At 40.2% G+C, this 57,671-nt stretch carries 55 protein-coding genes, 2 tRNA genes and 2 pseudogenes (2 of these 59 cut by a window edge); 36 read left to right on the top strand and 23 right to left on the bottom strand.

Going from position 1 to position 57,671, the window contains the following annotated elements:
- The 11 genes from N6A79_RS05870 to N6A79_RS05820 all read left to right on the top strand — a co-directional run.
- Positions 1 to 1,545 carry the 3' portion of a hypothetical protein gene (locus N6A79_RS05870; protein ID WP_268547342.1) on the top strand. 1,293 nt of this gene lie to the left of the window's left edge, so the window shows 1,545 of its 2,838 coding nt (coding positions 1,294-2,838); its start codon lies off the left edge, out of view; it ends in the stop codon at positions 1,543 to 1,545.
- A 1-nt stretch (position 1,546) separates the two neighbouring features.
- Complete coding sequence (locus N6A79_RS05865) at positions 1,547 to 2,041, top strand: phage tail protein (protein ID WP_268547341.1); 495 nt, start codon at positions 1,547 to 1,549, stop codon at positions 2,039 to 2,041.
- Between the two features lie 11 nt (positions 2,042 to 2,052).
- The gene (locus tag N6A79_RS05860) at positions 2,053 to 2,307 is read left to right on the top strand and encodes a hypothetical protein (protein WP_268547340.1); all 255 of its coding nucleotides are present in this window, start codon (positions 2,053 to 2,055) and stop codon (positions 2,305 to 2,307) included.
- Positions 2,304 to 3,458 carry a phage late control D family protein gene (locus N6A79_RS05855; protein ID WP_268547339.1) on the top strand — a complete coding sequence of 385 codons (1,155 nt, stop codon included), beginning with the start codon at positions 2,304 to 2,306 and terminating at the stop codon, positions 3,456 to 3,458. Before N6A79_RS05860 ends, N6A79_RS05855 begins: the two co-directional genes overlap by 4 nt.
- The gene (locus N6A79_RS05850; RefSeq protein WP_268547338.1) at positions 3,455 to 4,045 is read left to right on the top strand and encodes a phage baseplate assembly protein V; all 591 of its coding nucleotides are present in this window, start codon (positions 3,455 to 3,457) and stop codon (positions 4,043 to 4,045) included. The genes N6A79_RS05855 and N6A79_RS05850 overlap by 4 nt, the downstream gene beginning before the upstream one ends.
- A gap of 134 nt (positions 4,046 to 4,179) precedes the next feature.
- Positions 4,180 to 4,596, top strand: a complete 417-nt coding sequence (locus N6A79_RS05845) for a phage baseplate protein (protein WP_268547337.1) — start codon at positions 4,180 to 4,182, stop codon at positions 4,594 to 4,596.
- Complete coding sequence (locus N6A79_RS05840) at positions 4,586 to 5,725, top strand: baseplate J/gp47 family protein (RefSeq protein ID WP_268547336.1); 1,140 nt, start codon at positions 4,586 to 4,588, stop codon at positions 5,723 to 5,725. The genes N6A79_RS05845 and N6A79_RS05840 overlap by 11 nt, the downstream gene beginning before the upstream one ends.
- Positions 5,715 to 6,392, top strand: coding sequence for a phage tail protein I (locus tag N6A79_RS05835; protein ID WP_268547335.1), 678 nt, complete (start codon positions 5,715 to 5,717; stop codon positions 6,390 to 6,392). Before N6A79_RS05840 ends, N6A79_RS05835 begins: the two co-directional genes overlap by 11 nt.
- Positions 6,385 to 7,716 carry a phage tail protein gene (locus N6A79_RS05830; protein WP_268547334.1) on the top strand — a complete coding sequence of 444 codons (1,332 nt, stop codon included), beginning with the start codon at positions 6,385 to 6,387 and terminating at the stop codon, positions 7,714 to 7,716. Before N6A79_RS05835 ends, N6A79_RS05830 begins: the two co-directional genes overlap by 8 nt.
- Position 7,717: 1 nt before the next feature.
- Positions 7,718 to 8,287, top strand: coding sequence for a hypothetical protein (locus N6A79_RS05825; protein ID WP_268547333.1), 570 nt, complete (start codon positions 7,718 to 7,720; stop codon positions 8,285 to 8,287).
- A 147-nt stretch (positions 8,288 to 8,434) separates the two neighbouring features.
- The gene (locus N6A79_RS05820; protein ID WP_268547332.1) at positions 8,435 to 9,223 is read left to right on the top strand and encodes a DNA adenine methylase; all 789 of its coding nucleotides are present in this window, start codon (positions 8,435 to 8,437) and stop codon (positions 9,221 to 9,223) included.
- A 64-nt stretch (positions 9,224 to 9,287) separates the two neighbouring features.
- Here the strand turns inward: N6A79_RS05820 and N6A79_RS05815 are convergent, their stop codons facing one another.
- Together N6A79_RS05815 and N6A79_RS05810 are read right to left on the bottom strand one after the other, a co-directional pair.
- On the bottom strand, positions 9,288 to 9,584 hold the full coding sequence (locus N6A79_RS05815; protein WP_268547331.1) for a hypothetical protein: 297 nt from the start codon (positions 9,582 to 9,584) through the stop codon (positions 9,288 to 9,290).
- 422 nt (positions 9,585 to 10,006) lie between these two features.
- Positions 10,007 to 10,082, bottom strand: a tRNA-Thr gene (locus N6A79_RS05810).
- 264 nt (positions 10,083 to 10,346) lie between these two features.
- Between N6A79_RS05810 and gltX the strand changes: the two genes are divergently transcribed.
- Complete coding sequence (gltX, locus tag N6A79_RS05805; protein ID WP_268547330.1) at positions 10,347 to 11,768, top strand: glutamate--tRNA ligase; 1,422 nt, start codon at positions 10,347 to 10,349, stop codon at positions 11,766 to 11,768.
- Between the two features lie 563 nt (positions 11,769 to 12,331).
- The gene (gene gltA / locus N6A79_RS05800; protein WP_182419321.1) at positions 12,332 to 13,621 is read left to right on the top strand and encodes a citrate synthase; all 1,290 of its coding nucleotides are present in this window, start codon (positions 12,332 to 12,334) and stop codon (positions 13,619 to 13,621) included.
- Between the two features lie 106 nt (positions 13,622 to 13,727).
- Here gltA and glpD read toward each other — a convergent pair whose 3' ends face one another.
- The gene (gene glpD, locus N6A79_RS05795; RefSeq protein WP_268547329.1) at positions 13,728 to 15,218 is read right to left on the bottom strand and encodes a glycerol-3-phosphate dehydrogenase; all 1,491 of its coding nucleotides are present in this window, start codon (positions 15,216 to 15,218) and stop codon (positions 13,728 to 13,730) included.
- 356 nt (positions 15,219 to 15,574) lie between these two features.
- Here glpD and N6A79_RS05790 point away from each other — a divergent pair, with 356 nt between their 5' ends.
- Positions 15,575 to 15,892 carry a hypothetical protein gene (locus tag N6A79_RS05790; RefSeq protein ID WP_268547328.1) on the top strand — a complete coding sequence of 106 codons (318 nt, stop codon included), beginning with the start codon at positions 15,575 to 15,577 and terminating at the stop codon, positions 15,890 to 15,892.
- 24 nt (positions 15,893 to 15,916) lie between these two features.
- Positions 15,917 to 16,237: pseudogene (locus tag N6A79_RS05785) on the top strand (DUF2268 domain-containing putative Zn-dependent protease); the annotation flags it as partial.
- 130 nt (positions 16,238 to 16,367) lie between these two features.
- Here N6A79_RS05785 and nusB read toward each other — a convergent pair.
- The 6 genes from nusB to glyA all read right to left on the bottom strand — a co-directional run bounded on the left by nusB (position 16,368) and on the right by glyA (position 21,246).
- A complete protein-coding gene (nusB, locus tag N6A79_RS05780; protein ID WP_182419318.1) occupies positions 16,368 to 16,841 on the bottom strand; it encodes a transcription antitermination factor NusB in 474 nt (157 codons plus the stop codon).
- Positions 16,838 to 17,296, bottom strand: a complete 459-nt coding sequence (locus N6A79_RS05775) for a 6,7-dimethyl-8-ribityllumazine synthase (protein ID WP_182419317.1) — start codon at positions 17,294 to 17,296, stop codon at positions 16,838 to 16,840. The genes nusB and N6A79_RS05775 overlap by 4 nt, the downstream gene beginning before the upstream one ends.
- A 160-nt stretch (positions 17,297 to 17,456) precedes the next feature.
- A complete protein-coding gene (locus tag N6A79_RS05770) occupies positions 17,457 to 18,062 on the bottom strand; it encodes a riboflavin synthase (protein WP_268547327.1) in 606 nt (201 codons plus the stop codon).
- 2 nt (positions 18,063 to 18,064) lie between these two features.
- Entirely contained in the window at positions 18,065 to 19,168 is a 1,104-nt protein-coding gene (gene ribD / locus N6A79_RS05765) for a bifunctional diaminohydroxyphosphoribosylaminopyrimidine deaminase/5-amino-6-(5-phosphoribosylamino)uracil reductase RibD (protein ID WP_268547326.1), read from the bottom strand.
- A complete protein-coding gene (gene nrdR, locus N6A79_RS05760) occupies positions 19,165 to 19,638 on the bottom strand; it encodes a transcriptional regulator NrdR (protein ID WP_182419314.1) in 474 nt (157 codons plus the stop codon). Before nrdR ends, ribD begins: the two co-directional genes overlap by 4 nt.
- A gap of 300 nt (positions 19,639 to 19,938) precedes the next feature.
- On the bottom strand, positions 19,939 to 21,246 hold the full coding sequence (gene glyA, locus N6A79_RS05755; protein WP_268547325.1) for a serine hydroxymethyltransferase: 1,308 nt from the start codon (positions 21,244 to 21,246) through the stop codon (positions 19,939 to 19,941).
- A 278-nt stretch (positions 21,247 to 21,524) separates the two neighbouring features.
- Between glyA and argC the strand changes: the two genes are divergently transcribed.
- Positions 21,525 to 22,442, top strand: coding sequence for an N-acetyl-gamma-glutamyl-phosphate reductase (argC, locus tag N6A79_RS05750; RefSeq protein WP_268547324.1), 918 nt, complete (start codon positions 21,525 to 21,527; stop codon positions 22,440 to 22,442).
- Between the two features lie 89 nt (positions 22,443 to 22,531).
- Here argC and N6A79_RS05745 read toward each other — a convergent pair whose 3' ends face one another.
- The 4 genes and pseudogenes from N6A79_RS05745 to metC all read right to left on the bottom strand — a co-directional run bounded on the left by N6A79_RS05745 (position 22,532) and on the right by metC (position 28,857).
- Entirely contained in the window at positions 22,532 to 23,944 is a 1,413-nt protein-coding gene (locus N6A79_RS05745; protein WP_268547323.1) for a DegQ family serine endoprotease, read from the bottom strand.
- Between the two features lie 220 nt (positions 23,945 to 24,164).
- Positions 24,165 to 26,927 carry a [protein-PII] uridylyltransferase gene (locus N6A79_RS05740; RefSeq protein WP_268547322.1) on the bottom strand — a complete coding sequence of 921 codons (2,763 nt, stop codon included), beginning with the start codon at positions 26,925 to 26,927 and terminating at the stop codon, positions 24,165 to 24,167.
- 186 nt (positions 26,928 to 27,113) lie between these two features.
- A pseudogene (locus tag N6A79_RS05735) lies at positions 27,114 to 27,461 on the bottom strand (linear amide C-N hydrolase); the annotation flags it as partial.
- 223 nt (positions 27,462 to 27,684) lie between these two features.
- The gene (metC, locus tag N6A79_RS05730; RefSeq protein WP_268547321.1) at positions 27,685 to 28,857 is read right to left on the bottom strand and encodes a cystathionine beta-lyase; all 1,173 of its coding nucleotides are present in this window, start codon (positions 28,855 to 28,857) and stop codon (positions 27,685 to 27,687) included.
- Between the two features lie 306 nt (positions 28,858 to 29,163).
- On the opposite strand from metC, the gene N6A79_RS05725 reads away from it, so the two are divergent.
- From N6A79_RS05725 to N6A79_RS05695, 7 genes are all read left to right on the top strand, one after another.
- Positions 29,164 to 30,165 carry an amino acid ABC transporter substrate-binding protein gene (locus N6A79_RS05725; protein WP_182419668.1) on the top strand — a complete coding sequence of 334 codons (1,002 nt, stop codon included), beginning with the start codon at positions 29,164 to 29,166 and terminating at the stop codon, positions 30,163 to 30,165.
- A gap of 88 nt (positions 30,166 to 30,253) precedes the next feature.
- The gene (locus N6A79_RS05720) at positions 30,254 to 31,462 is read left to right on the top strand and encodes an amino acid ABC transporter permease (RefSeq protein ID WP_268547320.1); all 1,209 of its coding nucleotides are present in this window, start codon (positions 30,254 to 30,256) and stop codon (positions 31,460 to 31,462) included.
- A 2-nt stretch (positions 31,463 to 31,464) separates the two neighbouring features.
- Complete coding sequence (locus N6A79_RS05715) at positions 31,465 to 32,625, top strand: amino acid ABC transporter permease (RefSeq protein ID WP_268547319.1); 1,161 nt, start codon at positions 31,465 to 31,467, stop codon at positions 32,623 to 32,625.
- Positions 32,573 to 33,394, top strand: a complete 822-nt coding sequence (locus tag N6A79_RS05710; RefSeq protein ID WP_442784257.1) for an amino acid ABC transporter ATP-binding protein — start codon at positions 32,573 to 32,575, stop codon at positions 33,392 to 33,394. Before N6A79_RS05715 ends, N6A79_RS05710 begins: the two co-directional genes overlap by 53 nt.
- 81 nt (positions 33,395 to 33,475) lie before the next feature.
- Complete coding sequence (locus N6A79_RS05705) at positions 33,476 to 34,903, top strand: PucR family transcriptional regulator (RefSeq protein WP_268547317.1); 1,428 nt, start codon at positions 33,476 to 33,478, stop codon at positions 34,901 to 34,903.
- A gap of 210 nt (positions 34,904 to 35,113) precedes the next feature.
- Positions 35,114 to 36,391 carry a 4-aminobutyrate--2-oxoglutarate transaminase gene (locus N6A79_RS05700; protein ID WP_268547316.1) on the top strand — a complete coding sequence of 426 codons (1,278 nt, stop codon included), beginning with the start codon at positions 35,114 to 35,116 and terminating at the stop codon, positions 36,389 to 36,391.
- Positions 36,392 to 36,552: 161 nt separating this feature from the next.
- Entirely contained in the window at positions 36,553 to 38,007 is a 1,455-nt protein-coding gene (locus tag N6A79_RS05695; protein ID WP_326848770.1) for an NAD-dependent succinate-semialdehyde dehydrogenase, read from the top strand.
- Positions 38,008 to 38,163: 156 nt separating this feature from the next.
- Here N6A79_RS05695 and yidD read toward each other — a convergent pair whose 3' ends face one another.
- Entirely contained in the window at positions 38,164 to 38,535 is a 372-nt protein-coding gene (gene yidD, locus N6A79_RS05690) for a membrane protein insertion efficiency factor YidD (protein ID WP_182419304.1), read from the bottom strand.
- 12 nt (positions 38,536 to 38,547) lie between these two features.
- Entirely contained in the window at positions 38,548 to 38,979 is a 432-nt protein-coding gene (locus tag N6A79_RS05685) for an iron-sulfur cluster assembly scaffold protein (RefSeq protein ID WP_268547314.1), read from the bottom strand.
- Between the two features lie 323 nt (positions 38,980 to 39,302).
- On the opposite strand from N6A79_RS05685, the gene folE reads away from it, so the two are divergent.
- The 4 genes from folE to N6A79_RS05665 all read left to right on the top strand — a co-directional run bounded on the left by folE (position 39,303) and on the right by N6A79_RS05665 (position 41,146).
- A complete protein-coding gene (gene folE / locus N6A79_RS05680) occupies positions 39,303 to 39,926 on the top strand; it encodes a GTP cyclohydrolase I FolE (RefSeq protein ID WP_182419302.1) in 624 nt (207 codons plus the stop codon).
- On the top strand, positions 39,923 to 40,336 hold the full coding sequence (hisI, locus tag N6A79_RS05675; RefSeq protein ID WP_182419301.1) for a phosphoribosyl-AMP cyclohydrolase: 414 nt from the start codon (positions 39,923 to 39,925) through the stop codon (positions 40,334 to 40,336). The genes folE and hisI overlap by 4 nt, the downstream gene beginning before the upstream one ends.
- A 209-nt stretch (positions 40,337 to 40,545) precedes the next feature.
- Positions 40,546 to 40,630 (top strand) — tRNA-Leu (locus tag N6A79_RS05670).
- A gap of 156 nt (positions 40,631 to 40,786) precedes the next feature.
- Positions 40,787 to 41,146 (top strand): DUF488 domain-containing protein, encoded by a 360-nt coding sequence (locus N6A79_RS05665; RefSeq protein WP_182419300.1) that lies wholly within the window; start codon positions 40,787 to 40,789, stop codon positions 41,144 to 41,146.
- Between the two features lie 24 nt (positions 41,147 to 41,170).
- Here N6A79_RS05665 and cysE read toward each other — a convergent pair whose 3' ends face one another.
- The 6 genes from cysE to N6A79_RS05635 form a co-directional block, all read right to left on the bottom strand.
- A complete protein-coding gene (gene cysE, locus N6A79_RS05660; RefSeq protein ID WP_182419299.1) occupies positions 41,171 to 42,001 on the bottom strand; it encodes a serine O-acetyltransferase in 831 nt (276 codons plus the stop codon).
- A 60-nt stretch (positions 42,002 to 42,061) separates the two neighbouring features.
- Entirely contained in the window at positions 42,062 to 42,841 is a 780-nt protein-coding gene (locus tag N6A79_RS05655) for an alpha/beta fold hydrolase (protein WP_182419298.1), read from the bottom strand.
- A gap of 6 nt (positions 42,842 to 42,847) precedes the next feature.
- Positions 42,848 to 43,321 carry a DUF192 domain-containing protein gene (locus N6A79_RS05650; RefSeq protein WP_182419297.1) on the bottom strand — a complete coding sequence of 158 codons (474 nt, stop codon included), beginning with the start codon at positions 43,319 to 43,321 and terminating at the stop codon, positions 42,848 to 42,850.
- A 703-nt stretch (positions 43,322 to 44,024) separates the two neighbouring features.
- A complete protein-coding gene (locus N6A79_RS05645; RefSeq protein WP_268547313.1) occupies positions 44,025 to 44,693 on the bottom strand; it encodes a hypothetical protein in 669 nt (222 codons plus the stop codon).
- A gap of 92 nt (positions 44,694 to 44,785) precedes the next feature.
- The gene (locus N6A79_RS05640; RefSeq protein WP_262080285.1) at positions 44,786 to 45,043 is read right to left on the bottom strand and encodes a hypothetical protein; all 258 of its coding nucleotides are present in this window, start codon (positions 45,041 to 45,043) and stop codon (positions 44,786 to 44,788) included.
- 192 nt (positions 45,044 to 45,235) lie between these two features.
- A complete protein-coding gene (locus N6A79_RS05635; RefSeq protein WP_262080283.1) occupies positions 45,236 to 45,607 on the bottom strand; it encodes a TIGR02301 family protein in 372 nt (123 codons plus the stop codon).
- A 173-nt stretch (positions 45,608 to 45,780) separates the two neighbouring features.
- On the opposite strand from N6A79_RS05635, the gene N6A79_RS05630 reads away from it, so the two are divergent.
- The 7 genes from N6A79_RS05630 to N6A79_RS05600 all read left to right on the top strand — a co-directional run bounded on the left by N6A79_RS05630 (position 45,781) and on the right by N6A79_RS05600 (position 51,872).
- Entirely contained in the window at positions 45,781 to 46,530 is a 750-nt protein-coding gene (locus tag N6A79_RS05630; protein ID WP_268547312.1) for an SOS response-associated peptidase, read from the top strand.
- A 193-nt stretch (positions 46,531 to 46,723) separates the two neighbouring features.
- Positions 46,724 to 47,557 (top strand): metal ABC transporter ATP-binding protein, encoded by an 834-nt coding sequence (locus N6A79_RS05625; protein ID WP_326848769.1) that lies wholly within the window; start codon positions 46,724 to 46,726, stop codon positions 47,555 to 47,557.
- Entirely contained in the window at positions 47,550 to 48,350 is an 801-nt protein-coding gene (locus N6A79_RS05620) for a metal ABC transporter permease (protein ID WP_182419292.1), read from the top strand. Before N6A79_RS05625 ends, N6A79_RS05620 begins: the two co-directional genes overlap by 8 nt.
- A gap of 60 nt (positions 48,351 to 48,410) precedes the next feature.
- The gene (locus N6A79_RS05615; RefSeq protein ID WP_268547311.1) at positions 48,411 to 48,824 is read left to right on the top strand and encodes a Fur family transcriptional regulator; all 414 of its coding nucleotides are present in this window, start codon (positions 48,411 to 48,413) and stop codon (positions 48,822 to 48,824) included.
- 289 nt (positions 48,825 to 49,113) lie between these two features.
- Entirely contained in the window at positions 49,114 to 49,776 is a 663-nt protein-coding gene (locus N6A79_RS05610) for a DUF1007 family protein (protein WP_262080277.1), read from the top strand.
- Positions 49,764 to 50,828, top strand: coding sequence for a nickel/cobalt transporter (locus N6A79_RS05605; RefSeq protein ID WP_268547310.1), 1,065 nt, complete (start codon positions 49,764 to 49,766; stop codon positions 50,826 to 50,828). The genes N6A79_RS05610 and N6A79_RS05605 overlap by 13 nt, the downstream gene beginning before the upstream one ends.
- A gap of 168 nt (positions 50,829 to 50,996) precedes the next feature.
- Positions 50,997 to 51,872, top strand: coding sequence for a uracil-DNA glycosylase (locus tag N6A79_RS05600; RefSeq protein ID WP_268547309.1), 876 nt, complete (start codon positions 50,997 to 50,999; stop codon positions 51,870 to 51,872).
- Between the two features lie 48 nt (positions 51,873 to 51,920).
- Here the strand turns inward: N6A79_RS05600 and N6A79_RS05595 are convergent, their stop codons facing one another.
- The gene (locus N6A79_RS05595; protein WP_262080274.1) at positions 51,921 to 52,913 is read right to left on the bottom strand and encodes a DMT family transporter; all 993 of its coding nucleotides are present in this window, start codon (positions 52,911 to 52,913) and stop codon (positions 51,921 to 51,923) included.
- 313 nt (positions 52,914 to 53,226) lie between these two features.
- Here N6A79_RS05595 and pepN point away from each other — a divergent pair, with 313 nt between their 5' ends.
- Positions 53,227 to 55,893 carry an aminopeptidase N gene (gene pepN, locus N6A79_RS05590; RefSeq protein ID WP_268547307.1) on the top strand — a complete coding sequence of 889 codons (2,667 nt, stop codon included), beginning with the start codon at positions 53,227 to 53,229 and terminating at the stop codon, positions 55,891 to 55,893.
- A 348-nt stretch (positions 55,894 to 56,241) separates the two neighbouring features.
- On the top strand, positions 56,242 to 56,670 hold the full coding sequence (locus N6A79_RS05585) for an organic hydroperoxide resistance protein (protein ID WP_182419287.1): 429 nt from the start codon (positions 56,242 to 56,244) through the stop codon (positions 56,668 to 56,670).
- Between the two features lie 461 nt (positions 56,671 to 57,131).
- Here N6A79_RS05585 and N6A79_RS05580 read toward each other — a convergent pair whose 3' ends face one another.
- On the bottom strand, positions 57,132 to 57,671 hold the end of the coding sequence (locus N6A79_RS05580; RefSeq protein ID WP_182419286.1) for a D-mannose isomerase. It continues 723 nt past the right edge of the window; only the last 540 of its 1,263 coding nucleotides appear in the window; its start codon lies off the right edge, out of view; its stop codon occupies positions 57,132 to 57,134.

Here is a 57,671-nt window from a genome sequence, read left to right as displayed (position 1 = left end):
CTTGGTTTTTTCCAAGTTGGGCAAGGCATTGTTGGCATGGTGCGCTTTGGTGGCACCGCTGTTGGCTTGTTTAGCAAATTAAACGGCGTATCCAAATTGGGCGCAGTCTTACGGATGGTACTTATTCCCATTGGGCTTGTTACCAAAGGTTTTATTTCAATGGGTATTGCTTTTATGACAACGCCCTTGGGCTGGGTTGTGGCGGCAATTGCAGCTATTGCTGCCGGTGCTTATCTTATCTATCGCAATTGGGATAAGATTGGCCCATGGTTTAAAAAAATATGGACCAAAACAAAACAGATATTTGCTGAATTTTGGAATTGGGTAAAAAGCCTATTTACTTGGGATAATATTTTTACAGCCATTAACTGGTTTAGCTATTTAAGCCCAATACGCTGGATTGAGTTTATCCCCGGCTTTCCCGGTTGGGATACGGTTATTTCATGGTTTTCATGGGATAGTGTTTTAAAGGCACTTAATTGGCTTTCTTATCTTTCGCCATTGCGTTGGATTAAATTTATTCCTGGCTTCCCCGGTTGGGATACGGTTATTTCATGGTTCTCATGGGATAATGTTTTAAGCGCACTTGACTGGCTTGCATATTTAAATCCTTTAAATTGGGGGGATTGGATACCCACGGTCGATTGGAGTGGGATTTTACAATCCGACACTATCCAAACAGGTATGGATAAAATAGTAGGCATTTTTGAAGGAGCTAAGGGGAAAATCAAAAGTGTCTTTGACACGGTTGGTAAGGCATGGGGCTTTGTAAAAGGCCTGTTTTCAGGTGGTGAGGACGCGGCGGCCGTCAATGTTGTAGCGCAAGATCCTGCTGCTATTGCAGCTGCTACAGCGGAAGTTGATAAATTATCACAAAAACTGCAAGCCTTGTCTGCGATTGAATTTGGCGGCGTTAATGCAGGCCTTAACCAATTGCAAAGCAAAACGGCAGAAACTATTGCCAAAGCTGGTAATATTGCCAATGCTTTTGAATCGGCGTTAAAAAATGCCGGATCAAGCCTATCACGCGCTAATTTTGAAAGCCATGGCGCGGCCTTAATGCGCACATTTGCGCAAGGCATTAAAAATGGTGCTAATAGCGCCATTCAAGCAACGCGCGATGTTGTTGGACAAATTCGCGATTATTTGCCCCATAGTCCTGCAAAGGTTGGCCCACTATCTGATCTTGACCGCGTGCGCTTTTCTGAAACCTTGGCAACCGCCATGCGACCAGAACCTGCAATAAAAGCCGCGGAGCGCATTGCTAAGAGCGTGCGTGGCACACTTGATGGCAATATGATTGGCGGCGTATCAAGCGCATTAAGCGCGCCAACAAGCGGTGCCTTATCAAGCGGTTTACCCAGTGGTAATTCAAGTGGCGGCGGCGCATTATCGGTTAATTTTGCGCCTATTATCAATGTTGCAGGCAGTGCTGACGAAAAGACGCTTAAAGACGTTATGGCACAAGTCATGCGCGAGCTTGAAGGTAAACTGCCTAAATTGCTGGATAAGGCTGCGGCGGCAAAGGAAAGAAAGGCTTATTAATATGTTGCTTTCTTATTTGGGTAGTATTGTTTTAGGCAGCTTTGGGCCAAATGACTATATGACTGGGCCAACCAGCGATAAGCAGACATTTCAAAACTCATGGGCGCGCCATGATGTTATTCGTGGCAAACCGGTTTTGCAAGCGATTGGCCGTGAGCTTGATGAGCGCGTATTTGAATTTTTCTTTGATGAAACCTTTTGCAATCCTAGCGTGCAATGGGCGCGGCTTATGGCAGCTTATCTGATGAAAACGCCAATGCCGTTTATTTCTCAAGCTGGTTTTGCAGGCATGCGCTATGTTGTTGAAACGCTTGATTGCAACAATTTAAAAACCACCAAACGCGGCGGTAAAGTTGTGCGGATGGAATGTTCTATGACCTTGATTGAAGCACCAATGATTAATCCACTTGATGCTTTAATGGGGGCAATGCGCGGCTCTAAAAGCGGTGGGGCAGCCACCGGAACAGCTGATAAAATGCCTAATGCAAAAAAGTGAGGGATAGATAAATGAGCAATCAAACATTTGGCTATATTGAGCATTTTACAAAAGATGGTGAGCGCTTTGATGCTTTGGCTTTTTATTATTATGAAGATGTGCGCCTGCAAAATGTTTTAATTGATGCCAATATTGCGCTTTTTACCCACCATCAAATTCCTGCAATACTGCCTGCTGGTCTAACGCTTAAAATACCACTGCGCGAAAAAAGTGTCGCGGTTAATGACAGACTATTACCGCCTTGGAAACAGGGAGTAAATCTATGAAAAGCGTGCGGGAGCCTTCATTTGTTGTGAAATATCAAGGCATGGATGTGAGCGCTGAATTTGGCGGATATACAACAAGCATTACCTATACAGATAAACGCCACGGCGAAAGCGATGAATGCTCGTTAAAGATGCAAAATGCAGACGGTAAATGGCTTGGTGAATATGCGCCACAAGATGGCGACACGATGGAAGTTTGGTATGGCTATAGTGATGAGCTTGTTTATGCGGGCAAATTTACCATTGATGAATGGTCAGTAAGTGGTGATAGTGGCGGCGACACCATTGAAATAAAGGGCTTGAGCGCCCCTAAAACACAAAGCCTGCGCACTAAAAACACCAAGGCTTTTGAAACACAAAGCCTTTCCGATATTGTGCAAAAAATAGCCAAGGCTCATGGTTTAAAAGTTGAAGGTGAAATTGAAGATATTAAGCTTGAGCGTGTTACACAGCATGGCGAACGTGATCTTGAATTTTTAAAACGCCTTGCTGATGATTATGGTCATTATTTTACCGTGAAGGGCAATATTTTGGTGTTTACTAGCCGAGATGGTTTAAGGGCAAGAGACCCCATCTATGTGGTTGACCGCCTAGCAGAGGCGGCACAAATGCTTAAAAGCTATGATTTGAGCTTTTCAGATCATAAGGCCGCCCAAAAAGCAGAAGTAAAATATAGCCACCCGCAACGAAAGGCACTTGTTGGGCAAGAAGCATCAAGCGTTGACGATTTAGGCGTTGTGACATCATCGGGCGATGTGATGAAAATTGATGTGCGCGTTGAAAATGAAGAACAGGCAAAGCGCGTTGCCAAAAGCCGGCTTGACGCAAAGAACGCGCAAAAAATTACCGGAACTTTAAATATGGTTGGCGTGCCGACAATCGTTGCAGGTGCAGTAATTGAGCTTAAAAACTTTGGCGTGTTTGATGGTCGTTATCTCGTTGTGCAATCGGAGCATAATTCAAGCCGGTCAGGCTATGAGATGTCAGCTGATATTGAGCGGGCAACGGGTAAAAACATTGAAGATGGTAAAAAAGTCAAAAACAGTGCTAAGACTAAAAAATCTGGCAATAGTGCAAGCGCATCTAATAGTAGCACTAGCGGCGTTGACTTTTTGGGCACAGTGCAAGGTGATGGGAGCGTACGCGGATGACCCCACAATATCGCAAAGGCATTGTAACAGAGGTCAATGGTGCAAAAGGCTTAGCGCGGGTTGAATTGCAAGATCAAGATGGTGTTGTGAGTTGGTGGCTTAATGTTAATCAACAAGTGGCAAGTGCGAGCAAATCATACTCGATGCCAGAGGTCGGCGCGCAGGTAAATGTGCTAACGGATGAGCGCGGTGAAGAAGGCGTTATTCTTGGCTCATTTTATTCTGATATTGACACGCCACCAACAGATAACCCAAACCAAATAGTCAATAATATGCGCGGCGGCCGTGAGGAGACTTACGACAAGGATAGCGGCGAATATACAGTGAAACAAACCGCGCCCTATGTGATTGAAATAGGTATCGCGCGTGTTGAAATTACCAGTGATCAAATAAGCCTAACCGTTGGCGGAACTGGCATTGTGATAGGCTCTGGTGGCACAGTGCAATCAACCGGTGATTTTTCTCACAAAGGCAATGCCAAGTTTGAAGGTGGCTCTTTACGCCACAATGATAAAAATGTAGGCTCAGACCATACTCATTCGGGTGTTGAACCAGGTGGCGGTACCAGCAGCACACCACTGCCTTAATCCTTTAATATCATAAATTAAGCATCACGGGCGCAATGCCCGTGCCATTATCCGCGCGCGCGCGTTAGGCTCCGTTCAGTCTTAAATTTAATATTTGATTGAACCGTAAGCCGAGAAAGCGAGACGCAAGTGTAATGATTGAGCGCGACAATATTCCCTTTGTTCATTGGCAAAAAAAGCTTGTGTCGGCAAATGACGACATGCTGTCAGGGAATATTGTTCATGATTATGATGATATTTTTCAAGAAATAAGAATAATTCTTATGACACAAATTGGCTCAGTACCAACCAACCCATTAAAGGGTTGTAATTTGATGTCGATAATTGATTTGCCTGCCTTGGAAGCAACACCCCTTATCAGTCAAATTATTTGGGATGCAGTTAATGCGTGGGTGACACGGATTGAAGTTGGTAGCGTAACGACTGAGGCTATAGAGCCGTATCACTGGAGCGTTATTATACCGGTGCGGGTACGTGATGATGTCAGCGCAGATTTTACCAATTATACCTATAATTTAACTGCAACTAAAGGGCAAATTTATGCGTCGTGATCGTGAAGGCCCTTACAGTTTAGAGGCATTACTAAAAACGCCTTTACCGCAAATTTATGAAACCGATCCTTTGAAAATTCGGGATCGCATGATTACACAGTTTGAACAGGCAACAGGGCGCAAGCTTTATCATGGTCAAGTTGAAATGTATCTTATTGAAACTTGGGCCTATGGTCTGTCTTTAGCTGCTGAAGAGGCGCAGCGCCAAGCGCTTGATTACCTCGTGCCCTTTGCAAGTGTTAGCGGCCTATCGCAGCTTGCCACAAACCGTTGGACACCAAGATTGCCGGCAGCCAAGGCAAGCGTTATTTTAACCTTTACTTTAAACCAAAAGCGCAATCAAAATACGCTTATACCGGCAGACACACGCGTTAGCGCAGGTAGCGGCAATGTTATCTTTCTAACGCAAAATGATGCAATCATTGAGGCTGGTAAAACAAGCATCGAAGTCTTGGCTTTGGCAAGTGAGGCTGGAGTAAATGCGAATAATTTAACCGCAACTAGCATCACAACATTTCTTGACCCAATTGCCGGGTTGAGTGTGTCTAATACGGTTGCGCCTGATGGTGGCGCAGATATTGAACCACTTGACGCCTGGCGTTTGCGTATTGCTAATGCGCCTAAGCGTATAAGCCGCGCAGGCCCAGCAGACGCATATCGCGAAACAGTTATGGGTGTTTCAAGTGCTATTGTTGATTGCGCTATTGTGCGGCCAGAGCCGTGTTATATTAATATTTATGTTTTAACCCTTGAGGGGGATGCTAAGGCTGCCTTAAAGACCCAAGTCTTGGCAGCACTTGACCCTGAAACTGTGCGTCCACTTGGTGATGAGGTCACTATAAAAAACTGTGAGGGTTTAGAATGCGCACTGCATATCATTATTCGTTGCCGCTTTGGTGCAGGAATTATTGAGGCAGAAGCCAAAACCTTAATTACCAAACAGCAAGCTTTATGGCGCGAAAAGTTAGGCGGTGTTATTGCACCAAGTGATTTGGCTGAGCCGATAAAACATATTGCAGGCGTTATCGATGTTGACGTGCAAGGGCTGTTATTCCAGCAGTTAAAGCCTTGGCAATTTATGGATAAAGCTAATGTAACCATTGAAATGGTGGTGGTCAATGCAGCATAAACCGCGCCTTGACCCAAAAACATTGCCGCCTGCTGTGCATGACAGCTTTAATCGCGCATTAATGGAGGCTGCAAGCGCTTTACTTGATGATGTGGATTTTAAGCTGGTTTTGGCTGAGTTTATTGATACAGCGCCAAGTGTGAGCTTGCCAGCTTTAACGCGCGAATTAAGCTTGGAAGATATTATTGAGCCGGGTCTTTCTGAAGCGGTACAAAGACGCTTATTAAAGCGTTGGTATGAGCTACATGAGGCTAAAGGCACGCTTTATGGTGTGCGCCTTGCATTATCGCTTTTAGGTATGCAAACCCAATGGACGCAATGGTATGAAAAGAAACCAAAGGGTAAGCCGGGTACGCATCGCGCCATTGTCTTTCCTAAAGAGGCAATTTTTGACGCGCAGGATGTTTTGCTGGATCCACGCATGCAGCAAATCGCCCGCCGCGCAATTGAAAATTATAAACGCAAAAGCCAAGACGTTGAATTATTTATTGGGTTATCAAACCTTAATACCATTCATCCGGTTTTAACCTCGCAAAGATCAAGCCGCATCCGCGTGAACGGGCCACAGCTTACTAATCAAGATTATTCTATTCCAACCTATGCAGGCGGTGGCGCTTACGTTTTCAAACACGTACGCATAACCGCGAAAGGAGGCATCTATGGCTGATAACCAACGTTATTTTACGCTTTTAACCGATAAGGGTAAATTTAAAATCGCCAAGGCCACAGCTGATAAGGGAGAGGTTAAATTTTCCCATTTCGCCATTGGTGATGGCGGCGGCCAAGAGGTTAATCCATTGCCCAGTCAAACAGGGCTTGTGCATGAGGTGTGGCGCACACAATTGGACTCGGTTGAAATAGATCCTAAAAACCCTGCAGCCGTTATTATTAACGCGATTATTCCCCATAATGTTGGTGGTTGGTGGATGCGCGAATTTGGTCTATTTGATGTTGATGGCGATATGCTGGCCGTTGTTAAGCCTGCACCTTATTATAAAGCCACAAGTGCTGAAGGCCAACTTGAAGACGTATTTTATGAATTTCAATTGGTGCTTGGTGAACAAGCGCAAGTGGTTGTTTTGGTAGATCCTACCATTCTTTGGGCAACGCGCGATTATGTTGAAACGCGTCGAATAAGCACTACGCAATTTATGAATACGCCTTGGCTGCCGGTTAAATCGATAAGTTTAACCACACCACCAAATAGCAACAATCAAGGCGACACTTATGTTGTGCCTTCTAACGCAAATAGTGCATGGCTTGGTCAAACAGGCCAACTTGCGGAGTGGAATGGCAAGGCATGGAGTTTTTGGCAAACCCAAGACGGCCACGGTATTGGCCTACCTGACGGGCGTGTTTTTACCAAGGTTGGCGGGCAATATATTGAAAAAATCGCCATTGATAGCCAAAGCGGCAAATGGAATTATGCAGAGGCGGGCGGAACAGCAAACGCATTAACTGCAACACTCGAGCCAAAGCCATTGGCTTTAACTACTGGTATGGTTATTCAATTAAAAATAGCAATTACAAATATAGGGGCGACAACGCTTAATCTCAATGGCTTTGGTGCTAAGCCTGTATTAAACTTTGAACTTCAACTGTTAAAAGCTGGTGAATTACCTGCAGGGTTAATTGCAATTCTAATATATGATGGCGCCAACTTCATTTGCACAAATTCAAACGCTATAAAAAATTGGGTGGATAACCAAATTATTTCTCGCGTACCCAAGCTTATGCGTTTAGGCGCAATCACGGTACCAGCAACCGGTATAACTTTTGCGGCAAGCAGAGTGACTTTTGATATAGCCTTTCCTACTAGATGCACAGGTATTACGATTACTCCCAATAATGTCGTAAACCCCGAAGGCTGGGCTGGCATTCCTTACGCTAAGGTCGTCAGTCGATCTCAATTTGATGTTGTCATTGATACCAATGGCACCAAAAATGTTACTACGCCAGTTGTTTGTTCTTACATCGCAATAGGAGAATAAAATGGTTTATTATTCAGCAAAAGAACGCGGATTTTTTGCAAGTGCCGAAATAGATGACTGTGTAGAGATTAGTGATAAGCAGCATCAAGAATTATTAGAAGGGCAAAGTAAAGGGCAAGAAATTATTTCTGATAAAAGCGGTCACCCCATTTTAAAACCATTGGTTGCGCCAACCTTGTTGGAAGTGAAAAACGCTTTAAAGTCTTCTATTGATCACGATGCAGAAATAGCAAGGCTAAAATATATAACACCAGGCGTTGGTCAATCTATGACCTATCAAGAAAAGGTCAATCAAGCCGCAAACTATTCCAAAGCTTTAGCCGCCCATTTAAAAGATCCAGATAACAACAAAGCTCCCAATGAAAATGAATATTTGCTGTTAAAATCTAGCCTTGGCATTGATGGTGAAACTTTGGCGGAAGTCGCTGAAAATATTACTTGGGCTTATGCACTTTGGGAACAAGTGGGCGCGGCTATTGAAACTATACGGCTGCAAACAAAGGCCAATATTGATGCTGCAACAACGGTAGAAGAAGCGCAAGGCATCTTTGATACAGTCAATTGGCCTTAACTAAAGGCCGGGCTGGCTAATGCCAGCCAATGGGGCTTGATTGGACACCATCCCCACCCGATGCAACATAAACATAACATCGCAGCCGCTTATCACCACCTAGCTAAAGACGATGATGGCGCGCTTATGAATGAAATGTTTTAACAAATGATGAATGTACAGCCAATCACTCCTGCTGCCGGTTATATCGGCGGGAAACGTAACCTTTCAGCAATTCTTTGCGAAGCAATTTCTGAAATACCTCATAAGCTCTATGCTGAGCCATTTGTGGGTATGGGCGGCGTATTTTTCCGCAGATCCAATGCACCAAAAGCTGAGGTTATTAATGATCGCTCAGGTGAAATTGCTAATTTCTTTAGAATTTTGCAACGCCATTATCCGCAATTTATGGACACTTTAAAATTTCAAATTACAAGCCGACGTGAGTTTGAACGTTTAAAATCTTGCCTACCATCAACATTAACTGACTTAGAACGCGCCGCACGTTTCCTATATCTTCAAAGGCTATCCTTTGGCGGCAAAGTAATGAGTCAAAGTTTTGGCATCGACTATGATCGTGGAGGGCGTTTTAACCTTTTAAAACTGGCTCCAATGCTTGAAGATATTCATGAACGCTTAACCGGTGTAATTATTGAAAATATGGATTGGCTTGAGTTAATAAACCGCTATGACCGTGCTGGTACCTTATTTTATTGTGATCCACCTTATTGGGGAACCGAAGATTATTACGGTAAAAACCTATTCAATCGTGATCAATTTGCTTTGATGGCCGAACGCTTTGGTAAACTTAAGGGCAAATTCATTATGTCGATCAATAATGTGCCAGAAATAAAGGAAATGTTTGCGGGATTTAACATAACCGAAGTTGATGTTAATTATACGTGCGGTTCGGATAACGGCCATAAAGCGAAAGAGCTTATAATCACCAACGTTTAAGAACAATAAAAAAGCCATTTGAAGTAACGTCAAATGGCTTTTGATTTAACTATAATATTGCTAATCAATCTTTTTCGAGCATGCCAATGACTTCTAATTTTTTATTGCCGTTCTCAAAATTCCCCACCCATTGATAAGTATCCAAAACCTTTATGCGCTCTAACATCAAGGTAAAACCATCAATACCGCTTTGCTTTGCAGTGCCATAATCGGCAAGATCATACCAAGCTTTGCGTGCCAGTGTTGTTGCCATTGTTTTCATTGTATATTCAAAACTATCTAACAAAGCCTCGACTTCATAAGGCGCACATGCTGTGTTTTGAACATCATTAATTACGGCTTTCCAAAATAACTTGCTCATGGCCTTTACCCTCAAATCGGTGGTTTTCTTAAGACCAAACATTGCTTGGGTACGAAAGCGTATCAACTAATTTGAGAGGTTATGCACTGGTGTTCAGAACAACACATTTTTGATGATTCTAAAGTTATGTAGCTAGATGATGCTGTCTCAAAAATTTTGTAATTTTGTCTCAAAAATCTTGGCGCGCTACACTCTGCTGCTGTATGGATGGCAAAAGCTGGAATCAGTATAAGTGAAATTACACCTTATTAAAAGTATTCTAATATATCGGTAACAGAAAAAGTCTATGTACAGTTTTAACCAGACCATTTAAGAAAAGCTAATAATGCACTTGAAACTAGGCTTTATGAGTTCTCAACAAATTCAATAAACCTAAAGGCCACATCTCGATAAATATCAATACATTGATTTTATTGACCTTTTGGTGCCGCAGATAGGAATCGAACCTACGACCCCATCATTACGAATGATGTGCTCTACCGACTGAGCTACTGCGGCCTATCTTGCTCTTTAGCAAGAGCTAGCTATTAAGCAAAACTCCAATAGCGAAATCTTGAAATGAATGCAAGCCTTGAAAAGCAAGTTTCCTTGTATTTTATAACGCAAATTTATACTGGTTATGCACTTTATTAGGAATTAAAAAATTTTTTCCCTATTCGTTGGAATAGCACAATTAAAATGATAAGCATTAAATATCAAAGAGTCGCTTTAAGCTTATAAAAATTGACCCATGATAAATGGGTAAGAAATTCGGAGTATTATATGTCTGCACCGGTGGTCACACGCTTTGCCCCTTCACCAACAGGTTTTTTGCATATTGGTGGTGCAAGGACTGCTTTATTTAATTGGTTATATGCCAAGCATTCTGACGGCAAAATGCTACTGCGCATTGAAGATACCGATCGCGAGCGCTCCACTGATGCTGCCGTAAATGCGATTTTAGATGGCCTAACTTGGCTTGGCCTTGACTGGGATGGCGATGCTATATCACAACTTAGCCGTGTTGAGCGGCACCGTGAAGTTGCAGAGGAGCTGGTTGCCAAGGGTAGAGCCTATTACTGCTATGCAAGCCCAGATGAACTAACCCAAATGCGTGAAACTGCACGCGCAGAAGGTAAACCACCGCGCTATGATGGGCGGTGGAGAGATCGTGATGCATCTGAAGCACCTCAAGGCATTAAACCAGTAATTCGCATTAAAGCACCAACGGTTGGCGAAACTATTGTGCATGATCATGTACAGGGTGAAGTGCGCTTTCCTAATAAAGATCTTGATGATTTTATTATTTTACGTTCAGATGGCACACCTACCTACATGCATGCGGTTGTTGTCGATGACCACGATATGGGAGTTAGTCATATCATTCGTGGTGACGACCATTTAACCAATTCAGCCCGCCAAACCATTATTTATCAAGCAATGGAATGGAATATTCCACAAATGGCGCATATTCCACTTATTCATGGTGCTGATGGGGCAAAACTGTCTAAACGTCACGGAGCTCTTGGTGTTGAAGCCTATCGCGCTATGGGTTATTTACCAGTAGCTTTACGTAATTATCTCGTCCGTTTGGGTTGGAGCCATGGCGATGATGAAATTATGAGCATGGATGAAATGATCTCGTGGTTTGATATTGATGACATCAATAAAGGGGCTTCGCGGTTTGATTTCAAAAAGCTTGAAGCGATTAATGGCCAGTATATTCGAGCAAGTGATGATTTGTTCTTACTTGAAAGCGCAATTGACATCTTGCCTGAAATTGAAGGTGGAGCTGATATTCTTGCAAAACTTACCGATGAAAAGCGAGCGCAATTTCTTGCTGCTATGCCAGGATTAAAAGCAAGAGCCAAAACACTGGTTGAATTAATTGACGGTGCTGCATTTATTTTTGCAGAGCGCCCGTTAAAGCTTGACGAAAAAGCGGCGTCCCTTCTTGACAACGACGGCAAAGCCATTCTTGCTAACACTTTACCTGTTTTAGAAAATTGCATTGAATGGAGTGATGACGCACTACATGCTGCAATTAACGCTCATAGCGAAGCAAGTGGCGTAAAACTAGGTAAAATAGCCCAGCCTTTACGCGCAGCATTAACTGGTAGAGCTGTATCGCCAGGTGTATTTGACGTGTTAGCTGTACTTGGAAGAGACGAATCTATTGCCCGCGTAAGGGAGCAATTATCATAAATTAATTGCAACTAAACCACCGCTGTGTAAGATTATATGTTCCGCAAACTAAAATTTTGATATCGCGGAATATATAATCTTGCTTAGCACATTTAGAGTATTTGGAAAGTAAGCAAATATTTTATTCAAAGTGCTTTAAATATGCGTTGAAGCTGTTATTGTAAAACTGGGAGGAGTTTTATAAACATGCAATGTTTTGTTATGTAATTAAATCCCCTTATAATTTAATATGCATTACCTAGGGGATAAATCTTCGTTGTTAAAATAGATATTAACTAACATTAATTCGGTAGGTTGGATGGTCAAAACAACTAAACTCACGTTAAGCAGCAATTTTGATCACAAAATTTTCATTTTAATGTAAGCAGTAATTAGATCTATTAGGATTTAACAAAATTTATCACGGAGCTGTGACACATAACACTAAAATAATACAAATTTGACGTTGCAACTGAAATGATTTTGAGTAGGCTAACAAGAATACTCAATGAATAAAATGATTTTTATTAGCAATGAAATTGCATACTCTATTCCAATGGGATGAGGATTTGAAAGGGAAAATTATGTCGGATAATAGCGCTCATATTATGGTCGAGGGTAAATCGATCGAATTACCAGTGCGAAAAGGCACCTTGGGACCTGATGTTATTGAAATTGCCCCTCTTTATAAGGAAACGGGTACTTTTACCTATGATCCAGGCTTCACATCCACCGCATCATGCGAATCAAAAATCACTTATATTGATGGTGATGCAGGTGTTCTTCTTTACCGCGGTTATCCAATTGAACAATTGGCAGAAAAAGGCGACTTTTTAGAAACTTGCTATCTTCTTCTTTATGGAGAACTACCAACAGCTGCACAAAAGGCAGATTTTGACTATCGTGTTCAACACCACAATATGATGCACGAACAATTTGCTCGCTTCTTCCAAGGCTTTCGCCGCGATTCTCACCCAATGGCAGTCATGGTTGCCTGTCTTGGCGCTATGTCGGCTTTCTATCACGATTCAATTGATATTACTGATCCGCATCAGCGCATGGTTGCTTCAATCCGCCTTGTTGCGAAAGTACCAACCCTTGCTGCAATGGCATATAAATATTCGATCGGCCAGCCTTTCGTATATCCACGCAACTCGCTTGATTATGCGTCAAATTTCTTGCATATGTGTTTTGCCGTGCCTTGTGAGGAATATGTTGTTAACCCAATACTTGGCCGCGCGATGGATCGAATCTTTACGCTCCATGCGGATCATGAACAAAATGCTTCAACATCAACGGTGCGTTTAGCTGGTTCATCTGGTGCCAATCCTTTTGCATGTATCGCTGCCGGCGTTGCCTGTCTTTGGGGCCCTGCACATGGTGGTGCCAATGAAGCTTGCTTAAAAATGCTTGAAGAAATTGGCTCTGTAGATCGTATCCCCGAATTTATTGCGCGCGCTAAAGATAAGGATGATCCGTTCCGCCTTATGGGCTTTGGTCATCGTGTTTATAAAAATTATGATCCTCGTGCGCGTATCATGCAGCAAACATGCCACGAAGTACTTACTGAACTTGGCATTAAAGATGATCCACTTCTTGACATTGCTATGGAACTTGAAAAAATTGCGCTGCATGATCCATATTTTGTTGAAAAGAAGCTTTATCCCAATGTTGACTTCTATTCAGGCATTACCTTGAAGGCTCTTGGCTTCCCAACCAATATGTTTACTGTTCTATTTGCCTTAGCTCGCAGTGTTGGCTGGGTTGCACAATGGATGGAAATGATTGAAGATCCTGCACAAAAAATTGGCCGCCCTCGTCAGCTTTACACAGGCGCTGCCGAACGCGATTACGTTCCAGTTGATAAGCGCTAAATTTAATTAAATTATCTGATCTAAAATTAAGCCTCTTACAAATAATATTGTAGGAGGCTTTTTATAAGAAACATCTTAATATATATGCAAATTTTTCAGCAATTAACTATGGTTGGATCAAACGATCGGATAAGTAGTTTTCTAATACTTCACGCTGATCATCATCAAATTTTAGCCCCAACTTGGTACGACGCCACAAAATATCATTGGCGGTTTGCGCCCATTCTCTTTTAATAAGCCAATCAACCTCCACCTCAAATAGCCCGTGCCCAAAATCAATGCCAAAATCTCTATTATCCCTATTAAAAATATAGAATACATCTGTTCCATAACAGCTTGTTAAACGGTTAACCGTAAAGCGATCTAGCATTGGTAACATCTTAGCAACGCTTTTTTCTAAACCTTCAAAATCTCCATGAGGGAAATCACCACCGGGCAGGCAAACATTTGCAGTCCATTTCCCTTTGCGTTTTCCTAAATATTTTTCAACAAAACCCATTGCATCTTCAGCAAGCTTACGAAAAGTTGTCATTTTTCCGCCATATAGGGTTAAAAGAGGCAATTTTGTATCGGCAAGCTTTAAAAGATAATCGCGGCTGGTTTCCTGAGCGTTTTTCTCACCGTTATCATATAGAGCCCTAATGCCTGAAAAAGACCAAACTACCTTTTCAGGGCTAATTTGTTGGGTAAAATATTCATTTGAAGCGGCACATAAATAATCTATCTCTTCAGTGGTGATTTTCACTTTGCCAAGATCACCCTGATAATCAATATCCGTAGTGCCAATCAGTGTATAGTCTTGTTGAAATGGTATAGCAAAAAGAACCCTTCGATCGGCATTTTGAAACATATAAGCATGCTCATGCTTATAAAGACGCGGCACAATAATATGAGAGCCCTGCACCAATCTTATCGGCGAATGAACCTTTAAACTTGCTACATCGCCCAAGATATTATCCATCCAAGCGCCTGCCATATTTACTAAAAAACTAGCTGTGTAATGAGTTTCCTGCCTATGTCCTTCACGCTGCACGGTGATATGCCATCGATCATTGATAATCTTTACTGAAATAACTTTGCTACGCACACGAATATCAGCCCCCAATTGTTGAGCGTGGCGCGCATTAAGAATGGCAAGACGCGCATCATCAACACGCGTATCATAATATTCAAAACCCTTATTATAATTTTGTTTCAGCGGATTACTAACTGCTTTTGAAAAATCAACCGCTCTCGAGTGGGGAAGTACCGTTCTCGCACCCAAACGGCTATAAATAAACATTCCCATATTTAAAAACCATTTAGGTCTAATGTCCTTATGATGCGGCAGTAAAAACTGCAATGGTTGCACAATATGGGGCGCAATTTTCCAAATAGTTTCCCGTTCTTTTAAGCTCTCGCGCACCAAGCTAAAGGCACCCTGCTCAAGATAACGCAAACCACCATGAATAAGCTTTGTTGATGCCGAAGACGCACCCGATGCAATATCATTCATCTCGGCTAAACAAACTTTAAAACCTCGTCCCGCAGCATCACGAGCCAAGCCACAACCATTGATACCGCCACCGATAATAAAGACATCAAAATTTCTTTCCATAAAAGCCCCGCCTCGAAATAGGTCAAAACAAAGTACTTTTTTTAAAATTTATTTATCGCCAACACTTCAATTCGTTAGGAAAACTAATTTTGGAAAGAAATTAGTTTTTTATAAAAATCAATTAATTAGCCAAATCAATATTTAAATCATGCAAAAAGGAAGCTCGTACTTTATTAATTTATCGCCTATTGTCTCATGCTTAAATGACAGTATGAAGAAAAATACTAAAAAAATGCCCACATCAAAAAAATATAATTTTGCCATAACGTACTGATATACAATAAAAACAATTGACAAAATAGTTGCATTTTTACATAAATTTTACGTAAATTGAATATTAACAATGGAATTTAATAATGGATTTACGATTGCATTTTCTTGAGGCAGCAGGCGATTTATCTTCTTGGAAAGATATTATTCGAACTCAGATCGAAGCACTACGCTTAAAGATTGAAAAAATTGTACCTGCTAAGGATCATAATATTGCCACTGATGTTTTAATCGGCAATGATCCCACTAATATTATTCCCGAAATTGGCGTGGGCGGTAGCTGCTATAAAGCTGAACTTATTTCCATTAGCATTGATTCACAAAACGAAAATTTTTCAGCTAAACTTGCGGAAGGTCATTTTGCCCAAGCCATTGCACATGAATTGCATCATGCGATGCGATAGGCACGACATGGCTATGGAGAAACGCTTGGCGAAGCAATCATTTCCGAAGGTCTCGCCGACTATTTTTCAACGTTTATTACTTCGATGCCTGTACCGCCTTGGTGCAAAGTTGAAATAACAAATCAAATAATCAAGCTTGCAAAAAGTCAGCTAAAGAATGAAAATTACAACCATTATGAATGGTTTTTCGGCACGGGTGATTTGCCACGCTGGGCAGGATATAGCATTGGTTATCAACTTATCGATTTATACAGCCGCAATAATGACAAAAAAAGTAAGACAGGTATGGTCGATATTGATGCAATGGAAATTTTAAATCATATCAATAAACTGTTAAAGCAGTAACGTAGATTTAAACCAATAGCTATAATTTAGTAAATATAGATGAACTTTCATCCAACATATAATACACAAAATAAAAAGCACTGTTCCCGAAACGAAACAGTACCTTTCATTATAATTTAAAATATATAATTTAGCTTTTTCGCAATTGCTTAGCTGAATTATCTAGCAAGGCATTAACAAGCTTTGGCTCTTCCTTGCCAAAAAATGCTTTTGCAATATCAACATATTCAGATACAATCACTGGAAGCGGTACTTCTGGACGATTCTTTAATTCCCAAATACCCGCGCGTAAAATCGCACGTAAGGTTGTATCAATACGCGATAAAGGCCAACCTTCAGGCAAAAAATCATGAATGAGTGGATCTATTTCGCGTTGTTCGGCAACAACGCCTGCAATGATTGAGCGGAACCACTGCGCATCAGCTTCCAGATATTGATCACCATCAATATCTTTACCTAACCGAAAACTCTCATATTCGGTCACTGTTTCCATCACACCACTTCCGGCAATATCCATTTGATAAAGCGCCTGCACGGCCGCAAGACGCGCTGCACCTCGTTTATTTGCCGGCCGCACAGATGGCTTTTTATTCTCTTCGCTCACTCACTTACTCCAAATTGCTTTTTTAATGCAATCATTTTTAATGCGGCATCTGCAGCAAAACCACCCTTGTCCTTATCTAGGACACTGGCGCGCGCGATAGCCTGTTCTTCATTTTCAACTGTTAGAATACCATTGCCGATAGCAAGACGCTTGCGCATTGTCAATTCCATGATGCCACGACATGACTCATTAGCAACAATTTCGAAATGGTAGGTTTCGCCACGAATAACACAGCCAAGCGCAATATAACCATCATAATGTACATCATAGCTTTTATAAGCATTGGCAATAACACCTGGAATTTCCAATGCACCTGGCACGGTTACAACATCATAGGTTGCACCTACCCCATCAAGGTGTTTTTTAGCGCCCTCAAGCAAACTATCAGCCAAATGATCATAAAAACGAGCTTCTACAATCAATAAATGCAAAGGGCGTTCTTTTTTCGAATTCATTGCCATCTCCAAAAAGTGTTTTAACTATCAATACTCCCAATGTGGCAAAATGAAAAGAAAAACTCTCCATTTTTGGCATTATTAAGCGAGTTAAATGATAATTGCATCAACGAATTATAAGCTTAATATCCGCCCTTTTTCGAGCTTGAGATAATTACTATTAAGAAAATACTGCTAAGCGGGCGGCATAACGAGCCAATTGGTCAATTTCTATATTAAGAATATCACCAACTTCGCGCTGTCCCCAAGTTGTAACCTCGAGCGTATGACGAATAATCAGCACGTCAAAAGTAGTTCGCTCCACCTTGTTAACCGTTAACGATGTTCCATCAAGGCAAACAGAACCCTTTTGTGCAATAAAGCGCGCTAATTTTTCATCTACCTTAATGGTAAATCTTATTGCCTCTCCCTCGCCATCTTTTTTTATGATTTCTGCCGTACCATCGACATGGCCTGAAACCAAATGGCCGCCCATTTCATCACCAAGTTTTAACGAACGCTCGAGATTGATTTGTTTATCAATCTGCCACGATCCAATGGTTGTAAGTCGCAAAGCCTCTTCCCAAGCTTCCACTTCAAACCATGATTCCGCGCTTGTTTCTTCAGGCAGGGCAACAACGGTCAAGCAAATGCCACTACATGCGATAGACGCGCCAATATCAATGGTTGAGGGATCATATGTCGTTGCAATGCGAAAGCGTAAACCTTCATCAAGCGGAGTTATTTGTTCAATGCGACCTATATCAGTAACAATACCCGTAAACATAACTAAATCCTTTCCCATATGCACCAAATATCATTGTCATAGCTTTTTTGACTGCTTTGCCGATAGTCTTTTTGCAAATTTAAAAATTGTGGTGCGGCGTAGCCATTAGTTTCAATTTTTTGATTTGATTTTAATAATATAAGTCTATCAATTAAACCGCTATCATAAAAAGATTGTGCGACTTTACGACCACCTTCAACAAGCAAATTATTAATACCCTCGCCCCCAAAAAATTCCATAAGCTCATTTAAATTATTATGAATATTTTCACCAAATGGAATAATACGGCAGCCTAATGCCTCGAGTAATTTTTGCTTATTTTTATCACTCTTTTCATTGCAAATAATCCAAAGTGGAGTTTTCTTTGCCGAAAGCACAATACGACTTTCAACTGAAATACTTAAATCACTATCAAGCACGATACGAATTGGCGAACGCTTTTCGAGGCCCGGCAAGCGACAATCCAACATTGGATCGTCTATTTTTATCGTGCCAATACCTACTAAAATGGCATCGCTTTCAGCCCTTAAAATATGGGTGCGTGCTTTTGATAAAATTCCAGTTATCGGGGTATTTGCCTCGCTAATTCTACCAATATAACCATCTTGAGACAAAGCAAGCTTTTGGGTTATAAAAGGGCGTTTTTTTGTAATTCTAGTTAAAAAGCCTGCTAAACCTTCAAAAGCCTTTCGACTTGCAATATCTTGAACAACATCAATACCAGCAGCTTTAAGCCGCGCTATCCCTCGTCCGCTCACACGCGGATCGGGATCATCTAAAGCTATCACTACCCTTTTTACTCCTGCCGCAATTAATGCATCAACACAAGGTGGTGTTTTTCCATGATGAGAACACGGCTCTAAAGTTACATAAGCAGTTGCACCCTTTGCGCTAGCCCCAGCTTGCTGCAAGGCTTGTGGCTCTGCGTGGGGGCGGCCACCAACGGCTGTAACACCAATACCGATGATAATTGGTTTGCCGTTCATTTCCTTAACAATTACCGCGCCAACACTTGGATTTTCTGCCGTACACCCAAGATTTTGTCGGCCCAAACGAATAGCAACTTCCATAAACCGTTGATGCAACTGCTGTTCGTCTAATGTCATTCCTTAACCTCGTCGATCGGGGAAATTTTTACCTCATCGATAATATTATGGAAATCTTGCGCCGAACTAAAATTGCGATAAACCGATGCAAATCGAATATACGCAATATCATCAATGCGCTTTAATGCTTCCATCACCAAACGACCAATCTCCTCGGAGGTTACTTCAACTTCACCAGAGCTTTCAAGCTGACGCACAATGCCGGAAACTGCTCGATCAATTTTTTCTTTATCTATTTCGCGCTTGCGCAGCGCAACATCGATGGAGCGCATTAATTTTTCACGGTCAAAAGGCATATGGCGACCACTTTTTTTAATCACCATTAATTCACGAAGTTGCACGCGCTCAAAGGTGGTAAAGCGCCCGCCGCATACCGAGCAAATACGGCGCCGGCGAATGACCGACCCATCTTCTGTTGGACGCGAATCCTTAACCTGTGTATCTTCACATTGACAAAAGGGGCAGCGCATATTGTGGTCACTCTCTTTATTCTAGTCTAAAATCCAAAATCTTTTAATAGTGTCAGGAAAAATTAAAAACATAAAATCAGTTACATTCAGTCTTTTTTTAAAGTTAGTGATTAACCGTTGATATTAAAAGACTATAAATAGTCAGCATATGCACTCAAACTAAAGAGCATATTATTATATTTTATTTTTAATGGAACAAAGCAATTATTTAAAAACTCCGGTCTAATATTTAAAAGCATAAAGCATATAAACTTTTTGCAGTAAATATTGAACCGGAGCAAGGATCAAAAATATTTTAGCTTATCCTAAATAAGAATAAAGCGGGAAGCGCTCGGTAAGAGTGATAATTTTCTTGCGAACATGTTCCTCAACTGCTGCATTACCATCATCAGAATTCGCGGCCTTTAGACCATCAAGAACTTCAGCAATTAAATTACCAATTTCGGTAAATTCACCAGCCATAAAACCACGGGCAGTACCGGCAGGCGTACCAAGACGAACACCGGATGTTACAAATGGCTTTTCAGGGTCGAATGGAATACCATTTTTATTACATGTAATATTAGCGCGACCAAGAGCTGCCTCAGCACGCTTGCCTGTTGCATTTTTAGGGCGTAAATCAACTAACATTAAGTGATTATCAGTACCACCTGAAACAATATCAAGACCACTAGACTGCAAGGTTTTTGCAAGAACCTTGGCATTTTCAACTACATTTTGTGCGTAAGTTTTAAACTCTGGTTGCAATGCTTCACCAAAGGCAACGGCTTTTGCAGCAATGACATGCATTAAAGGACCACCCTGAAGCCCAGGGAAAACTGCAGAATTAATTTTCTTGGCGATATCTTCATGATTGGTCAAAATCATGCCGCCACGAGGACCGCGTAAAGATTTGTGGGTTGTTGTGGTGACCACATGGGCATAAGGTAATGGGGAAGGATGCTGACCACCAGCCACAAGGCCTGCAATGTGAGCCATGTCAACCATGAGATAAGCGCCAATTTCATCGGCGATTTCACGGAAACGTTCCCAATCCCAAATACGAGAATAGGCAGTACCACCTGCAAGGATAAGCTTAGGCTTGTGTTGGCGAGCAAGATTGGCAATTTCTTCCATGTCTAATAATTGGTCATCACGGCGAACGCCATATGAAACAACGTTAAACCATTTACCTGACATATTGACTGGTGAACCATGGGTTAAGTGACCACCAGAATTTAGATCAAGCCCCATAAAGGTATCACCTGGTTGTAGCAATGCTAGAAAAACCGCCTGATTCATCTGACTACCAGAATTAGGCTGCACATTAGCAAAACCACAATTAAACAATTTTTTGGCACGTTCAATAGCTAGTTCTTCTACGACATCGGCATATTGGCAACCGCCATAATAACGCTTACCTGGATAGCCTTCAGCATATTTGTTGGTAAAAACCGAGCCTTGCGCTTCTAACACAGCGCGAGATACAATATTTTCTGAAGCAATCAGCTCAACTTCATGACGCTGACGACCGAGCTCACCACGAATTGCATTAAAAACATCAGAATCAACTGATTCCAAATTACCATTGAAAAAACGATCTAAAGACATGCTTGCGGACTGTACCATGAGCGGTTTCCTCTATTATAACAGCAACTCATTTGCCAATAACACAAATGAAGCCAATAGGCTATTACCGATATGTTTTTTAAACGATTTTAAAAGGAAGCATCGACTGTGGTCGATTGGGCATACTTTTTTTATAATGACTACAAAAATCTTATCTATCTTCGTTCTACATTTTTAGCAAAAACACATTACATTTTTTATCAAACCCGTTCAAAATTACTATTTTAAATAGACTAGTCTATGTATATAATCATTAAATAGGTTTTTTGGAGACTAAAATGGCAAAAGTTTTTATTGATGGTGAACACGGCACTACAGGCTTGCAAATTGCAAAGCGGCTTGAAATGCGCAATGATATTGAACTTTTGTCAATCCCTCAAGCAGATCGCCGCAATGTAGAAATTCGTGCTGATTATTTGCGTAATGCCGATATTGTAATTTTATGCTTGCCTGATGATGCTTCAAAAGAAGCAGTAAAGATGCTACAGGGCTGCCCTACCCGCATTATTGATAGTTCAACTGCTTTTAGAATCGACCCAAATTGGACCTACGGTTTTGCTGAAATGAGCAAAGGGCAAAGCGAGCGCATTGCCAATGCGCAATATGTTGCAAATCCGGGTTGTTATCCAACTGGCGCAATATCGATTTTGCGTCCATTGCGCGAAGCTCTCGTTCTTCCAGAGGATTATCCAGTCACTATTAATGCTGTTTCTGGCTATACTGGCGGAGGCAAGCAACTCATCGCACAAATGGAAGATCTAACACGTGAAGACGCAATTCATGCCAATGATTTTCTTTATGGACTAAATTTAAAACATAAGCACGTTCCCGAAATAACCATGCACGGGCTTTTGGGGCATAGTCCTATTTTCACTCCAAGTGTCGGGCGTTTTGCGCAAGGTATGATTGTTAATGTGCCACTTTATCTCAATCGCCTTAATGCTAAGATAGATAAAAAGGCGTTGTATGAGCTTTTTTGCCAACATTATAGCGGCCAAGATATTGTTGAGATTGATCCCTTGGAACAAACTGCAACCATGAGCCGTATAGATGCAGAGGAATTGGTGAATACTGATCGTTTGAAAATTTATATCACAGGTAATGATAGTCTTGTAAATGTCGTTGCAGTTCTTGATAATCTTGGCAAAGGAGCCTCTGGTGCTGCAGTACAAAATCTAAACCTAATGATTGGTTAATTAGTATTTCATCATTGATAAATATAAAAAGCGTATTTAATTGAGTTTAAATACGCTTTTTTTTCAATTAAAATGCTTAGAATTTAAGTCTAGCGATAGAATTGTCGGATTAAAACTCCATTACGTACAAATTCTAGTCGCCAAATTTGCGGCTGACCCGCATTTAAAACTTGTTTCAAATCATTAACTGTATTAATAAGCTGGCCATTTACCGCCCTTATCACATCACCTTTAGCAAAAATATTTGCTGCGCGTGAATTATCATCAACATTACTTATCACCACACCCTTAGCATTTTGTGGTTGATTAAAGCGCCGAGCATTCATTGGCGTCAAATTGGACACTTCAGTGCCTGTAAAGGGTGAATTGCCAGTAAGTACTTCGGCAGAACCTGAAGCATCATTTGGCATAGCTGTAAGCACAACTGTTATTTTGGCCACCTTGCTATTGCGCATAATATCAAAATCAATGCTTTTACCAATTCCAGTGGTTAACAGACGATAACCGAGTGCATCGGGATTTTCAATTTTTTGCCCTTGAGCGGTTAAAATAATGTCGCCAACCGATAAACCAGCCTTAGCTGCAGGACTATTGGCTTGCACATCAGTTACTAATGCGCCATAAGGCTGCTCCATACCCAGACTTTCAGCCAATGCTGTGTCTAATCCTTGAAATGATGCGCCAAGATAAGGCTGCTCAAAATTACTGCCACCACGCTTTACTGTTTCAACGACCGATCGCACAAGATTGGAAGGGATAGCAAACCCAATACCAATAGAACCGCCAGTGCGTGAATAAATTGCAGTATTAATCCCAATCAGATTTCCATCCATACCGATAAGTGCGCCACCAGAATTACCTGGATTAATTGCAGCATCGGTCTGAATGAAAAAGTCAAAATCAGAAATTCCAACCTTAGTTCGCGCTTGTGCCGACACAATACCACTTGTTACAGTCTGCCCAACGCCAAAAGGGTTACCAATAGCTAAAACCAAATCGCCAACTTCAACCTTGTCAGAATCTGCAAGCGCTAAAACCGGAAATTGCAAACCATGCGGATCTATTTTTAAGACGGCAATATCTGTTGCCTCATCTTTCAATAAAACCTTGCTTTCAAACTCGCGCCCATCTGACAATGCAACCTTTACTTCATCAGCACCACGGATCACGTGATAATTTGTAACAATCAAACCGCTTTGATCAACAATAACACCAGATCCTAGTGAAGATTGAACACGGGGAGGCTGGTTTTGAAAGCGGCCGCCAAAAAACTGCTCAAAAAATGGATCTCCATCAAAAGGCGTTGCTTGCCGCCGAACTTGTCTTGCCGCATAAACATTAACCACTGCCGGCATAGCTTTTTTAACCAAGGGTGCAAAGGAAAGCTGCATTTCCATTGGACTTTGCGGAACTTGTCTTTGGGCATCTTGCGCGTTGGCGCTAAAGCTGCCCGAAAAAAACGCTAAAAGTACAATAGAAGAGGCTAAATATTTTTTTATCATATCCTGGCTCCTGATCTTACCAGCTTGTTTATATCTTTAGAATTCGTAGAATTATAAATCATTTATGGCTAAAAAACTGCAAAATTTATTATTCACTTTGATTTGATATATTTTAACACTTAATTTTTATTCATTAAAATAATTTAATATTTTGGTTTAATTGACATTTATATAATACTACTAATAAATTTGTCATTTTTAAATTGCCGCTTTTTAATAACTAACCTTCATCACCAAATAATTGATTTAATCTTCGCTTTATTGTCCTTTGTCTTGCTATATTATCAATTTTATGCCCGACTAAATCAGTCACATAAAATGTATCCATAATTTTTTCGCCAAAAGTAGTAATATGGGCAGATGCAATATCTAGTGACAAATTAGAAATTGTCCCAGTTAACTCTGATAATAAACCCGGTCTATCTAAGCCTTTTACCTCTATAACGCTGAACTTATCAGACAGCGTATTATTAATCTCAATGCGCGGGGCAACAGAAAAAGCTTTTGCCATTTTTTTTGGCTTTGCGCGCGCTGCTATAAACTCAGTTAGTCGCGCCTCTCCTCTTAACAGTGATGAAATGGCATCAGCGATCTTTTGCGCGCGACGCTCTTCATCACTAGCCAGTTCAAATTCACGGCTAAGCAAAATCGTATCAAGAGCACGCCCGTCAGAAGTTGTAAAAATTTGGGCATCGACAATATTGGCTCCGGCTGCTGCACAAGCAACGGTAATAACTGATAAAAGCCTTGGATGATCTGGCGCAAGAATCGTTAGTTCAGTTACCGCTTCAAAATTATGCAATTTTGCCATAAAAGCAAAGGTCTTTTCATTTTCATCAGCATGGGTAATAAAATTAGCGTGGCGTATTTTATCGTCCAATGATACTGTGAGCCAATAATTGGGATATAAAAGCTCAATATAGGCATTAAGTTTTTCTTCTTGCCAATTCTGCAGAGCTACAGCTAATTCAGCCTTAGCCTCCAAAATTCGCTCAAAGCGTGTTTCTTTTGAAAAACCACCGGTTAAAACAATTTCTGTTTCATAATAAAGTGTCCGTAACAACTGCCCTTTCCAGCCATTCCAAACGCCTGGCCCTACCCCTTTAATATCGCAAATTGTCAAGATTAGCAGTAGTTTAAGACGATCCATTGTTTGAACAACATCGGCAAAATCATTGATGGTTTTGCGATCATTTAAATCACGTGATTGCGCTACAATACTCATGGTCAAATGCTCGCGAATAAGCCATGCAACCGTTTCACAATCTGTGGATGATAGACCAAATCTTTTGCATAGTTTTCGGGCAATTTTTTCGCCAGCAATAGAATGATCTTCTGGTCGCCCTTTTGCAATATCATGCAGGAATACAGCAATATATAAAAGCCGCCGTTCATTTTTTAATTGGGGGATTAGACCAGTTGCTAAAGGGTGTTCTACAAGGTTATTCCCTTTATCAATTTCACTTAAATAATAAACACATAGCAACAAATGTTCATCCACAGTATAATGATGATACATACTAAACTGCATCATAGCAACAATTTTACCAAAATCGGGTATAAATTTACCTAAAACACCCGATTCATTCATCCGGCGCAGCATAAGGGAAGGATTGCGTGGCGAGGTTAAAACATCTAAAAATAGACCATTGGCAATTTTATTTTCACGCACTTCGTTGGTAATTAACTTCAAAGATCGCGTCATTTGTTGCATAGCATGGGGATGCAATTCAAAACCATGTTGATCGGCGATTTGGAAAATACGGATCAAATTAACTGGGTCTGTTGAAAAAACATCGGCATTGGCAATATTAATACGCTGATTATCAATGATAAAATCATCACTACCTTTAATTTTCTTCTTTCGCTTGGAAAAAGTTAAAAATATTTGGTTTATGCCTGGCACTGCTTTAGCATGATCTTCCTCAAGCGCTGCTGAAATAATGCGGGTTAGATCGCCAACTTGTTTAGCCACCAGAAAATAATGCTTCATAAAGCGTTCGACGTCTTCTTGGCCTGGATGGGCAGTATAGCCAAGTCGATGTGCGATATCACGCTGAATATCGAAAGACAGACGTTCATTGGCTTTGCCGGCTAAAAAATGCATATGGCAACGCACAGCCCATAAAAAATCATCGGCCTTTTTAAAGATATTGGATTCTTGACGCGATAAAATTCCGATTTTAACCAATTGCTCTGGGGTTTTGACACCATAAAAATATCGCGTTATCCAATAGAGAGTTTGCAAATCGCGCTGGCCACCCTTACTTTCCTTAACATTGGGTTCAACCAAATAGCGTGTTTGTCCTGCTTTTTTATGTCGCTCATCACGCTCAATCAATTTAGCGCGGATAAATTGTGGTGCTGTGTCTTTCACTATTTCTGCGTTAAACCGATCAGATAATTGTTGAAAGAGTGGTTGATTGCCGTTTAAAAAACGCATTTCTAAAAGTGCAGTGCGAACGGTCATATCTTCACGCGCCATACGTATCGTTTCATCAATATTGCGCGTTGCATGTCCAACTTTCAAGCCAATATCCCAAAGCATATAAAGGATAAATTCCATGACTTGTTCGCCCCATGGCGTTTGCTTATAGGGAAGCAAAAACAAAAGATCGATATCGGAACTAGGGGCAAGCGTACCGCGACCATAACCACCAACAGCGATTAAAGCTATACGCTCACCATTTGACGGATTTTGCAATTTGAATATTTTTTTTATCACCACATCATAAAGTGCATCAATAATAATATCAATTAACAAGCTAAGACGCTTGGCACATAAACGGCCGTGACCATCAAGCAAAAGTTGAATTTCACAGCCCTTTTGTCCAGCAACAAGAGCTTGTTTTAATTCGCGTCTTATAGCTTCGCGTTTTTGTACATCGGTGCAATTCGATTTTTCATCGCCAATGACTTCATAAAGCCGCTTTTTTAACTCTGATGAATTAACAACATCTTCAACTTTCGCCAGCTTTGTCATTTCAACCTGCCCCCATTTTAAATAATGATATCAGTTCAATCATTATATTGTCATTATCATCGGCCACAATAAAGTTGGTTATCACACTTAGCTTATTATCAAGATCGAAAGCCATTTTATGTAATTATTCGATATAGCTTTGTAATTTAACAGGGTGCAAATCAATTTAATTTATAGCCTAAAAAATTATAGTCCAAAAAACTTGAATAAAGCAGCTTCCTTAAATTTTTTTATTGGCCATGCCTGAATAGATATGCGTATGGTGGAACCCCAAATCAAGTTTCATAACCTTACCGGTAGCCTTAGTAAAATCTACCTTTGTCAAATCTGCTCAGAATATATTGGGAGTAGTGGTTGCTTTAAAAAATAGAGCTTACGTTTATGATGCGGCACTGGGCGCCAGCGCGTTGACGATATATTAGGCTCATTTGGTGTCGTAAATCCGTAAGGAACAAATATATTGCAAAGAACACTGAAAACACTTGCAATGGCTTCAATTGGACTTTCACTTTTTGGTATTGCATTCACATAGAATATAAAACAAGCAAAAATAACTTTATCATCTGCACCATGATATACAAAACGAATACATGCATTAGCAACTAGGCTTGCCGACATAGATATCACAGCAAGGAAAGCCAGTTGTAAAGGGACAGTTTTTGCACATCTTCATCGACTTCCCATCCATTAAATACCCAATGAATCAGTAGACATTGTCTTATAGCTTCATTGGGTATTAATTAAAAAATGGAGTTATTTATAAGCCAGTTGCATTGATTGCATTTTGTAAGTCTTTTTGCAAATCTTCAAAATTTTCAATACCTATTTGCAAGCGCAAAACAGGCCCTGCATAATCTTTTTTGGCGACTACACGGTCTTTTAAGTTAACATGAACTGCAAGGCTTTCATAACCGCCCCATGAATAGCCTAGCCCAAAAAGCTGCAAGCTATCAAGGAAACGACTTGCTTCTTCAATACCCCCATTTTTCAAAACAATGGAAAAAATAGTGGCTGAACCTTTAAAATCACGACACCAAATTGCGTGTCCCTTATTGCTTGGCAATTCCGGATGCAAGACTTCAGCAACTTGCGGCAAAGTTTCTAGCCATGAAGCAAGAGCAATTGTTGTTTTACTTTGATGAGCAAGGCGTATATTCATGGTGCGCATACTACGCAAAACGAGATAAGCATCGTCACCTGATACACTCATGCCAGTAATTTTGTGGGCATCTTTGATAAGTTCAGCATATTTTTGATTGGCGGATACCATTCCCATCAGCACATCCGCATGACCTGCAGGATATTTGGTCGCGGCATTAATCGAAATATCAACCCCATAATCTAACGCTTTAAATAAAAGCGGCGTTGCCCATGTGTTATCCATCATAACGATAGCGCCAATTTTGTGGGCAGCTGCGGCAATTGCAGGAATATCCTGCATTTCAAAGGTATTGGATGCAGGCGACTCGGTAAAGACAATTCGTGTATTGTCTTTAAAGAGCTTTTCTATACCGGCACCAATTAAAGGATCATAATATTCAACCTCAACTCCCATGCGCGTTAAAATCGTATCAGCGAAACGACGCGTCGGAAAATAGACGGAGTCCGTAATAAGTAGGTGATCACCGCTGCTTAGCGCACCAAGCAGCGGCATAGTAATGGCTGCAAGACCGGATGGCGTTAACACGGTAACCGCTGAGCCTTCAAGAAGATCAACTGCATGGCAAAGCGCATCGGTGGTTGTTGTACCATGGGTACCATAAGTATAGGCTTGGTTCTCCAAAGCCATTGTATTGGCATCAGGAAAAAGAACGGTTGAGGCACGGACCACTGGTGGATTAACAAAACCGTGATAATCATGGGGATTATATCCACCATGAGCGAGTTTTGTATTAACACCCCAATTATCCATATCTTTAGTTTTTGCCATTGCCTTATTATCCTCTTTTTAGGCTCTACGACCTATGGAACCAAATTTGATGTTTAGATTAGATTATTTTTATGCTAACTTGCAAGAAAACAATGGAAAAAATTGCTTGAACTTGCAATCAAACTTCGTTCCAAATGGATATTGTAACTGCAAACTAAATCTAAGAGGGTGATTATGGCAATAAATACCAAATTTCTGACAGCTTTATTGGCGATAACAACGATAAGCGGCTTTCAAAGTCAATTGGCAAATGCACAAACTGAAGCAGCTCAAGCACCAGTTAAAGGCACTGTTGTTACTAGCGAAATGAAGGTAACATTGGGCGACCCTAAGCTTGAAAATGCTGGTGCGACCTTGCGTGCAGTAAAAACCCGTGGTCATTTGGTATGCGGTGTCAATACAGGATTAACTGGCTTTGCGATCAGAGATGGAAAAGGCAATTGGACAGGTTTTGATGCAGATTATTGCCGCGCAGTTGCTTCGGCTATCTTTGGAGATAAATCCAAAGTAGAATTTGTGCCTCTTTCCGCCAAAGAGCGTTTTCTTGCGCTTCAATCGGGGCAGATTGATGTGCTAATCCGCAATACAACTTGGACGATGAGCCGCGATACGTCACTTGGTATCGAGTTTACTGGAATTAATTATTATGACGGCCAAGGCTTTATGATTAATTCTGACCGGTTAAAAGACGTAACTTCTGCTTTGCAACTTTCTGGTGCGTCCATATGTGTTCAATCTGGTACATCAACTGAATTGACTTTAGCAGATTATTTCCGCAACCATAAAATGCAATATGAACCAGTGGTTTTTGAAAAATTCACTGAAGTCAATGCGGCTTATGATGCTGGCCGTTGTGACGCTTATACGACAGATCAATCATCGCTTTATGCAACTCGCTTGCAATTAGCAAATCCTGATAAAAATGTTGTTTTACCGCAAATCATTTCAAAAGAACCTTTTGGTCCTGCTGTACGCCAAGGCGATGCGCAATGGGCAAATATTGTTCGTTGGACTCATTATGCAATGGTTAACGCCGAAGAATTTGGTATCACCAGTTCTAATGTTGATGATATGGCAAAATCTGATAATCCCGACATTAAGCGCATGCTTGGTGCAGAGCAAGGTAACGATATTGGTAAGGACTTAGGACTTGATCAGGATTGGGTTATCAAAATCATTAAAAATGTTGGTAATTATGGAGAAGTTTTTGAGCGCAACATAGGCCAAAATACGCCGCTTAAAATTTCACGTGGTATCAATGCCTTATGGACCAAGGGTGGTTTACAATATGGCGTGCCTATTCGTTAAAACCTTGTAAATAAATCGGGTATTGCGCACCCGTTTTGTTTTAAAATTTGTTTTACTTACCAATATAATTTTATGAGGCATTGTACTCTTGGTACCTATTCAACCACGGCCCTCCCCGATAAAAAAAGGTGCGTTTCGCACCTTTTTGCGTTCCATATTGAGTGTTAGTTTTCTTATTCAATTGCTAGTAATTGTTTTTATTGGACTAACGGCACAGTGGATTATCACCAATACGATTACCAATATGCAAGCCAATAATATGACTGCGGGCTTTGGCTTTCTATTACAGCGCGCGGGTGTTTCTATTCCCAATAGTCTTATTCCCTATAGCGAAGATTCCAACTATCTCACAGCGCTAGCTGCTGGCTTTGTCAATACAATAGTGATGGCCGTTCTATGCATCATAGCATCGAGCCTATTGGGGCTTTTAATTGGCATTGGTCGGCTATCTAATAATTGGTTAGTTTCAAAAATTTGCCTGTTTTACATTGAAACTTTTCGTAATATTCCTCCACTTCTGGTGATATTTTTTTGGTATTTTGCAATAATTCAAGCTTTGCTACCATCGGTGCGTGACAGTATTGCACTACCGTTTAATGTTTTTATCAATCAACGTGGTATCTTTTTGCCGCAGCCGATATTTGGCCAAAGTGGTTGGCTGATTATGCTGAGTTTTGCAGTAGCAGTTATTATTAGCCTTCTTTTATGTATCTCTTTGCGTCATTGGAGCAAAAAACGCTTTGAGCAAAGCGGTAAAGCCCAGATTTTATGGCCATTTTATATTTTAGTTATTATTGCCACTTTTTTACTTCTTATGCCAATTTTACAATTTTCAGGCTTTAATATACCGCAAGCAGGGCGATTTAACATCAGCGGCGGCACAAGTATAACCCCAGAATTTACCGCATTATTTTTAGCTCTTTCCATTTACACATCGGCTTTAATTGCAGAAATTGTGCGCAGTGGCCTCCAAGGTGTCGATTATGGCTACAAGGAAGCTGGAGCTTCACTTGGTTTAAAGCCTCGCCTTATCACAAGGCTTATTGTTTTGCCGCTTGCCTTGCGCATCATTATTCCACCACTCTCTAGCCAATATATGAGCTTGATGAAAAACACTTCACTTGCAACAGCTATTGGTTATACCGAGATTATGCGCATTGGTAACACCATCTACAATCAAACAGGGCAGCCCATTCAAGTAACCGTTATTTGGATAATCGTTTACTTAAGCCTTAGCTTGCTTATTTCACTGATGATGAATTGGTTTAATTATAAAACCAGTTTGAAAGGACGCTAAAAATGGAAAAAATTAGCGCCTTTTCTCGTAAGCAGTTGCTACCTGCCCTACCGCCGCCCAAACGCCAAAGCGGTATTTTCCATTGGTTAAAACGCCGACTATTTGCAAATCCACTTGATGGCATAATAACCATATTTTTGTTAATTGCCTTGATCTACACCGCCATTCCAACTTTGCGTTGGTTGTTTATTGACGCTAGCTGGATAGGCAATGATCGTGCAGCTTGCGCAACTATCATACAAGGCGGCGTTCAACCCAATGGTTGGTCAGGCGCATGTTGGGCATTTGTCCGCGCTAATATGAGTTCATTTTTATATGGTATTTACCCACAAAGCGAATTATGGCGGGTTCATTGCGCATTGCTATTGGTGATTATAGTCAATATTCCACTATTAATACCAAGAGCAAGGTTCAAAGTCATCAACGCCATATTATCGTTTATTTTTGTACCAATCTTTTGCTATATCATGCTTTATGGTGGTGCGTTTGGATTAACGAGCGTGCCAACTGCGCGTTGGGGTGGTTTACTTGCAACTTTAATCATTGCCTATTCCAGCATAATCGTTTCGTTACCGCTTGGCACTTTACTGGCACTTGGGCGGCAATCGAAAAAGCCAATCATTCACTTTTTATGTGTAATTTTTATCGAAACCTTGCGTGGTGTACCCTTGGTGGCAGTGCTTTTTGTTGCCAATGTCATGTTGCCATTATTTTTTCCGCAAGATTTAAATTTTGATAATTTTTTACGAGCACTCATTGCGGTCGCGCTCTTTACCTCAGTCTATATTGCAGAAGTTATTCGTGGCGGTTTGCAAGCAGTGCCTAAGGCACAATATGAAGCCGCATGGTCGCTTGGGCTGCATTATTGGCAAATGATTAGCTTTATCATTGTGCCACAAGCTTTTCGCCTTGTTATCCCCGGCGTCATCAATATTTTAATTGGCATGTTTAAAGATACCAGTTTGATCTATACGATTAATATGCAAGATTTGCTTGGTGCCGCCCAAAATGCCACCCTACAACCCAATTGGATAAGTCCGGTAACACCTGCAACCGCCTATATTTTTGCCGGCTTTATCTTTTGGCTATTTTGCTTTGCCATGTCACGCTATGCCCATTTTATCGAGCGCCATCTCAATGCCTCAAGAAAATTACAAAACTAATGAAATGAATAACATCATGATTGACCAAACAAATGACAGTCCACTTGCCGTTGAAATGAAAACGGTCAATAAATGGTTTGGTGACAACCATGTTTTGCGTGATATTAATCTATCTGTCACGGTGGGTGAAAAAATAGTGGTTATCGGTCCCTCAGGATCAGGTAAATCAACCATGATCCGTTGCATAAATGCATTGGAATCCTATCAGAGCGGACAAATCACGGTTGAGGGTATCCAGCTTGATTCCAATAGCCGCCATATTGATAAGGTTCGCAGTGAAGTTGGTATGGTTTTTCAGCAATTCAATCTTTTCCCCCATTTGACCATTTTAGAAAACTGCACTTTAGCCCCAATTTGGGTTCGCCATATGAACCGCAGCACTGCGAATGATTTAGCACTGGATTATTTGGATAAGGTCCGCATCAAGGATCAAGCCAATAAATATCCCGGACAATTATCGGGTGGACAACAGCAGCGTGCAGCAATTGCTCGTTCTTTGTGTATGAGCCCTAAAATTATGCTTTTTGATGAACCGACCTCGGCGCTTGATCCTGAAATGATAAAAGAAGTTTTAGATACAATCGAGGAACTTGCCAAAACTGGTATGACAATGATTTGTGTTACCCATGAGATGGCTTTTGCTCGCGAAATAGCAGATCGCATTATCTTCATGGATGAGGGACAAATTATGGAAATAAATACTCCAACAAATCTTTTTACCAATCCGCAAAATGCCCGAACAAAAACATTTTTAGAGCAAATACTATAAATGAATATGCTGAAATGATGTAAAAATTTATAGTTCATTTAATTGTAAATAACTAAAAGCAAAACTTAAAGATTATAAATTATGCCCCTAACCGTTGAACGCCTTTGTAGCATGACTAAACCTGCTCTCATTCCCATTGCAGGTCTTGAGGGGCTTAAAAACCGTATTAACTGGGTAATTGCTTCCGATAATCCCGAACCACGCCGTTGGTTAAGAGGTGGTGAGTTTAATCTCATATCAGGTTGGAACCTTAATGATGATGCGGCAATGATCCGCTACATGGATCAACTCTATTCAAGTGGAGTTGCTGGCATTGGGTTTGGTATAGGGCTTAAATTTAGTAAAATTCCAGCCATCATGATTGAAAGAGCAAATGCTCTTAAACTTCCCTTATGCGAAGTGCCTTATGAATTAAGTTTTGCCCATATAACACAAATTGCAGCAGAACAGCTTGTCGATAAGCCAAGCCAACTTGGCAATACATCCTATTACAGCCAAATTCTTGACGATGCCATTGATGAAAAATTACAGCTTTCCGATATTACTATGCGGCTAGCCAATAGCTTATTGGCAGACTGCCAAATCATTGAGCAGGATAAAAATATCTTAGCCGAGGCCGTACGCAGTAAGGGCGCCAAAGCAAAGGAAGCAATAAACCAACATAATGATTTTACCAGCTTTTCCTGCACCAATACAATTGAATTGCGCATTAAACGCAAATCGCAAGATTTTTCATTAACCGATAAGGCATTTATCCATGAAATGATTTTGGCAGCAAGAATTATTATCAATCGCACCAATGCGGTAAACCGGGCTGAAAGCCGTTTAAAAATTGATATATTTTCCATGCTGATGCAATCATTTTTACCTTTACAAGAAATAAGGCACAAGCTTTTTTCACTTGGCTTTGACCCTGATAGCAATTTCGGACTTAGTGTTATACTACCCCTTAATGGTCATTTGAAAAAGACAGCAGATTTAATTGCCACGAACTTACCAAAAGGCTCGATAATTCAGATTTACAACAATGAAGTTATTGTTTTTTTTGCAATTTCATCACGATTATCTCCTAAACAGCTTTTAGCACCATTGCTGACTATTTGTCCCAATTGTAGCATAGGGGTTAGTAAACCAGTTAAAGCAGATCAACTGCATACGGGCTTACGGCAAGCACAAATGTTGGCGCAAAACTCAACAGCAGGCCTTTATGATAGCGATGATATGGCAATTGAAACCATGCTTGGTTCATTGGACCCCATCTCAGCCAAAGCTTTCAAAAACGCCATACTTCACAAAGACCTATCTGCTGAATTACTTACGACCATCGAGATGTTGTTGGATAGTGGATTTAACCTCCATGAAACGGCACAAAAGCTTAATGTCCACCGCCACACTATTCGCAACCGCATGGAACGCTTTAATGACCTTACCGGTCTTGATATCCAAAATGCTGATAACCGCAATAAAATATGGCTCGCTTTAAAAATTGCCAAAATATTTTCCGTGTAATTTCAATAATAAAAGAGCTAACCAATATCCCAAACGTATAAATAATAAAATATAATTATACAGATTGTCTATATTTTTTGAGAAAAAATAGATTATTCTATCCTCAACAGTGTCAAAATGATAAGTGCTAGGATGATCTATAATAATTCCAACCTAATTATCTTTTGATCCAATCATACAGTTTTTAAGCAAATATGGAGGATTTTAATCATGGGAAATGCAGAACTTTCAAAGCGCCGCTCAGATGCCGTTGCGCGCGGCGTTGGTGTAACTACGCCAATTTTTGCAGATAAAGCAGAAAATACTGAACTTTGGGATGCAGAAGGCCGCCGCTTTATTGATTTTGCATCGGGTATTGCAGTGCTTAACACTGGCCACCGCCACCCAAAAGTTATTGAAGCGGTAAAAAAGCAGCTTGATCGCTTTACCCATACTTGCCATCAGGTTGTGCCTTATGAGAATTATGTGGAGCTTGCTGAAAAACTCAATGCAGCAACACCTGGTAATTTTAAGAAAAAAACTGTTTTTGTAACTACCGGCGCTGAAGCGGTTGAAAATGCGATTAAAATTGCTCGCGCTTATACAGGGCGTGATGGCGTTATTGCGTTCTCCGGTGGTTTTCATGGCCGTACATTTATGGGCATGGCTTTAACTGGTAAGGTCGTCCCTTATAAAGTTGGCTTTGGCGCAATGCCTGGTGATATTTACCATATTCCCTACCCTTATTCAGTACATGATGTAACCGTTGAAGATAGTATAAACGCGTTAAATACGCTGCTTAAAGCAGATATTGATCCAAAGCGCATTGCAGCCATTATTCTAGAACCTGTTCAGGGTGAAGGTGGTTTTTATCAAGCACCAGCAGAATTAATGAATCGCGTTCGCGAAATCTGTGATGAACACGGCATTGTTATGATAGCTGATGAAGTACAGACAGGCTTTGCAAGAACAGGCAAACTTTTCGCCATGGATCATTATGACGTAGCCCCAGACCTTATCACTATGGCAAAAAGCTTAGCTGGCGGTTTCCCACTATCAGCAGTTACTGGCAAGGCTGAAATCATGGATGCCCCAGGCGTGGGCGGCCTTGGTGGCACCTATGGCGGTAATCCATTAGCCATTGCAGCAGCTCTAGCTGTGCTTGATGTAATTAAGGAAGAAGGGCTTTGTGAAAGAGCAAACCAGCTTGGCTCGCGCTTGCGCCAACGTTTGGCTTCAATTCAGGATGATGTGCCAGAAATCAAGGATATCCGTGGTCCAGGCTTCATGACAGCAGTTGAATTTTTTGACAAAAATGGCAAGCCATCAGCTGACTTTGCGAATAAAATCCGTCTTAAGGCTCTCGAAAAAGGGCTTATCTTGCTTACCTGTGGTGTCTATAGCAATGTTATCCGCTTTTTGGCGCCAATCACGGTTGAAGATAAGATTTTTAATGAAGCTCTTGATATTTTAGAGCAATCAATCCGCGAAGTTAAAGCGGCAAGTTAATTTGCGCTTTTTCAATACCTAGCATTAAATACAAAAGACACTAGAGCACAATTATTTAAGTTACAACAACTAGGTGCTCTAGTTTCCTCGCTGTAATTAAGCAGATTGGCTTTCCCGTAAAGCCAAAAATATTGAATAAGAAGCAATGGGATAGGATTGATATTATGTTGAAAGACAATACACTTTTTAAACAGGCCGCCTATATCGCTGGCAAATGGATTGCAGGCAGCAAAGATAATGGCACAGAAGTTACTAACCCTGCAACGGGCGAAATTTTAGGCTATATTCCTAACTGTACACAGGAAATGACTCTGGAAGCGATTAAAGCTGCTGAAACAGCTCAAAAAGAATGGGCAAAACGCACGGCTAAGGAACGCTCGCTTATTTTGCGTAAATGGTTCAATCTTATGGTAGAGAACCGAGAAGATCTTGGCAAAATTCTCACCCTTGAACAAGGTAAACCACTTAATGAAGCTATTGGCGAAATTGACTATGGTGCAAGCTTTATTGACTGGTTTGCTGAAGAAGCACGCCGCATTAATGGTGAAATCATCCCCGGTCATCAGCGGGACAAACGTCTCCTAGTGATGAAGCAGCCAATTGGTGTAGTAGCCGCTATTACACCGTGGAACTTTCCAAATGCAATGATTACCAGAAAAGCCGGCCCTGCTTTAGCTTCTGGTTGCGCCATGGTGTTAAAACCTGCGTCTCAAACTCCGTTTTCAGCCATTGCCCTTGCTATACTTGGCGAGCGTGCAGGTATTCCTGCCGGTCTTTTTTCTGTGGTGACTGGTAGCGCGAGAGAAATTGGCAAAGTTATGACTGACAGCCCAATTATACGCAAACTGACCTTTACTGGATCTACCGAGGTTGGTGCAATGCTTTATGCACAATGCGCACCGACAATTAAAAAACTCGGTCTAGAACTTGGTGGCAACGCGCCCTTTATTGTTTTTGATGATGCCGATATTGATGCAGCTGTTGCTGGTAGTATTATTGCTAAATTCCGCAATAATGGTCAAACATGCGTATGCGCAAATCGTATTTACGTGCAAGATGGTGTTTATGACATATTTGCTAAAAAATTAACCGATGCAATTGCTAAATTAAAAGTTGGCAATGGTATGGAAAAAGACGTTATTCTTGGGCCGCTGATTGATGAGCCTGCCCTTAAAAAGGTCGAGCAGCATGTTAAAGACGCGGTCAGCAAAGGTGCACGTGTATTAACCGGTGGTAAGCCATCTGCCCTTGGTGGCACTTTCTTTGAACCAACTGTTATTGCTGATGTAACCAAGGATATGTTGGTTGCCAGTGAAGAAACTTTTGGCCCTGTTGCACCTCTTTTCCGCTTTTTTAATGAGGATGACGTTATCCAACAGGCAAATGATACCGAATTTGGTCTTGCATCCTACTTCTATGCTAAGGATTTAGCCCGCGTATTCCGCGTTAGTGAAGCTTTGGAATATGGCATGGTTGGCGTTAATACTGGGCTTATTTCCACAGCGGAAGCGCCATTTGGAGGCATCAAATCATCTGGACTTGGCCGCGAAGGATCACATTTTGGCATTGATGACTTTGTTGAAATTAAATATGTCTGCCTTGGTGAAATTGCTTAAACAATAAAAAGTGCTTGCAATAAGATATATAAAATTTATAAAATGATAAGAAGGTTTCATTCTTTAATGAAGCCTTTTTCAATTAGAAAAATCAGGCTAAAAACATTCATAAACAAGATTGAAATTCAAACTTAACCAATTGCTTTAAATAAATAATCACTCAACCTTATCCTTGCAATTGCATTTTTTCGAATCTTTTTTTTGCTTTGCAATTTTCCAAAAGCGCCATGGTAAATACCATCTATAATAATCATCCAAGACAACCGGCACAGGGTCAATTCCATGGGTTCCAAACGGGCCACAACGCATAATACGAAATAACCCCATAAAACCGCCGTTCCACAGTCCAAAACGCGCTATTGCTTCATAAGTATATTCAGAACATGTGGGTAGATGGCGACATTGATTGCCAATCAATGATGAAAGCGTGAGCTGATAAAAGCGAATAAACACAATGCCTATAATGCGCCCTGGTGTTTTGCGCCATGGACCATCATAATTGCGATTATAGCGTTTTTGATCTATCATTGCCCTTGGTTTCTAAGTTGTGATTTCAATTTGCTGAATACAATCAACAACTGCGTCAAACACTAACAGAGTTGATGCGTGACGGGCTTTAAAGTCCTTTACCGGCTGCAGACAACCGAGTTCTTCAAACTTGCCTATTGGCGGCTGACCATCTTCCTTAAGCATGGCATACATAACATCTCTGAGCTCCATCAACTCTTGAGTACTTGCACCAATAACATGATTGGCTAGCAACGATGCTGAGGCTTGCCCTAATGCACAAGCGCGCACCTCTTGGGCAAATTCTATAACAATGCCATTAGTTATTTTAATATCGACAGTAATAATCGACCCACAAATTTTGGAGTGCTGGCGCGATGACGCATCAGCATCACTAAGGCGACCAGTTAGGCTAATATGAGCTGCCGCTGATAATATTTTGCTATTATAAATGTCATCAATCATAATTTATTGATACCAAATCCATCTAAATCCAGTGATTGGGACTTTCGTTCCACGAATAAACCATTATATAGGATTGAAATTCCTTTAATGCCATATAAAGGTAAACTATATATTCTCCAATATGAAGTCATATCAATTATAACCGATTCAAATTAATAGACCATATGAGCTTACTGCCACTCTTAGATATTTTCTAATTTATGTTATTTAGTAAAGAATAAAGGGAACTAAATAGGGCCGTAAGTGATTAAGTGTTGACTGTTAGCTTTATGATTATTTTATAAAGCTAACGAGTAAAATTAAGCAAAAGTTTGAAATTTAGAATGGATGTTTTCGTGCAGAATCCCGTTAGTAAAAAACCATTATCTATTGAAAAACGCCCAAGTCGTGAAGAGGCTGAACAAGCCGTTCGCACATTGCTATTATGGGCAGGCGAAAATCCCGATCGTGAAGGCTTGGTTAAGACTCCTGCACGCGTTACCAAAGCCTATGGTGAATTATTTGGCGGTTATGAGCAATCGGTAGAAGATATATTAGGAACAGTATTTGAAGAAGTCGCTGGCTATAATGATCCAGTACTTGTTCGTGACATTGAATTTTTTTCCCATTGCGAACATCATATGGTGCCGATCATTGGCAAAGCCCATATTGCTTATCTTCCTGATAATTGCGTGGTTGGCCTATCAAAACTGCCAAGAGTCGTTGATGTTTTTGCCCGCCGACTGCAAACGCAAGAAACAATGACCGCCCAAGTAGCCGATGCAATCAACAATAATTTAAAGCCGCGCGGTGTCGCTGTTTTAGTTGAAGCGGAACATTTATGCATGGCAATGCGCGGGGTAAAAAAGCAGGGTTCAACAACAATAACGGTTGCATTTCGTGGTCATTATGAAAATAATCCGCAAGAACAAGCGCAATTCATGAATATGATAAGGGGATTTCGATGAAATCTGAAAAATTTTCTTCGCCTTTTATTGATAAGGAAAAGCAGGAAGAAGGCGATATGTTTGCGCCGCGCTTTGACCAAAATGGCTTAATTACAGCCATTGCTTGCGACCATGTAACCAATGAAGTTTTGATGCTAGCATATATGAACAAAGAATCGTTGGAGCTTACTTTAAGCACTGGCATTGCTCATTATTGGTCACGCTCTCGCCAGTCACTTTGGAAGAAAGGCGAAACTTCAGGCAATATGCAACACATAAAAGAAATTCTTGTCGATTGTGATCAAGATGCACTTTTGCTTAAAGTTGAAGTAGAGGGGCACGGACCAACATGCCATACGGGCAGACAAAGTTGTTTTTATCGAAGCATTCAAGATAAAAACGGCAAACCACTATTGTTAAAGGTTCAATGAATAATGGCTTAATGAGATAATTGGGCATCTTTGCTTTAAATTTTACTCGTTAAACGCACTTGCCTTACCTTTTAGGAAACATATTGCTTCTTTTAAGCGTTAAGATTACAAAGATCTAAAAAAATTGTTATATTTAAAAAAAAGTGCTTGTCATAAAGTTACACATTTGTTACATGCCGCTAGCTGATTTATTTTAGCTTCTACCACGTGCGGTCGTGGCGGAATTGGTAGACGCGCAGCGTTGAGGTCGCTGTGGGGCAACCCGTGGAAGTTCGAGTCTTCTCGACCGCACCATTAAAAATCTATTTACAGATTTTTTAGCTTTGTTGTCACTTAGCCTTAAGCCCCATTAATTGAGATAATAGCTAAAACGCTCTTATATTTTTTCAGACATAAAGACATTGACTATTATTGATTATTTTCGCATTGATTAATCTAAAAGGCATAGTTTTGAAATTACACATTAAACATATCTATGAAACGCCAACAAATGACGATGGTTGGAGAGTTCTTGTAGATCGCATGTGGCCAAGGGGTCTAACAAAAGACAAAGCCAAACTAGATGATTGGTGCAAAGATATCGCACCAAGTGCAGATTTACGTAAATGGTTTAATCATGACCTTGAAAAATGGCCCGAATTTACTGAAAAATATAAGAAAGAACTTGATCAAAATAATATAAAAATACAAGCCTTTATAGACAGTATAAAGACACACAACATCGTAAGCTTACTCTTTGCAGCTCATGACAGCGAACATAATAATGCGGTTGTTTTAAAAGATTATTTAGAACAACTTAGCAATGATTGATAATCAAATCATGAATAAGTATACTTAAATGCCATCTCCCGCAATTAAGGTTTGGTCCATATTGCGTGCAGGCTCAGTACAACCCGCCTCACCGATGATGCGCGCTGGCACGCCGGCAACGGTAACACCTGCAGGTACATCTTTTAAAACAACAGAACCTGAAGCAATTTTTGAACAATGACCAACTTCAATATTGCCTAAAATTTTTGCACCTGCACCAATCAAAACACCATGCCGAATTTTAGGATGGCGATCACCGCCAGCCTTGCCAGTACCACCTAATGTTACACTATGAAGGATAGAAACATGATCTTCAACAACAGCAGTCTCACCAATAACTAAACCCGTGGCATGATCAAGAAAAATACCCTTACCAATGGTTGCAGCAGGATGAATATCTGTTTGAAAAACTGAAGAGGATCGGCTTTGCAAATAATAGGAAAAATCTATGCGCCCGGCCTGCCATAAAGCATTGGCAAGTCGATAGGTTTGCAAGGCATGAAAGCCTTTAAAATATAATAAGGCGTCCATTAAACGATGACAGGCTGGATCCAAATCAAAAACTGCAGCAATATCTTCACTTAACATTTCATCAAAATTTTCAATCGTTGCGGCAGCCTCGGTTAAAGTTTGCCGTAACACGTCCTGATCAAGATCGTAATGATAAAGTCGATCAACAAGCCGATTAATCACTGCCGTACGTAAACTTTGATGATTTAAAACAGAGGGATATAGAAACCCCGACATGGTGTGGTCATTGACTACAGCCGCTTCTGCCTCTGAATAAATGAGGCTCCATAAATCATCAATGTCATATTTTCTATCAAAAGAAATAAGAGTGGCAGAAGAATTCATCTAGCTCATCTTTCCAATCGTCACTATAAAGCTAATTTAACGGCACCTATCAGACAAAATCTATCTGCGACCAATAGGATGACGAGCGAGAAATTCCAAAACACCTTTTTTATATATTTTATCACCTACTGCCAACATGTGATCTCGCCCTTCAATTACCAAGGGTTCACCATTAGGTAATAAAGCTGCTAGAGCAACGGGATCGCCGCCAATTTCATCAGTACTGCCAACAGCCACAAGCACGGGTTGTTTTATTTGAAAAACTTCAGCTGCGGTGAGTTCCTTTTTTGACGTAATAACACAAGCAGCTAAAGCTAAGCGATCACTTTGGGTTTGATCTGCAAATTTTCTAAACATCAAACCTCGTTCGCTGCTAATACTTGCAATATCGTCAGCCAACAAAGCTTCAGCAACAGGCTCCCATCGTCCAGCACCTGTTACCATACCAATGCCAAGACCGCCAAAAATAGCACTTTGCACTCGTGCTGCATGTCGTAAACAAGCAAATGCTGTAATTCTTGCGCCCATGGAATAACCCATGATATGCGCATTTTCTATACCAAGATGATCAAGAAGACGAACCGCATCATCGGCCATTGCTTCAGGTGTATAGGCTTTTTCATCGTGAATTTTTTGTGAAAATCCATGGCCGCGATTATCAATGGCAATTACCCGATAACCAGCATCATTCAACGTACGAAACCACCCGGGTGCAACCCAATTAACCCATGAAGATGATGCAAAACCATGAATGAGTAAAATAGGTTGCCCATTTCCTTTATCGCGATAGGCAAGAGTGTAACCATCACTTTCAAAAAAATTCACATCATCTTTTAGCATAAATTATTACCTGACACATTTTACTGCTATTGCAGGGTGAACAACACAATCACCTTGCTTTAAATTCATCTTATTAATCTCACCAGCATTCAATTCAACAACATAGCGAGTTGGAAAACCTGAAGAAATAAGAATAGTTGATTCTGGTGTTGTATTATAAGCAAGTGAAACAACTTTGCCATTATTATCAACGAAAACCATATCAAGTGGTAAAGGAGTATTTTTCATCCACATCATAACATCGCGCTGGACTGCAAAAACAAAAAGCATAGCTCTATCATGAGGTAAATCCTTGCGGAACATTAGACCTGCTTCCAACTCCTGAGGTTTTTGAGCAACTTCAACAGAGTAATTATGCGCCCCACTAGCAGTTAAAAAACTGATAGGCGCAGAATCTACAGGAATGCGCATTGCCTCTTGTGCCATAGCATTCGTCGAAAGCATCAAAAAAGAAACTATAGCTGCAAATATCGTTTTCATTAATAAATCCCCACGGTGAAATAACTTTCACCATGCAAAACCATGGTCTATTTTGCAAGTAGAAATTTGATTAACAAAAATCAACTTACCGCATATAAAATTCCACCCGCATAAATTAACGCAATAAATATGAAATATGCTTTCGTCAAAAAATAATTGCGTGGCGAAGTCTCACCATCGGCATACTTAAATTTAAAAGGGGGATTAAATGAAAAATATTTAACAATAGCATTGCTGCTTAGTGCATTTACATTACAACAAGCTCCACAAGCACAAACAAAATGATTGTGTAAATAGCATTAACATAGATTTTTTTGAAGCGACCAATAAAAGCCCAGGAAAAGAACTCGGCACTATTAGTGTTGAACTATCTTATTATGACTTGGTATTTATACCACATCTAAAATATCTAGCACCTGTCATTCATGGGCTTCATGTTCATAGCAATCCAGATTAAATGGCGAAAAGATAATTCCACCGGTTTAGCAAGCAGTCACTTAACCCCTTCCAAAGAACAAAAAACTTTCAACTCCTTGGGATGACAACGGGCATCTTGGTAACTTCCCCCGATATTTGGTCGATAGTGATGCAACGCCAATTTTCTGGTATTTGCACCTAAATTAGGTAAATTTTACAGCCATCCCAAACCACTTGGTGGTGGAGCAAGAGTGGCTTACGGTGTGATAAAATAATCTTTCAGCCCCTAATCACCGCTAACAAAAAATTGCCATTTGCCATCTGGTGTTATACCGATGCGAAAAAAAGAATAAGCACCAATGTCTTTCATCGCCTCAAAGTCACCTGCAGTCATAATCTGGAAAGTTTCAACCATTTGAGCTTTGGTTAATTTATCTATTGGATAGGCAAATAGATACGGCCAAACATAGATTTCTTGTTCAGTGCCTTGATCAAGATGGACGTAACCTGAATTAAGTAAGTCAATGATAATTGACAGAATTTCGAGTCCCTCTCCATCGCCAGAAATCTCTTTTAAGAACTCTATTGGATCGCCTTCTTCGTCTGTCAACCTTAATTGGGTTTCGTTAATCCCAGTGCCAAGCAAGGGTCTTAATGCTTCGATTTCGCCTGTCTTAGCCGCTTTAATAATGTTTAAACGCATATCACGAACTTTAGCGGGCAAAGCAGTTTCATCATATAAAACAATTGGTAAAGAATGGCCGATTAAGCTATTTTTGTTGGTGTCATCACCATTAAAAGGACCAAAGGCACTTTCAGGATCAGGTATATTATTATCCAAAATCCCACGAAAATCTGGCTGATCGGTTTTGGAAAACGCATTTTGCAGTGGTACATTTGCTAGAATTAAAGCAAGACCTACTACCAAGACCAATTTATTGATGTTTTTTAACATTTTTACCAAATTTTATAGATAATAAGCACTGTAAATAATCTATTTAAATCCGCTAAATGTTCAACCAATGCGGTAAATAGAAGATGATTGAGTTATTGTACTGTCTTATGGTTAAGAAAATCTCCCATAATTATCCGTTCCCGAATAACATCCACAAGATTTAAGGCTTCTTCTTCCTTTTTAAACAGCAAAAAATGCTCAAGTGCAGTAACGAAAGCTACCTCAGCTAAAATTTCAGGTTCAATACCATTAGACATACCATTAGCCCAAGCTTCTGCCTGTGTTTCACTTGCAACAAGTTTTTTTTCCTGCGCAATAATTAATGCTAAGTCGGATTGACTATTTTTCATTTCCTGTCATCTCTTTATTTGTACGCAAAGAGCGTTAACACTATAATCTTATCCTAGACTAGCATATTTCTTTAGGGCCTTGTAAGATAACTGAAAAAAAGGTTAATTTATCTTTTAATGGCAGTATTCAATGACAGGGTGTATGAAATAATTTTAATTATCCCATATTTTGAATATCTATGTAAAAACCAATTAATTACCAAAGCGGTCAATTAATTCTTGGGAAAGTTTCTTACCCTCATCATTATAAAGCTCTATCGCGCTTAACGCAGCAAGCGTACATTGGTAGTAATTTTCAGAAAAAGCACGAAAACCGCTATTAAAGGCAGCTGTTAATTTAGTCTTTCTTGCGCCGTCAGCTTGTTCAGCATTTAACAATAAATCCATTTTGTCACGCCAAATAGCTGTATCTTCGCCGCATAAATTATAAAGATAATGAAGAGAACCCAAAACTTCTGATAAACGTATCATTTTTTTATCATAGCTAACATTTTGCCCAAAAGCATGGGATGCGGGTAGCAAAATAGTTAGAATAAAAACAATGGAAAAAAAACGTTTTATCACGATAAAAGTCACCCCAACTTCATGCTGCAACACAATTTCAAATTGTCAAAAACTTATTAAATAAGATTAAATTTTTCGCAATTCGATACATATTTACAATTTTGTTGTATTTGTATTTATTAATTCGCTTAGTTAAACTTATAAAAGTCAATTAATTTAAAACTGGAAATTAAATGTGTGGTCGTTTCACTCTATTAACAGATATTACAAAAATTGAAGAGCAATTTGGCGCCATTGTTCCAATTGCAATACCACACCTTTATAATATATCTCCAACACAGCCAATCCTTATTGTAAAGTACCCAGAAGCAACAAGGCCAGACAATAGCAACCTCCCCCCACATGATGTTTCATTAATGCGTTGGGGATTTGTTCCCGCTTTCGTCAAAGAACCTGATAAATGGCCACTAACAATTAATATTAGAGCAGAAACGGTACATTTAAAAAAATCATTTAGAAATGCTCTTAACCACCGCCGAATTATCATTCCTGCGAGCGGTTTTTTTGAATGGAAAAAAACAACTGGCAAACAAAGCCAGCCTTATTACATTACGTCTCAAAATAGTCCAATTATCGGCTTTGCTGGGCTTGCTGAAACATGGAGTGGCGCAGACGGCACTGAAATTGACACTGCAGGCATAATAACCACAGCCGCAAATAATGATATAAAAATGATACATCAACGCATGCCACTCATCATTTCAAAAGAAAATTATCAAGCGTGGTTAGATATACGCAACTATCGCGGCGAAGATGTCTTGCGCATGTTAACCACACCTGACACGGAAAAATTCATTGCTAGAAAAATATCTACCAAGGTTAATGATGCCAATTATCGCAGCGAAGATCTTTTGGACGAAATACAGGAATTAGAAACACCCAGCGCATCCAAAAGCCACCCTGACCAACTGTCACTCTTTTAAAAAATGCATGAGCTATGTTTTAAAATTGCGTTTTTTAAGTGTTATGTTATAACGATAATGAATTATGTGTCTTTAGGCCAAGCATTGATGGTTAAAACCTTTGATTTTTATCGAGGCTAAGTCATTTATGTGCATAAAGAAAACACATCAAACTTATTTATATATGATTACAACCAATAATTTAGGTATTTGAATAGAAAGTTTATTCTTCGTGTCGTCCTCATTGATAAAGCTTATAAACGCTGGGATTTTTCGCAATAATCGCTGGCTGGTACGTAACATTGACATGGAATTATCACGCGGCGAAATTATAACGCTTATTGGCCCTAATGGTTCAGGTAAAAGCACCACCGCAAAAATGGCTCTTAAAATATTAAAACCTAATGAGGGCAATGTTTGGCAAGCACCAAACTTGCGGGTTGGCTATGTGCCACAAAAGCTTAATTTCGACCGTAGCATGCCGATGAGTGTCGGTCGCTTTATGGAGCTTACCCATAAATTGAAAATGGAAGATGCCGATGCAGCCCTTGCAGAAGTTGGGGCATTGCATTTACGTGGCGCGCAAGTTCTCAATTTATCAGGAGGGGAATTGCAAAGGGTCATGTTGGCACGTGCTGCTGCAACCAAACCTGATATTCTTGTTTTAGATGAGCCATTGCAGGGCGTGGATTTTAGCGGCGAAGCAGAACTTTATGATCTGATTTCTCAATATAAGCAGCGGTTAAATTGCGGAATTTTACTTATTTCTCACGACTTACACGTCGTTATGGCAGCATCCGACCGCGTGATTTGCCTCAATGGGCATATTTGCTGTAGCGGTAAGCCAGAAGAGGTGGCAATGAGCCCAGAATATAATGCCTTATTTTCAAGGAATGGTAAAAATTCCGCCGCACTTTACCGGCATCAACATGACCACAACCATCATCCAGATGGTACGATTTGCCAAGGCGATCAATGTCGCGATAACAGCAAACATAATCATTTAACAAAACCAGATAATAAACCACAGGATAATACGAATGTTTGATGATTTTTTTGTACGCGCTATGGTTGGTTGTATCGGCATTGCCTTGGCAGCCGGGCCTTTAGGCTGCATCGTCGTTTGGCGCCGCATGGCTTATTTTGGTGACACAATGGCCCATTCAGCTTTGCTTGGCGTTGCTCTTGCCTTCATATCCAACATTAACATGACCATTTGTGTTTTCATCGTTACAACAATGCTGGCCATTATCCTTTTACTTTTACAACGCCGTCATACACTTTCAAACGACTCTTTACTTGGCGTACTCTCTCATTCAAGCCTTGCTATCAGCTTAATTATTTTAAGTTTTTTACCTTGGGTACGACAGGACCTTTCAGTCTACTTATTTGGCGACATATTATCGGTTTCTCGGCTTGATCTTTTAATGATCTGGTTGGGCGGTATTTTTGCTATAGCGATTATTTATATCATCTGGCGGCCACTTATCGCTGGAACAGTCAATGCCGACCTTGCTAAAGCAGAAGGGCTTTATCCTGAAGTTGCTCAAATTATTTTTATGCTTATGCTCGCGCTTATTATCGCTGTGGCTATGAAAATCATCGGAATATTGCTGATTACCGCGCTTTTGATACTACCTGCTGCCACAGCAAGACGGTTGTCATCAACCCCTGAAATCATGGCCTTGCTTTCTAGTGTCATCGGCATTATCTCTTCAACAACAGGATTGCAAATGTCAAAAATCTTTAACACGCCTTCTGGTCCCTCAATTGTTGTTGCCGCCTTTGTCCTTTTTGTTATTTGCCTTTTGCCATTCAGCTTGTTAAAAAACAAAACTTAGCTAGATTAAAAGCAATTATCGGCTAATATATTTGAGTATGACTTATGAAAAGAGTGATAGATGATGCCCCCAATTGGTGATCTTACAAAAAACCAAAAGTTCGTTCTTGATGTCCTCAAGAAAGAGCGGGCACCATTAAGCGCTTACACTATCCTTGATCAATTGCGCGATGAGGGGTTTCGCGCTCCGTTACAAATTTATCGCGCTTTAGATAAGTTGATTGCAATCGGTGCAGTGCATAAGCTTGAAAGCTTAAATGCCTATATCGCCTGCGCCCACCCTGACTGCGATGACCATCATCTTGTTGCTTTTGCTATTTGTAAAAACTGTGGCAAGGTTCACGAATTTAACAATCACGTTATTGAACATGAAGTGCATGACCATATGCATAAGATCCACTTTCGCCCCCATGCAACAACATTAGAAATTCGTGGTCTTTGCGAAAAATGTGCAGAAGAACCCAGCAATGCTTAATATTACCTATTACCTGCGTATTTATGGTGCACCTTAGATGACAGCCCACTAAGGCGATGCTAAATAGGCCCAATTTTTCTTAATATTTAAATTTTTTATTTACTATTTGGCAGGTGTTTTCTTTTTGTCATAATTAAAGCATATTTTCCTCAAATGAATCAATTTAAGCATTTTTTGATCCGCTTGCATAGTTTGTCGCCGCTTTTACCTATCACTCGATATGCTAAAAGCAGCTCGTCATGCATAGATCAAACAACAAACTAATGCATGTAAGGTTTTTTAAAATTAAATGATCAAAACTCTATTTAAGTTTTTTTTTAGTATTTTATTCATTGTGCCGATGACTGCTATTGTGCAAGCTCATCCACATATTTTTGTCGATGCAAAAGTTCAAATTCAACTAGATAAAGATGGCAAGGTTGAAAAACTCTCGCAAGATTGGTTGTTTGATGCTTTGTTTTCGGCTGGGGTTATTTTAGATTTTGACAAGAATGGTGACCGTTTTCTTGATCCATCAGAACTTGCCGAAATAAGCAAAACTATCCGCGAATCCTTAGCTGAGTTTGACTATTTCCAATCTGTAACAGTAGATGGTAAATCAGTTAAGCTTGCGAATCCCGATAAGCTTATTGCTGATATGAAAAATAATCAGCTCACGCTTCATATTGAAAATAAGCCCAAAGAGCCATTATATATTAAACGTGGTGGCCATTACAGCTTTTCACTCTATGACCCAACTTTTTATGTTGCTGTAAACTTTAAACGCGATATTGATATTTCATTTTCGGGATTACCTTCGTTTTGTAAGGGCTACATGGTTCGTCCTGATGGCGATAAAATATTATCCAAAAGTCTTGCCAATGAAACCGAAGATTTTTTTGCAAATCCCGATGCAAGTTTTGACCTAGCCCAACGTCTTGCGCCCAAATTGGAAGTGATATGCGACAAATAAAATTTATGCCTTTAATTGCTGTAATATATTATAGCATGCTAACTAACGCCTTTGCTAGATCTCCACTTGGTATCGGTGCGCCTGAGCAGCCCGTCAATAATTCATCCATTTTTTCAGAAATTTATGTTTATATTCTTGGTTGGCAACAGGTCTTTGAACGCACAATTGGCGGATACCTCATTGGTATGAAAGAAAATCCACATAATGCAATTTGGCTTATTGGTCTTTCTTTTCTTTATGGCATTTTGCACGCTGCAGGTCCAGGACATGGTAAAGCAGTAATTGCATCTTATCTTGTTGCCAATGATGCAAGTTTAAAACGCGGTATTTTCTTATCGTTCCTTTCATCAATTTTGCAGGCGTTAAGCGCAATTTTTATTATTTTATTAGTATTTTTTCTAATTCCTGGCAGTCTCACACAAGCAGCTACATTTTTAACAACAGGCAGCTTTATTCTGGTTATGATTTTGGGGATGGTTATGATCTGGCGAAAAATCAAACCCTATTTTCACAAAAAAAGCATTAAAACAACTATATTTGACAGTGCACCAGCCAGTGACTTTAACCAACAAAGCAGCTTTCAATCAAGCCTATCCCCCAAAAGCGCATTAAACAACAAACCGCGCTTAAATTATGAAAAAGGCGGCGTTGACCATGTATTTAATGGCGCAGGTGAGATTTGTAATGATTGCGGCCAAGCCCATATGATTAGCCCTGACATTGTCAAAGAACCACTGCAGTTGCGCCCTGCCCTTATGGCTGTTTTTTCTGTCGGCCTTCGCCCATGTTCCGGTGCTATATTTGTCATGAGCTTTGTCATGCTCAATGATTTATGGGTCATTGGTGTGTTATCGGTTTTGGCTATGTCTCTTGGCACCTTTATAACCGTATCGCTTCTAGCTGCGCTTGCTGTCTATGCAAAATCATTAGCCCTCAAGATTTCAAATCGACCAAGCCATTTTAACTTTTTCAAATCTGCATTAGAATGGTGTGCCGCAATTTTCATCTTCCTCACTGGTCTTTCCCTCACTTTGACCTCGATTATGAGTTAAATTTAAAATAAATTAACGCGTTAATCATTTATATAAACGCATAAATTAATTTGCCATTTGAATTGTGTAAAAATAAAAGCTTTAGCAACTTGTATGTGCTAACAAATATGATTATTAAACCTTCATTATTTTCCAAGAAATTAACTGCTACAAACAGGAATACGAAGCGTGAGCGAAAACCTTATTGGACAGAAAAAAGCCTTTACATTTGAAGAGCTTTTACGTTTCTATCAGGATTCTGGCGTTGATATAGCAATCTTGGATGAACCTATTAATCGGCTTCAGGTAGCGCCTGCACCTTCAAATATTCAATCTGAAACCAAGATCGCGGTTAATCAAGAACCAGTCTCGACCGCAACAAAGGCGACTGACAGCAAAAAGGCACCAACAAGAACTGCAAGTGCCACGCGTAAAACCAATTATGTTCCCCTTGATGACCAGATAAAGCTTGCACGTGAAGTTGCGATGCATGCAAATAGTCTTGAAGAACTATGTCAAAATTTAACCGATTTTGAGGGCTGTCCTTTAAAAATTACCGCTAAAAACACCTGCTTTGCTGATGGTACAAACAAGAGCAAGCTAATGATTATCGGCGATGTGCCAGAGCGTGAGGAAGACTTGCAAGGTGTGCCTTTTGTTGGTCCCGCAGGTGAGCTACTCAACAAAATGCTTGGAGCAATAGGGTATAATCGTCAAGATGTTTATATTGCCAATGTTATCGCATGGCGTCCACCGGGCAATCGCGAACCCACACAGCATGAAGTTGAATTATGTAAACCTTTCATTTACAGGCAAATTGAACTGGCAAATCCTGATATGATATTAGCGTTCGGCGGCACAACAACAACATGGCTTACCGGTGCTAATGAAGGTATTTTGCGTATGCGCGGTAATTGGCTAAAATTTGTAACCGCAGGTGGAAAAACTATTGATGTTATGCCAACATTCCATCCGCGTTATTTATTGAAAAATCCCCTTCATAAAAAATTTACGTGGCAAGATTTGCTTACTGTAAAAATGAAAATGCGTGAGTTATCCCATTAACTCACCCATAAGTTGATTATCTTTCATGCATATTTCATACAAATTATTCTATTTGGAATTTGCTGCACGCTCTTGTGGCTTTAATAAATTCAAGCGGCTTTCACGATAAATAATAAATATTCCAGAGCCAACGACAATCAAACTTCCAATGAGCATTTGCGTTGTTGGCACATCACCAAAAACCACATAACCAATAATAAGCCCGAGCACCAAAGAGACATATTCAAAGGGTGCAACAGTTGATGGTTCAGCATGGCGATATGCTTCTGTCATAAATATCTGCGCTACACCGCCAAAAAGACCTGCACCGATTAATAGACAGGCTATATGCCAATCTGGCCAAACCCAGACATCAAGCAATGCAGTTTTTATGCCTATATGATTTAAAAAATAGCCAATAGGCCAAGATAGCAAAGAAAATAAGCTTGCAGAAATCATGAAATAGAGCACAATTGTTGTTGTACGCTCGGTAAAAACTAAGCGACGCACCAATAAAAGTGCAATAGCTGTAAGCACGGCGCTAGCAAGGGCAGCTATAGCGCCATAAGCAATCGACGTATCTAGTTCCTGCGCAGAAAATATCGTCATACGAGGCCAAATAACAATCAACACACCGACAAGCCCAGCAAAAACTGCACTCCAACGATATAAACGTACTTTTTCCTTTAAAAAAATAACGCTTAAAATTACTAAAATGAGCGGCGCACCATAACTAATTGCAATAGATTCAGGTAAAGGCAATAAGGTTAAAGCATAAAAATTACACATCATAGCCAAAATGCCAAACAATCCACGCCAAATATGCCCGACAATATTGCTTGTATAAAAAGCTTTACGCAACTCACCACGCATAAATAGCCAGATAAAAACTGGTAGCAATCCGAAAAATGAACGAAAAAAGCTAAGCTCACCAGCTGGAATTCCAACCGCTGCTTTGAGTAAAGTTGACATACCGACAAAGAGCGCAACAGCCGTAACCTTCATCCAGATTCCAACCATTACATTTCCTGAAATAACAGGCATTTTATCTATAGAACCCATAATAAAGCCGATACTTTCACCTAAAACATCAAAGCATTAAACCACATTGCAGCGATAGTGATACAAAATTAGGCACATCGCACTCTTACTACTTATTCAGCCTAAAAGATTTAAGTTAAATATTTTGCGTACATTTAAAACCTATTTGTCACGATATAATAAATAATCGATTATCATAGTTTTTTTTAAATATCTTGTTTTTAAAAAAGTAACTAACAATAAAGCAACGATTGGAGATATTTTTAAAAAATCTATTGCAGCCTTTTAAATTTATTCCTACCTTAAAATAAATTAACAAATGGGATTTAAGGTTATGAACACGGTAAAGCGTCCAGTTTTTCGCTTAAAAGACTATAAGCCAACACCATATGAAATAAAAACAACGCATATGGACTTCATTCTTGAAGCTGAAAATACAGTTGTGACCACAAGATTGTCGCTAGAAAGACGGCAAGGCACTAAAAAAGGCGCACCACTTATTCTTATTGGTGATGAATTGGAGCTGGTACGTGTTGCCATTGATAATATTGAACTAGAGCCAAAAGCATTTACCATAACCCCCAGCCAATTAAAAATTGACAATCCTCCTTGTGATCCTTTTACCTTAGAAATTACAACGAAAATCAATCCCAAGGCTAACCGCCAATTAATGGGTCTTTACCAATCTAATGGTGTTTTTTGCACCCAATGCGAAGCAGAAGGCTTTCGCAGGATCACATATTTTTATGATCGTCCTGATGTTCTTTCCGTTTATACTGTTCGGATTGAAGCAAACAAAAAACAATCCCCCATTTTATTATCCAATGGTAATTGCGTTGAAACTGGAAATATAGGCAGAGATCGGCACTTTGCAACATGGCATGACCCCTTTCCCAAGCCATCCTATTTATTTGCTTTGGTTGCTGGCAATCTCGAAGTAACCCGCGATAGCTTCAAGACAATGAGCGGTAAAATTGTGGATCTTGGCATTTATGTCGAGAAAGGTAAGACTGAGCGCGCGCTTTATGCAATGGATTCGCTTAAACGATCTCTTGCGTGGGACGAAAAAGCTTTTGGTCGCGAATATGACCTTGATATATTTAATATTGTTGCAGTTTCTGATTTTAATATGGGTGCAATGGAAAATAAGGGACTGAATATATTTAATGATCGATATATTCTTGCCGCAGCCGAAACCGAAACCGATGCGGACTTTGCCAATGTTGAACGTGTAGTTGCCCATGAATATTTCCACAATTGGACGGGCGACCGTATCACTTGCCGTGACTGGTTCCAATTATGCTTAAAAGAAGGGCTTACGGTTTATCGAGATCAAGAGTTCTCATCAAGCCAACGCTCGCGTCCAGTGCAACGTATAGACCAAGTTCGTTTATTAAAAATCGCGCAATTTCCAGAAGATGCCGGCCCCCTTGCCCACCCCGTACGACCTACGCAATATAGCGAAATTAATAATTTTTATACAACCACTATCTATGAAAAAGGTGCCGAAGTTGTCCGCATGGTTCACACCTTGCTCGGTGATGAATTATTTAGCAAAGGTATGGATCTATATTTTGACCGCCATGATGGCGAGGCTTGTACGATTGAAGACTTCATTGCATGCTTTGCGAAGGTTTCAAAACAAGATTTTTCTCAATTTATGCTTTGGTATGAACAAGCAGGCACACCACATGTAAAAGCCAAATTTGACTATAACGAAAAGCATGAAACCCTTACCATTAAGCTAGAGCAAAAAATCTACCCAACACCAGGGCAGAAGAAAAAGAAGCCAATGGTCATACCTATTCGCTTTGCTCTTTTAGATGAAGAGGGTAACGAAATTAATGTGAAAACAAATAGCAATAGCGAAGCTAATCTTTTAGTGCTTAACGAGGCCAAGCAAAGCTTCCACTTCAAAGGGATAAAGCATCGGCCTGTGGTGTCACTATTGCGTGATTTTTCTGCCCCAGTCATCCTTAAAACAGATTTAAGCAAAAAGGAGCGTTTTTTCCTTGCTGCATTTGATCAGGATCCAGTTAACCGGTGGCAGGTACTCAATGATCTTTTGATGGATGAATTGGTACACGCCCATAAGCATGAGGGAAAACTGCGCCATAAGCAATGCGTAAAACTTGCCAAGCTCGTCGATAATGTTGCCAATGATGAGCGTTTAGAACCAGCTTTTCGCGCGATTGCTTTGACCTTGCCTAGCGAAGCAGAAATTGCAAGGATTGTCGCAAAAGATATCAATCCCGATTATATCCATGCTGCAAGACAAATATTGGTTGAAATTGTTGCTAAAGAAAACCAAGCAAGCTTTAACACACTTTATAAAGCAATAAACCCTGCAAAGCCATTCACCCCCGATGCAATCAATGCAGGCAAGCGCGCTTTGGCAAACACATTACTTTATTATATTGCCATAGCTGAAAATTCGCCTAAAAGGGTCGGCGGCTTATATGACCAAGCAGATAATATGACCGATCGCCTTGCTGCCCTTAATATTTTGGTGCAAAATTTTGCCCGATCTAAAGAAGCACAATCAGCGCTTAGCGACTTTGAAAAACGCTTTGACAAAGATGTTCTAACAATTGACAAATGGTTTGGTGTGCAAGCTCGTAGTGCAAGATTGGACACCCTTGAAAAAGTGCAAGAGCTTACCAAACACAAGCACTTTTCCTTTGACAATCCAAACCGTGTGCGTGCATTGATTGGGGCATTTGCGGGCGGCAACCCTGTTGCATTTAACCGTAAAGATGGCGCTAGCTATGATTATCTTGCAAAGATTATCATTGATATTGATGGTAAGAATCCGCAACTTGCATCCCGTCTGTTAACAACTTTACGCTCTTGGCGATCTTTAGAGCAAAACCGCCGCAATAAGCTTGAACATGCTCTAAAGCATATTGCCAAGACAAATAATTTGTCCAATGATGTTAGTGATATCATTGCAAGGTTACTTGGTGATGATAAGGATAAAAAGAAACATAAAAATAAGTGATTATAAGACCACTTATAATCTTGTTCAATAAGAACAAGACGCTATATACTAACTAATATTGAATATAGAATTTTCATTAAAATGCCTAAAATTTTCGGCATTTTAATGAATTATTGGGAATAGAAATTCATGTTCAATATCAATTTTAGAACGAATAAAGCTGCTGATGTGGCTGGACATTTTCCATAAAAGTGTAAAAGCAGTTTTGCGATGGAAAATACATAAACAAAATATTAGAGCACAATGATAAGCCAATACTTAGCGGATGTGCTCTAGATTAGCTTAAGTAGCATACAACTTAACTCCCCCCAATTGGGCAATATTCACTTGATTATTTTAGGAGCAAACATGTTAGAAAAAGTTATTTATACAACAAGTGCAACAGCTAAAGGTGGCCGTGAAGGTCATGTTACATCGCAAGACGGTGCCATCAACCTAGACTTGATCAAACCAAAAGAAATGGGCGGCAATGGCAAAGTCGGCGCAAATCCTGAAACTCTTTTTGCAGCTGGCTATGCAGCCTGCTTTGAATCAGCAACGCGCTTTGCGGCTGCCCAAAAGGGTATGAAAATTGGTGAAGATAGCTGGGTTAAAGCCGATGTTGGTATTGGCCCTCGTAAGGAGGGTGGCTTCCAATTAGTTGTAACGCTTAACGTTCATCTTGATGGCCTTGATAAGCAACAAGCTGAAATGGCAGCGCTTACTGCCCATAATGAAATTTGCCCCTATTCCCATGCCACACGTGGCAATGTGGAAGTACAAATCAAGATTGTTTAAATTTTAATTATTCAAAATAAGAAGGCGCTCACCCTATCGGAAGGGCGCCTTTATTATTTTGTATTATCAAACTAAAATCCGACAGGTTTTCCAGTTTTTGTAATAACATCATCTGAAGTTATTTCATCAGACTTTTTTTAAATTTTAAACTTACCCTGTTTGAAAAATCAATTATATGAATGTTTGTCGAGAACTTCGACGATTGTTCGCACATTTATCATTCAAATTTTAAAACAATTTTCCCAGCCCGAACAGGTATTGATCTATCATCAGCCACATTTACGATCACAATCTTGAAATCTTTTTTGCTTTATTTCTATCGTAGACTGATTTGTAAAATAATTATTAAAAAAAACATCAAACCGCTAATAACGGTATGATGTTTTAAGCTAAACAGTTAATTCACAAACAGACAATAACCAAGTTTAATAGTTTAAATCCATAATGCTATAAATCAGCAATTATTGATTTATTTGCATACGTTGAGCAAGCATTGTTGCGAGCGAGGGAGCTAGAGGCAATATCGGCGTTAAGGTTGATTGATAAGCATGATAAAGGTCTGGCTTTCCTACATAAATTTTACTTGAGGGATTGTTGTCGCCATCAACTTCATTATGCCAGCTACCACCTCGCCGATCAATCATGTGTAAATCGAGAAAATCCCAAAATCGCCGATACCAAACTTCGTATTTAATATTGCCAGTACGTTTTAAAAGCGCAGCGGCGGCAGTTATAGCCTCGGCTTGCACCCAATGAGCGCGATTACTTACATTAGGATTATCCTGCCAATCAATTGTATAAACAATACCCGGCTTGCCGTTTGCAGCCCATCCAGTATTAACACCTGCGTCGAATAATTTGCTTGCATCTTCAAATAACCATGTTGGCGCTTCTTCACCATTTAGAAGTAAAGCCGCTTCAAGCTTTAGCAGCAAGTGGCTCCACTCCAAAAAATGACCTGGTGTCATGCCAAATGGCCGCATATCATCATAAGGTTTATC

This window comes from Bartonella sp. HY761, assembly GCF_026743145.1.
Lineage (GTDB): Bacteria > Pseudomonadota > Alphaproteobacteria > Rhizobiales > Rhizobiaceae > HY038.
The sequence above is the reverse complement of the archived record's forward strand: the minus strand, read 5'-3'. Positions and strand labels throughout refer to the sequence as shown.

What these genes read in the sequence shown, in the direction of transcription:
- N6A79_RS05645 (WP_268547313.1), bottom strand. Translation starts at nt 44,693, where the DNA reads ATGTTAAAAAACATCAATAAATTGGTCTTGGTAGTAGGTCTTGCTTTA.
- N6A79_RS05865 (WP_268547341.1), top strand. Translation starts at nt 1,547, where the DNA reads ATGTTGCTTTCTTATTTGGGTAGTATTGTTTTAGGCAGCTTTGGGCCA.
- gltX (WP_268547330.1), top strand. Translation starts at nt 10,347, where the DNA reads ATGTCTGCACCGGTGGTCACACGCTTTGCCCCTTCACCAACAGGTTTT.
- N6A79_RS05640 (WP_262080285.1), bottom strand. Translation starts at nt 45,043, where the DNA reads ATGAAAAATAGTCAATCCGACTTAGCATTAATTATTGCGCAGGAAAAA.
- N6A79_RS05650 (WP_182419297.1), bottom strand. Translation starts at nt 43,321, where the DNA reads ATGAAAACGATATTTGCAGCTATAGTTTCTTTTTTGATGCTTTCGACG.
- glyA (WP_268547325.1), bottom strand. Translation starts at nt 21,246, where the DNA reads ATGGTACAGTCCGCAAGCATGTCTTTAGATCGTTTTTTCAATGGTAAT.
- N6A79_RS05840 (WP_268547336.1), top strand. Translation starts at nt 4,586, where the DNA reads ATGCGTCGTGATCGTGAAGGCCCTTACAGTTTAGAGGCATTACTAAAA.
- N6A79_RS05850 (WP_268547338.1), top strand. Translation starts at nt 3,455, where the DNA reads ATGACCCCACAATATCGCAAAGGCATTGTAACAGAGGTCAATGGTGCA.
- N6A79_RS05855 (WP_268547339.1), top strand. Translation starts at nt 2,304, where the DNA reads ATGAAAAGCGTGCGGGAGCCTTCATTTGTTGTGAAATATCAAGGCATG.
- N6A79_RS05830 (WP_268547334.1), top strand. Translation starts at nt 6,385, where the DNA reads ATGGCTGATAACCAACGTTATTTTACGCTTTTAACCGATAAGGGTAAA.
- N6A79_RS05685 (WP_268547314.1), bottom strand. Translation starts at nt 38,979, where the DNA reads ATGATTGATGACATTTATAATAGCAAAATATTATCAGCGGCAGCTCAT.
- ribD (WP_268547326.1), bottom strand. Translation starts at nt 19,168, where the DNA reads ATGACATTAGACGAACAGCAGTTGCATCAACGGTTTATGGAAGTTGCT.
- glpD (WP_268547329.1), bottom strand. Translation starts at nt 15,218, where the DNA reads ATGGAAAGAAATTTTGATGTCTTTATTATCGGTGGCGGTATCAATGGT.
- hisI (WP_182419301.1), top strand. Translation starts at nt 39,923, where the DNA reads ATGAAATCTGAAAAATTTTCTTCGCCTTTTATTGATAAGGAAAAGCAG.
- pepN (WP_268547307.1), top strand. Translation starts at nt 53,227, where the DNA reads ATGAACACGGTAAAGCGTCCAGTTTTTCGCTTAAAAGACTATAAGCCA.
- argC (WP_268547324.1), top strand. Translation starts at nt 21,525, where the DNA reads ATGGCAAAAGTTTTTATTGATGGTGAACACGGCACTACAGGCTTGCAA.
- cysE (WP_182419299.1), bottom strand. Translation starts at nt 42,001, where the DNA reads ATGAATTCTTCTGCCACTCTTATTTCTTTTGATAGAAAATATGACATT.
- N6A79_RS05740 (WP_268547322.1), bottom strand. Translation starts at nt 26,927, where the DNA reads ATGACAAAGCTGGCGAAAGTTGAAGATGTTGTTAATTCATCAGAGTTA.
- N6A79_RS05615 (WP_268547311.1), top strand. Translation starts at nt 48,411, where the DNA reads ATGATGCCCCCAATTGGTGATCTTACAAAAAACCAAAAGTTCGTTCTT.
- N6A79_RS05790 (WP_268547328.1), top strand. Translation starts at nt 15,575, where the DNA reads ATGGATTTACGATTGCATTTTCTTGAGGCAGCAGGCGATTTATCTTCT.
- yidD (WP_182419304.1), bottom strand. Translation starts at nt 38,535, where the DNA reads ATGATAGATCAAAAACGCTATAATCGCAATTATGATGGTCCATGGCGC.
- metC (WP_268547321.1), bottom strand. Translation starts at nt 28,857, where the DNA reads ATGGCAAAAACTAAAGATATGGATAATTGGGGTGTTAATACAAAACTC.
- folE (WP_182419302.1), top strand. Translation starts at nt 39,303, where the DNA reads ATGGATGTTTTCGTGCAGAATCCCGTTAGTAAAAAACCATTATCTATT.
- N6A79_RS05745 (WP_268547323.1), bottom strand. Translation starts at nt 23,944, where the DNA reads ATGATAAAAAAATATTTAGCCTCTTCTATTGTACTTTTAGCGTTTTTT.
- N6A79_RS05595 (WP_262080274.1), bottom strand. Translation starts at nt 52,913, where the DNA reads ATGGGTTCTATAGATAAAATGCCTGTTATTTCAGGAAATGTAATGGTT.
- N6A79_RS05585 (WP_182419287.1), top strand. Translation starts at nt 56,242, where the DNA reads ATGTTAGAAAAAGTTATTTATACAACAAGTGCAACAGCTAAAGGTGGC.
- N6A79_RS05705 (WP_268547317.1), top strand. Translation starts at nt 33,476, where the DNA reads ATGCCCCTAACCGTTGAACGCCTTTGTAGCATGACTAAACCTGCTCTC.
- N6A79_RS05710 (WP_442784257.1), top strand. Translation starts at nt 32,573, where the DNA reads ATGCCCATTTTATCGAGCGCCATCTCAATGCCTCAAGAAAATTACAAA.
- N6A79_RS05700 (WP_268547316.1), top strand. Translation starts at nt 35,114, where the DNA reads ATGGGAAATGCAGAACTTTCAAAGCGCCGCTCAGATGCCGTTGCGCGC.
- N6A79_RS05860 (WP_268547340.1), top strand. Translation starts at nt 2,053, where the DNA reads ATGAGCAATCAAACATTTGGCTATATTGAGCATTTTACAAAAGATGGT.
- N6A79_RS05825 (WP_268547333.1), top strand. Translation starts at nt 7,718, where the DNA reads ATGGTTTATTATTCAGCAAAAGAACGCGGATTTTTTGCAAGTGCCGAA.
- nrdR (WP_182419314.1), bottom strand. Translation starts at nt 19,638, where the DNA reads ATGCGCTGCCCCTTTTGTCAATGTGAAGATACACAGGTTAAGGATTCG.
- N6A79_RS05620 (WP_182419292.1), top strand. Translation starts at nt 47,550, where the DNA reads ATGTTTGATGATTTTTTTGTACGCGCTATGGTTGGTTGTATCGGCATT.
- N6A79_RS05605 (WP_268547310.1), top strand. Translation starts at nt 49,764, where the DNA reads ATGCGACAAATAAAATTTATGCCTTTAATTGCTGTAATATATTATAGC.
- N6A79_RS05820 (WP_268547332.1), top strand. Translation starts at nt 8,435, where the DNA reads ATGATGAATGTACAGCCAATCACTCCTGCTGCCGGTTATATCGGCGGG.
- N6A79_RS05770 (WP_268547327.1), bottom strand. Translation starts at nt 18,062, where the DNA reads ATGTTTACGGGTATTGTTACTGATATAGGTCGCATTGAACAAATAACT.
- N6A79_RS05725 (WP_182419668.1), top strand. Translation starts at nt 29,164, where the DNA reads ATGAAGGTAACATTGGGCGACCCTAAGCTTGAAAATGCTGGTGCGACC.
- N6A79_RS05815 (WP_268547331.1), bottom strand. Translation starts at nt 9,584, where the DNA reads ATGAGCAAGTTATTTTGGAAAGCCGTAATTAATGATGTTCAAAACACA.
- N6A79_RS05835 (WP_268547335.1), top strand. Translation starts at nt 5,715, where the DNA reads ATGCAGCATAAACCGCGCCTTGACCCAAAAACATTGCCGCCTGCTGTG.
- N6A79_RS05845 (WP_268547337.1), top strand. Translation starts at nt 4,180, where the DNA reads ATGATTGAGCGCGACAATATTCCCTTTGTTCATTGGCAAAAAAAGCTT.
- gltA (WP_182419321.1), top strand. Translation starts at nt 12,332, where the DNA reads ATGTCGGATAATAGCGCTCATATTATGGTCGAGGGTAAATCGATCGAA.
- N6A79_RS05655 (WP_182419298.1), bottom strand. Translation starts at nt 42,841, where the DNA reads ATGCTAAAAGATGATGTGAATTTTTTTGAAAGTGATGGTTACACTCTT.
- N6A79_RS05715 (WP_268547319.1), top strand. Translation starts at nt 31,465, where the DNA reads ATGGAAAAAATTAGCGCCTTTTCTCGTAAGCAGTTGCTACCTGCCCTA.
- N6A79_RS05775 (WP_182419317.1), bottom strand. Translation starts at nt 17,296, where the DNA reads ATGAATTCGAAAAAAGAACGCCCTTTGCATTTATTGATTGTAGAAGCT.
- N6A79_RS05630 (WP_268547312.1), top strand. Translation starts at nt 45,781, where the DNA reads ATGTGTGGTCGTTTCACTCTATTAACAGATATTACAAAAATTGAAGAG.
- N6A79_RS05610 (WP_262080277.1), top strand. Translation starts at nt 49,114, where the DNA reads ATGATCAAAACTCTATTTAAGTTTTTTTTTAGTATTTTATTCATTGTG.